At 63.1% G+C, this 53,234-nt stretch carries 46 protein-coding genes, 2 pseudogenes and 1 riboswitch; of the genes and pseudogenes, 14 read left to right on the forward strand and 34 right to left on the reverse strand.

What is annotated here, in order from left to right:
• Positions 1 to 92 precede the first annotated feature (92 nt).
• From ACF8RA_RS08225 to ubiE, 11 genes and pseudogenes are all read right to left on the reverse strand, one after another.
• A complete protein-coding gene (locus ACF8RA_RS08225; protein ID WP_370844176.1) occupies positions 93 to 965 on the reverse strand; it encodes a methyl-accepting chemotaxis protein in 873 nt (290 codons plus the stop codon).
• Positions 948 to 2,009: pseudogene (locus tag ACF8RA_RS08230) on the reverse strand (methyl-accepting chemotaxis protein); the annotation flags it as partial. The gene ACF8RA_RS08225 and the pseudogene ACF8RA_RS08230, both read right to left, overlap by 18 nt.
• Positions 2,010 to 2,110: 101 nt before the next feature.
• A complete protein-coding gene (locus ACF8RA_RS08235; RefSeq protein ID WP_176683054.1) occupies positions 2,111 to 2,818 on the reverse strand; it encodes a 16S rRNA (uracil(1498)-N(3))-methyltransferase in 708 nt (235 codons plus the stop codon).
• Positions 2,815 to 3,603, reverse strand: a complete 789-nt coding sequence (tatC, locus tag ACF8RA_RS08240) for a twin-arginine translocase subunit TatC (protein WP_176683055.1) — start codon at positions 3,601 to 3,603, stop codon at positions 2,815 to 2,817. The genes ACF8RA_RS08235 and tatC overlap by 4 nt, the downstream gene beginning before the upstream one ends.
• Positions 3,600 to 3,980 (reverse strand): Sec-independent protein translocase protein TatB, encoded by a 381-nt coding sequence (gene tatB, locus ACF8RA_RS08245; RefSeq protein ID WP_392519022.1) that lies wholly within the window; start codon positions 3,978 to 3,980, stop codon positions 3,600 to 3,602. Before tatB ends, tatC begins: the two co-directional genes overlap by 4 nt.
• 3 nt (positions 3,981 to 3,983) lie before the next feature.
• Positions 3,984 to 4,256, reverse strand: coding sequence for a twin-arginine translocase TatA/TatE family subunit (locus tag ACF8RA_RS08250; protein WP_209969551.1), 273 nt, complete (start codon positions 4,254 to 4,256; stop codon positions 3,984 to 3,986).
• Between the two features lie 62 nt (positions 4,257 to 4,318).
• Positions 4,319 to 4,654: a phosphoribosyl-ATP diphosphatase gene (locus ACF8RA_RS08255; RefSeq protein WP_003249283.1), complete on the reverse strand. Its 336-nt coding sequence runs from the start codon at positions 4,652 to 4,654 to the stop codon at positions 4,319 to 4,321.
• A 1-nt stretch (position 4,655) separates the two neighbouring features.
• On the reverse strand, positions 4,656 to 5,048 hold the full coding sequence (hisI, locus tag ACF8RA_RS08260; RefSeq protein ID WP_021783739.1) for a phosphoribosyl-AMP cyclohydrolase: 393 nt from the start codon (positions 5,046 to 5,048) through the stop codon (positions 4,656 to 4,658).
• A gap of 72 nt (positions 5,049 to 5,120) precedes the next feature.
• A complete protein-coding gene (gene ubiB / locus ACF8RA_RS08265) occupies positions 5,121 to 6,743 on the reverse strand; it encodes a ubiquinone biosynthesis regulatory protein kinase UbiB (protein ID WP_103443686.1) in 1,623 nt (540 codons plus the stop codon).
• Entirely contained in the window at positions 6,740 to 7,363 is a 624-nt protein-coding gene (locus ACF8RA_RS08270; protein ID WP_392519024.1) for an SCP2 domain-containing protein, read from the reverse strand. Before ACF8RA_RS08270 ends, ubiB begins: the two co-directional genes overlap by 4 nt.
• Positions 7,363 to 8,133 (reverse strand): bifunctional demethylmenaquinone methyltransferase/2-methoxy-6-polyprenyl-1,4-benzoquinol methylase UbiE, encoded by a 771-nt coding sequence (gene ubiE, locus ACF8RA_RS08275; RefSeq protein WP_004576729.1) that lies wholly within the window; start codon positions 8,131 to 8,133, stop codon positions 7,363 to 7,365. Before ubiE ends, ACF8RA_RS08270 begins: the two co-directional genes overlap by 1 nt.
• A 124-nt stretch (positions 8,134 to 8,257) precedes the next feature.
• Between ubiE and ACF8RA_RS08280 the strand changes: the two genes are divergently transcribed.
• On the forward strand, positions 8,258 to 8,533 hold the full coding sequence (locus tag ACF8RA_RS08280) for a polyhydroxyalkanoic acid system family protein (RefSeq protein WP_003249289.1): 276 nt from the start codon (positions 8,258 to 8,260) through the stop codon (positions 8,531 to 8,533).
• Between the two features lie 18 nt (positions 8,534 to 8,551).
• Here the strand turns inward: ACF8RA_RS08280 and ACF8RA_RS08285 are convergent, their stop codons facing one another.
• Complete coding sequence (locus ACF8RA_RS08285) at positions 8,552 to 13,312, reverse strand: hypothetical protein (protein WP_392519026.1); 4,761 nt, start codon at positions 13,310 to 13,312, stop codon at positions 8,552 to 8,554.
• A 179-nt stretch (positions 13,313 to 13,491) separates the two neighbouring features.
• Here ACF8RA_RS08285 and ACF8RA_RS08290 point away from each other — a divergent pair, with 179 nt between their 5' ends.
• Entirely contained in the window at positions 13,492 to 13,911 is a 420-nt protein-coding gene (locus tag ACF8RA_RS08290; RefSeq protein ID WP_020191651.1) for a phasin family protein, read from the forward strand.
• Positions 13,912 to 13,921: 10 nt separating this feature from the next.
• The gene (locus tag ACF8RA_RS08295) at positions 13,922 to 14,689 is read left to right on the forward strand and encodes a phasin family protein (protein ID WP_392519029.1); all 768 of its coding nucleotides are present in this window, start codon (positions 13,922 to 13,924) and stop codon (positions 14,687 to 14,689) included.
• Positions 14,690 to 14,800: 111 nt separating this feature from the next.
• On the opposite strand, the gene ACF8RA_RS08300 is transcribed toward ACF8RA_RS08295, so the two are convergent.
• The 14 genes from ACF8RA_RS08300 to gshB all read right to left on the reverse strand — a co-directional run bounded on the left by ACF8RA_RS08300 (position 14,801) and on the right by gshB (position 28,696).
• A complete protein-coding gene (locus ACF8RA_RS08300; protein ID WP_392519031.1) occupies positions 14,801 to 15,415 on the reverse strand; it encodes a TetR/AcrR family transcriptional regulator in 615 nt (204 codons plus the stop codon).
• Between the two features lie 12 nt (positions 15,416 to 15,427).
• Positions 15,428 to 17,110 (reverse strand): class II poly(R)-hydroxyalkanoic acid synthase, encoded by a 1,683-nt coding sequence (phaC, locus tag ACF8RA_RS08305; protein ID WP_176683062.1) that lies wholly within the window; start codon positions 17,108 to 17,110, stop codon positions 15,428 to 15,430.
• Positions 17,111 to 17,158: 48 nt separating this feature from the next.
• Positions 17,159 to 18,010, reverse strand: a complete 852-nt coding sequence (gene phaZ, locus ACF8RA_RS08310) for a poly(3-hydroxyalkanoate) depolymerase (RefSeq protein ID WP_339444123.1) — start codon at positions 18,008 to 18,010, stop codon at positions 17,159 to 17,161.
• Between the two features lie 62 nt (positions 18,011 to 18,072).
• Positions 18,073 to 19,752 carry a class II poly(R)-hydroxyalkanoic acid synthase gene (phaC, locus tag ACF8RA_RS08315; protein ID WP_176683064.1) on the reverse strand — a complete coding sequence of 560 codons (1,680 nt, stop codon included), beginning with the start codon at positions 19,750 to 19,752 and terminating at the stop codon, positions 18,073 to 18,075.
• Positions 19,753 to 20,022: 270 nt separating this feature from the next.
• Positions 20,023 to 20,400: a gamma-butyrobetaine hydroxylase-like domain-containing protein gene (locus ACF8RA_RS08320; protein WP_003249306.1), complete on the reverse strand. Its 378-nt coding sequence runs from the start codon at positions 20,398 to 20,400 to the stop codon at positions 20,023 to 20,025.
• Positions 20,401 to 20,566: 166 nt separating this feature from the next.
• Positions 20,567 to 21,910, reverse strand: a complete 1,344-nt coding sequence (gene hslU, locus ACF8RA_RS08325; protein ID WP_003249308.1) for an ATP-dependent protease ATPase subunit HslU — start codon at positions 21,908 to 21,910, stop codon at positions 20,567 to 20,569.
• Between the two features lie 76 nt (positions 21,911 to 21,986).
• Entirely contained in the window at positions 21,987 to 22,517 is a 531-nt protein-coding gene (gene hslV, locus ACF8RA_RS08330; protein WP_003249309.1) for an ATP-dependent protease subunit HslV, read from the reverse strand.
• Between the two features lie 211 nt (positions 22,518 to 22,728).
• Positions 22,729 to 24,000: a dihydroorotase gene (locus ACF8RA_RS08335; RefSeq protein ID WP_103469608.1), complete on the reverse strand. Its 1,272-nt coding sequence runs from the start codon at positions 23,998 to 24,000 to the stop codon at positions 22,729 to 22,731.
• Complete coding sequence (locus ACF8RA_RS08340) at positions 23,997 to 25,001, reverse strand: aspartate carbamoyltransferase catalytic subunit (protein ID WP_392460900.1); 1,005 nt, start codon at positions 24,999 to 25,001, stop codon at positions 23,997 to 23,999. Before ACF8RA_RS08340 ends, ACF8RA_RS08335 begins: the two co-directional genes overlap by 4 nt.
• A 12-nt stretch (positions 25,002 to 25,013) precedes the next feature.
• Positions 25,014 to 25,532 carry a bifunctional pyr operon transcriptional regulator/uracil phosphoribosyltransferase PyrR gene (pyrR, locus tag ACF8RA_RS08345; RefSeq protein WP_176683065.1) on the reverse strand — a complete coding sequence of 173 codons (519 nt, stop codon included), beginning with the start codon at positions 25,530 to 25,532 and terminating at the stop codon, positions 25,014 to 25,016.
• Positions 25,533 to 25,581: 49 nt separating this feature from the next.
• The gene (ruvX, locus tag ACF8RA_RS08350) at positions 25,582 to 26,007 is read right to left on the reverse strand and encodes a Holliday junction resolvase RuvX (RefSeq protein WP_003249316.1); all 426 of its coding nucleotides are present in this window, start codon (positions 26,005 to 26,007) and stop codon (positions 25,582 to 25,584) included.
• Positions 26,007 to 26,576 (reverse strand): YqgE/AlgH family protein, encoded by a 570-nt coding sequence (locus ACF8RA_RS08355; protein WP_021783751.1) that lies wholly within the window; start codon positions 26,574 to 26,576, stop codon positions 26,007 to 26,009. Before ACF8RA_RS08355 ends, ruvX begins: the two co-directional genes overlap by 1 nt.
• A 169-nt stretch (positions 26,577 to 26,745) precedes the next feature.
• A complete protein-coding gene (locus ACF8RA_RS08360) occupies positions 26,746 to 27,651 on the reverse strand; it encodes an energy transducer TonB (RefSeq protein ID WP_176683066.1) in 906 nt (301 codons plus the stop codon).
• 91 nt (positions 27,652 to 27,742) lie between these two features.
• Positions 27,743 to 28,696 (reverse strand): glutathione synthase, encoded by a 954-nt coding sequence (gshB, locus tag ACF8RA_RS08365; protein WP_010955561.1) that lies wholly within the window; start codon positions 28,694 to 28,696, stop codon positions 27,743 to 27,745.
• Between the two features lie 238 nt (positions 28,697 to 28,934).
• Between gshB and ACF8RA_RS08370 the strand changes: the two genes are divergently transcribed.
• The 7 genes from ACF8RA_RS08370 to ACF8RA_RS08400 all read left to right on the forward strand — a co-directional run bounded on the left by ACF8RA_RS08370 (position 28,935) and on the right by ACF8RA_RS08400 (position 38,616).
• On the forward strand, positions 28,935 to 29,336 hold the full coding sequence (locus ACF8RA_RS08370) for a PleD family two-component system response regulator (RefSeq protein WP_010955560.1): 402 nt from the start codon (positions 28,935 to 28,937) through the stop codon (positions 29,334 to 29,336).
• Between the two features lie 48 nt (positions 29,337 to 29,384).
• Positions 29,385 to 29,750, forward strand: coding sequence for a twitching motility response regulator PilH (pilH, locus tag ACF8RA_RS08375; RefSeq protein ID WP_003249327.1), 366 nt, complete (start codon positions 29,385 to 29,387; stop codon positions 29,748 to 29,750).
• Positions 29,747 to 30,301, forward strand: a complete 555-nt coding sequence (locus ACF8RA_RS08380) for a chemotaxis protein CheW (protein ID WP_176683067.1) — start codon at positions 29,747 to 29,749, stop codon at positions 30,299 to 30,301. The genes pilH and ACF8RA_RS08380 overlap by 4 nt, the downstream gene beginning before the upstream one ends.
• 47 nt (positions 30,302 to 30,348) lie before the next feature.
• Positions 30,349 to 32,373, forward strand: coding sequence for a methyl-accepting chemotaxis protein (locus ACF8RA_RS08385; RefSeq protein ID WP_339444141.1), 2,025 nt, complete (start codon positions 30,349 to 30,351; stop codon positions 32,371 to 32,373).
• A 12-nt stretch (positions 32,374 to 32,385) separates the two neighbouring features.
• On the forward strand, positions 32,386 to 37,326 hold the full coding sequence (locus tag ACF8RA_RS08390; RefSeq protein WP_392519036.1) for an Hpt domain-containing protein: 4,941 nt from the start codon (positions 32,386 to 32,388) through the stop codon (positions 37,324 to 37,326).
• Positions 37,319 to 37,792 carry a chemotaxis protein CheW gene (locus ACF8RA_RS08395; RefSeq protein WP_176683070.1) on the forward strand — a complete coding sequence of 158 codons (474 nt, stop codon included), beginning with the start codon at positions 37,319 to 37,321 and terminating at the stop codon, positions 37,790 to 37,792. Before ACF8RA_RS08390 ends, ACF8RA_RS08395 begins: the two co-directional genes overlap by 8 nt.
• Positions 37,793 to 37,998: 206 nt before the next feature.
• Positions 37,999 to 38,616, forward strand: coding sequence for a hemolysin III family protein (locus tag ACF8RA_RS08400; protein WP_019436736.1), 618 nt, complete (start codon positions 37,999 to 38,001; stop codon positions 38,614 to 38,616).
• Here the strand turns inward: ACF8RA_RS08400 and ACF8RA_RS08405 are convergent, their stop codons facing one another.
• Positions 38,617 to 39,336: a 16S rRNA (uracil(1498)-N(3))-methyltransferase gene (locus tag ACF8RA_RS08405; RefSeq protein ID WP_019436737.1), complete on the reverse strand. Its 720-nt coding sequence runs from the start codon at positions 39,334 to 39,336 to the stop codon at positions 38,617 to 38,619. It abuts the gene before it with no gap.
• Positions 39,337 to 39,484: 148 nt separating this feature from the next.
• Entirely contained in the window at positions 39,485 to 40,891 is a 1,407-nt protein-coding gene (locus ACF8RA_RS08410) for an adenosylmethionine--8-amino-7-oxononanoate transaminase (RefSeq protein WP_176683071.1), read from the reverse strand.
• A gap of 371 nt (positions 40,892 to 41,262) precedes the next feature.
• Between ACF8RA_RS08410 and ACF8RA_RS08415 the strand changes: the two are divergent.
• From ACF8RA_RS08415 to ACF8RA_RS08425, 3 genes and pseudogenes are all read left to right on the forward strand, one after another.
• Positions 41,263 to 42,894 (forward strand): annotated as a pseudogene (locus ACF8RA_RS08415) (flavin monoamine oxidase family protein); the annotation flags it as partial.
• A 208-nt stretch (positions 42,895 to 43,102) separates the two neighbouring features.
• The gene (locus ACF8RA_RS08420; protein ID WP_176683072.1) at positions 43,103 to 43,654 is read left to right on the forward strand and encodes a cytochrome b; all 552 of its coding nucleotides are present in this window, start codon (positions 43,103 to 43,105) and stop codon (positions 43,652 to 43,654) included.
• Between the two features lie 32 nt (positions 43,655 to 43,686).
• Complete coding sequence (locus ACF8RA_RS08425; RefSeq protein ID WP_339444129.1) at positions 43,687 to 44,265, forward strand: YceI family protein; 579 nt, start codon at positions 43,687 to 43,689, stop codon at positions 44,263 to 44,265.
• Between the two features lie 140 nt (positions 44,266 to 44,405).
• Here ACF8RA_RS08425 and ACF8RA_RS08430 read toward each other — a convergent pair whose 3' ends face one another.
• The 5 genes from ACF8RA_RS08430 to ahcY form a co-directional block, all read right to left on the reverse strand.
• On the reverse strand, positions 44,406 to 46,286 hold the full coding sequence (locus ACF8RA_RS08430; RefSeq protein WP_339444130.1) for a DEAD/DEAH box helicase: 1,881 nt from the start codon (positions 46,284 to 46,286) through the stop codon (positions 44,406 to 44,408).
• A gap of 218 nt (positions 46,287 to 46,504) precedes the next feature.
• Complete coding sequence (locus ACF8RA_RS08435) at positions 46,505 to 47,293, reverse strand: ABC transporter substrate-binding protein (protein WP_176683074.1); 789 nt, start codon at positions 47,291 to 47,293, stop codon at positions 46,505 to 46,507.
• A 167-nt stretch (positions 47,294 to 47,460) separates the two neighbouring features.
• Positions 47,461 to 48,537 carry a hypothetical protein gene (locus tag ACF8RA_RS08440; RefSeq protein WP_392519041.1) on the reverse strand — a complete coding sequence of 359 codons (1,077 nt, stop codon included), beginning with the start codon at positions 48,535 to 48,537 and terminating at the stop codon, positions 47,461 to 47,463.
• 93 nt (positions 48,538 to 48,630) lie between these two features.
• Positions 48,631 to 49,476, reverse strand: a complete 846-nt coding sequence (metF, locus tag ACF8RA_RS08445; protein WP_176683076.1) for a methylenetetrahydrofolate reductase [NAD(P)H] — start codon at positions 49,474 to 49,476, stop codon at positions 48,631 to 48,633.
• Positions 49,477 to 49,642: 166 nt separating this feature from the next.
• Positions 49,643 to 51,052 carry an adenosylhomocysteinase gene (ahcY, locus tag ACF8RA_RS08450; RefSeq protein ID WP_021783768.1) on the reverse strand — a complete coding sequence of 470 codons (1,410 nt, stop codon included), beginning with the start codon at positions 51,050 to 51,052 and terminating at the stop codon, positions 49,643 to 49,645.
• A 20-nt stretch (positions 51,053 to 51,072) separates the two neighbouring features.
• Positions 51,073 to 51,169: riboswitch (S-adenosyl-L-homocysteine riboswitch) on the reverse strand.
• 178 nt (positions 51,170 to 51,347) lie between these two features.
• On the opposite strand from ahcY, the gene ACF8RA_RS08455 reads away from it, so the two are divergent.
• Positions 51,348 to 51,749 carry an acyl-CoA thioesterase gene (locus tag ACF8RA_RS08455; protein ID WP_176683078.1) on the forward strand — a complete coding sequence of 134 codons (402 nt, stop codon included), beginning with the start codon at positions 51,348 to 51,350 and terminating at the stop codon, positions 51,747 to 51,749.
• Between the two features lie 112 nt (positions 51,750 to 51,861).
• Here the strand turns inward: ACF8RA_RS08455 and ACF8RA_RS08460 are convergent, their stop codons facing one another.
• Positions 51,862 to 53,097 carry a sodium:proton antiporter gene (locus ACF8RA_RS08460; RefSeq protein ID WP_176683079.1) on the reverse strand — a complete coding sequence of 412 codons (1,236 nt, stop codon included), beginning with the start codon at positions 53,095 to 53,097 and terminating at the stop codon, positions 51,862 to 51,864.
• Between the last annotated feature and the right edge of the window lie 137 nt (positions 53,098 to 53,234).

A 53,234-nucleotide genomic window follows, 5' to 3' on the forward strand; every position in this document is an offset into this window, starting at 1 on the left:
CGGGTAAACCCGCTCCTACGACGGCCTGTGCACATGTGTGCAGGAGCGGGTTTACCCGCGAAGAGGCCCGACCGGGTGACCGCTAGTTCAGATCACAGCCTGAACCGCCCAACCAACCCTTGCAAATGGGTCCCCAACCGCGCCAGTTCCACGCTGGAACTGGCGGTCTCCTCACTCGCCGCCGAGGTCTGGTCGGAAATATCACGCACATTCATAACGCTGCGGTTGATCTCCTCGGCCACCGCCGTCTGCTCCTCGGCCGCCGTGGCAATCTGCTGGTTCATCGCCTGAATCGACGACACCGTGCGGGTGATGGTTTCCAACGAGCTGCCGGCGCGGCGGGTCAGCTCGACGCTGCTGTCGGTCAGTTGTCGGCTGTTGTCCATCACGCTGGCCACCCGTTGGGTGCCGCTTTGCAGGCCGGCAATCAACTCCTCAATCTCTTCGGTCGATTGCTGTGTGCGTTGGGCCAAGCTACGCACTTCGTCGGCAACCACGGCAAAGCCACGCCCGGCCTCACCGGCGCGGGCCGCTTCGATGGCCGCGTTGAGGGCCAGCAGGTTGGTTTGCTGGGCCACCGATTTGATCACGTCGAGTACGCTGCCGATCTTGTCGCTTTCGGTCTTGAGCAGGTTCATCGCTTCGCTGGAGTTGACCACTTCGCTTGCCAGGCGCTCGATCTGTGCCACCGCCTCGCCCACCACGCGATCGCCCTCGCGGGCCTGCTGGTCGGCCATCAGGGCGGCTTCCGAAGCCTGTTCGGCATTGCGTGCCACATCGTGCACGGTGGCTGTCATCTGGTTCATGGCCGTCGCCACCTGGTCGGTTTCGACCTTCTGGTTGTTGACCCCGGCGCTGGTCTGTTCTGTCACCGCCGACAGCTCCTCGGCAGCGCTGGCGATCTGCGTGACGCCGTCGCCAATGCCGCCGATCAGCTCACGCAAGCCCTGGGTCATGCGATGCATGCTGGCCTGCAATTGGCCCAGTTCGTCGCGGCGTTGTACTTGCAGGCTCTGGGTCAGGTCTCCGCTGGCCACACGTTCTGCGGCGCGCAGGGTTTGGCGCAGAGGGATGATGATCTGCCGGGTAATGGCCCAGGCAGCCAGCAGGCCAAGGGCCAATGCCAGCACGGTGGCGACTGTGAGCAGTGTTTTGGCCTGCGCGGCCGCGGCATTACGCACCTCGGTTTGCGAGGTGGTCATCGTCTGGCTGGCCTGCAGCAGTACCGTGCCTTGTTCAGCCATGCTTTGCAGCGCTTGCTCACTGGCACGCTGGGCGTCGCCGAACTGGGTCACGGCATCGCGGTAGCCGCCCATGGCCGTGGCGGCATCATCCAGGCTGGCAGCATGTTCGGCTGGCACTTTGGCCGGCAGTGCGCGCAGCTCGGCCAAGGCCTGGTCGATGGCTTTCAGTGCCGTTTGCTGGAAGTCGGCATTGCCGCTGTAGGTGTAGCCACGCACCTGGAAACGCGCTTGTTGCAGCAGGGCGCTGACGTCCACCGCGTGCTGGTACTGATTGATGTCTGCACCCTGCAGCAGGCTGCGCTGTACGCGGCCAATCAACTCCACGACTTTATCGGCGCTGCTACCCAGTACATCACGGCTGGCTTCGCGGCGTTGGTCGGCCTGCTTCAGCTCGTTGAATGCCTGCTGGTAGACGCGCACTGCCTCGCGCTGCTGTTCGAGGCGCTGGCGGTCGGCGGGTTGCTCGATCTGGCCAAGCATCAGTTGCACCTGGCGGTCGAGGTTGCCCAGGGCTTTTTCCAACTCTGCCAGCGAAGCGTCGTCGCGGCGGCGATCATAGAGCTGGCGGGCGATGCGCAGTTCCTGGGTGTATTGCTGGACGACAGAGATATTTCCCAGTTTGTCGCCACGGTCGATGATGCTGTCCATGCCGTGCCAGCCGACCAGGGTAATGGCCAAGGTCAACAGCAGCACCAGGCCGAAGCCCAGCCCCAGTTTGCGATTGACGCTCACATTGCCCAGCGATTGGGCTAACCATTGATACATGTTCGACTCCCCGGCGGCTTGGCAGCACAAATAATTGTTTTGTTGCCAAGGCCATCGGCCCGGAAGAGGGAAACTTGATGGGCGAAAAAGGGGTGATTGTGTCAGAAAATACGCGAAAGCAGCGCGGTGACGGCGGTCTCCACCCGCAAGATGCGATCACCCAGCTGCACCGGCGCCAGGCCTGCCTTGCCCAGCAGGTCGATCTCGTAGGGGATCCAGCCACCCTCGGGGCCAATGGCCAGGGTAACGGCTTGTTCTACGGCGCGCGGACAGGCTGGGTAAGGGCCGGGGTGGCCGACCAGCCCCAAAGTGCCGGCGGCGATGGTGGGCAGGCGGTCTTCGACAAAAGGCTTGAAGCGCTTTTCGATGATCACCTCGGGCAGCACGGTGTCGCGCGCCTGTTCCAGGCCCAGGATCAGGTTCTCGCGAATGGTGTCGGGCTGCAGGAAGGGCGTTTGCCAGAAGCTTTTCTCGACCTTGTAGCTGTTCAGCAGGATCAGCCGCGGTACACCCAGTGTGGCCACGGTCTGGAACAGCCGTCGCAGCATTTTCGGCCGAGGTACCGCCAGCACCAGGGTCAGCGGCAGCTTGGCCGGTGGCTGCCGGTCGAAGGTCACTGCCAGCTCGGCTTCGTGTTTTTCCAGGCGCAGCACCGTGGCCTTGCCCATCAGGCCATTGATACGGCCCACGCGCAGGTTGTCGCCCACCACCACGCGGTGGATTTCCTGCATATGGGTGAAGCGCCGATCAGCAAGAACGACGCGGTTGGCCGAAACGAAGTCGGTCTCTTCAAGAAGCAACAGGTTCACGGTTGGGTCGCAGGTGGCTGGTCGTTATGGTCGTCGGCGGTTTCGTCGTGGGCGCTGCGCTTGCGGATCAGGCTGCCGCACAGCACACCGATCTCGAACAGCAGCCACATGGGCACGGCCAGCAGGGTCTGGGAGAAAATGTCCGGTGGGGTGAGGACCATGCCGACCACGAAGCAGCCGATGATCACATAGGGGCGGGCCTTTTTCAGGTACTTCACGTCGACGACGCCGATCCACACCAGCAGCACCACTGCCACCGGGATTTCGAAGGCCACGCCAAAGGCGAAGAACAGCGTCATCACGAAGTCGAGATAGCTTGCGATGTCGGTCATCATCGAAACGCCTTCTGGCGTGGCGCTGGCGAAGAAACCGAAGATCAGCGGGAATACCAGAAAATAGGCGAAGGCCATGCCGGCATAGAACAGGAAGATGCTCGACACCAACAGTGGAATGGCGATGCGCTTTTCATGGCGGTATAGCCCTGGCGCGATAAAGCCCCAGATCTGCTGGAGGATGAACGGGATGGCCAGGAACAGCGAGACGATCATGGTCAGCTTGAACGGCGTGAGGAACGGCGAGGCCACATCGGTGGCGATCATCGTTGCATCGGCCGGCAAGTGCTCGCGCAGTGGCGCGGAAACCAGTGTGTAGATCTGCTGGGCGAAGGAGAACAGCCCGGCAAAGATCAGGAAAATGACGGCAACGCAGCGCAGCAGGCGGGTGCGCAGTTCGGTCAGGTGCGAAACCAGCGGCATTGGCTGGTCGTGTTCCGGGTTCTCGCTCATGGGGCTCGCGGCGGTTGAGGCGGTTCAGAAGAAGCGGCCGGGGTGGCAGCTGGCTCGACAACCGGCCTGGTTTCGAGCCCGGCAGGTGGCTGCACACTGGCCGTGGTCACTGGCGGCTGTGCGGGTGGCGCTAGCGGGTTGAGGATGCGCTTGGCTTCCTCTTCCATCTGCAGGATGTGCTCATTGTGCAGCTGGCGGCGGATGTCGTCGGCGCCAATTTCGCGCTCCACTTCCATCTTGATGCTGTTGAAGCTGCGCTTGAGCCGCCCGATCCACAGGCCTGCCGTGCGCGCGGCATCCGGCAGGCGCTCGGGGCCGAGCACCAGCAGGGCGACCAGGCCGACGAGCAGCAGCTCGCTGAAACTCATGCCGAACATGGGTCAGTCTTTCCGCTGCGGCTCTTGGACCGGTTGTGCCTGGCCTTCGATTGTGTGGCCTTGTTGCGGCTGCGCGGTGTTTTGCACCGGCGGCACAGGCTGGGCAGGCGGCGGAGTCTGCTCGGCCGGCTTGGACTCTTCCTCGTTCATGGCCTTGCGGAAGCCCTTGATCGATTCGCCTAGGTCGCTGCCGAAGTTCTTCAGCTTCTTGGTGCCGAACACCAGGACCACGACGACCAGCAGGACGATCCAGTGTTTCCAGTCAAAGATACCCATTTCGTACTCCTGAAAATTGTGTGTTGGCCCTATCCGGGCTGCACGGTGCCCCCAATTGAACGTCAGGCAGATGGCTGGCGTGCGGCCTTCTCATCATGCCCGGACAAGCCGAAGCGGCGTTCCAGCTCATCCAGCACGGCTTGCGGATGCTGGCCCAGCGCACTGAGCATCACCAGGCTATGAAACCACAGGTCGGCGGTTTCGTAGATGACATCGCTGTAATCCTTGCTGATCTGGGCATCCTTGGCCGCGATGATCGTTTCGACCGACTCTTCGCCGAGCTTTTCAAGGATCTTGTTCAGGCCCTTGTGGTACAGGCTGGCCACGTAGGAGCTGTCAGGCGCCGCTTGCTTGCGTTCTTCAAGCACTTCGGCCAGGCGGTTGAGGGTGTCGCTCATGTCAGTGTCCTGCGTTGTAGATGGCATCCGGATCCTTCAGGACCGGGTCGACGATTTTCCACTGGCCGTCTTCATAGACGCGGTAGAAGCAGCTTTCACGACCGGTATGGCAGGCGATATGGCCCAGTTGCTCGACCATCAGGATGATCACGTCGGCGTCGCAGTCCAGGCGCAGCTCATGCAGTTTTTGCACATGCCCGGATTCCTCGCCTTTACGCCACAGCTTGCCACGCGAACGCGACCAGTAGATGGCACGCTGCTCGGCGGCGGTCAGGGCCAGCGATTCACGGTTCATCCAGGCCATCATCAGCACACGTCCGGTCTTGTGGTCCTGAGCGATTGCCGGTACCAGGCCATCGCTGTTCCACTTGATCTCGTCCAGCCAGTCTTTCATCGTCGACTCCAAAGCGGGCCCGTTCCTGTGCCAGGCCCTTTGCGCTAGTGTGCCAGCCACAGGCGCGGCTGGCTATTGGCGCACGATCAGGTAAAGGCCCGCAGCCAGCATCAACCAGGCGGGCCAGGCGGCCGGGGCGGCCAGGCTGGCGGTTTCAGCAGCGCCTGCGGCCAAAACTGCGCCACCGCCGAGCAGGCCGGCGCCGAGCAGGCGCAGCGCCCAGCGGTCGCCCTGGCGGCGCCGTTCCGGCAATTGTGGATCGTGCAGGTGAGGCTGCGACAGGCGTTCGAGCAGGTCGCGGGTCATGCCGGCCAGGTGTGGCAGTTGCTCGACCTGGCTGTGCAGGTTGCCGAACACGGCCTTGGGGCTATAGCGGTCGCGCATCCAGCGTTCGAGGTACGGTTTGGCGGTGCTCCACAGGTCCAGGTCGGGGTACAGCTGACGGCCCAGGCCTTCGATGTTGAGCAGGGTTTTCTGCAGCAATACCAACTGTGGCTGCACTTCCATGTTGAAGCGCCGTGCGGTCTGGAACAGGCGCATCAGCACTTGGCCGAAGGAAATATCTTTTAACGGTTTTTCGAAGATCGGCTCGCACACGGTGCGAATCGCTGCTTCGAACTCGTTGACCTTGGTGTTTGCCGGCACCCAGCCCGAGTCGATGTGCAACTGGGCCACGCGGCGGTAGTCACGTTTGAAGAAGGCAAACAGGTTGCGCGCCAGGTAGTCCTGGTCCTCGGCGGTGAGGCTGCCGACGATGCCGCAGTCGATGGCAATGTACTGCGGGCTCCACGGCTTGACCGTGCTGACGAAGATGTTGCCGGGGTGCATGTCGGCATGGAAGAAGCTGTCGCGGAACACCTGGGTGAAGAACACTTCCACGCCGCGCTCGGCCAGCAGCTTCATGTCGGTGCGCTGGTCGGCCAGGGTGGTCATGTCGGTCACCGGTACGCCGTAGATGCGCTCCATCACCAGCACCTTGGGGCGGCACAGGTCCCAGTACACCTGGGGCACGTACATCAGCTCGGAGCCTTCGAAGTTGCGCCGCAGCTGGCTGGCGTTGGCAGCCTCGCGCAGCAGGTCGAGCTCGTCGTAGATGGTTTTTTCGTAGTCGCCGACGATTTCCACCGGGTGCAGGCGACGGGCATCCGCCGAGGCACGTTCAGCGGCCTTTGCGATCAGGAACAGCCAGGCCAGGTCCTGGGCGATGACCGGTTTCAGGCCCGGACGCACCACCTTGACCACCACCTCTTCGCCGGTTTTCAGGCGTGCGGCGTGCACCTGGGCCACCGAGGCCGAGGCCAGTGGCTCGACGTCGAAGCGGCTGAACACCTCGCCGACCTTCGCACCGAGCTGTTCCTCGATCAAGGCCACGGCTTTTTTCGGGTCGAAGGGGGGGACACGGTCCTGCAACCGCATCAGCTCGTCGGCGATGTCGGGGGGGAGCAGGTCGCGGCGGGTGGAAAGCAGCTGGCCGAACTTGATGAAGATCGGCCCCAGGTCCTGCAGCGCCAGGCGCAGGCGCGCGCCACGGCTGAGCTCGGTGGGTTTGCGTGGCAGCCAGCGCCACGGCATCAACAGGCGCAGGCTGGCCAGCCACCAGGGCAGCAAGGGTTGGTCGAACAGCAGGTCATCGAGGCGGTAGCGGATCACCACACGCTGGATGCGAAAAAGACGTCGGACGGCGAGCAGCTTCATGCGTTATCGCTGGTATCAAGGGATCGGGACAGGCGCCTGAGGCGCGCTTCGAGGCGTTCTGTATCAAGTTTCAAGGCATCGAGTTCGCTGAAGGCGGCTTCGGCCTCGCGCTTGCCGACCAAGGTGCGGGATTCCTCGGCCAGGTATTCGGACAGGTTCTGGCTGAAACGTGCCAGGCCTTGGCGAGTCCAGCGAGCGCGCAGGCGGATATGGCCGGCCAGCATTGCTGTGGCGACCGGGCCAAGCCAGCGTTGCAGCTCGTGCTCCCAGTCCAGTTCCAGGTCCTGCAGCACGCCGAACAGGTCAAGCAGTACAGCGCTGTCGCCGTGCAGCTCGACTTGCGGGCTGTGCAGCACGGCGGTCTTGTCCTTGGCCAGGGCCAGTTGCGCCAGGCTACCGGCGGGGGCGCGCAGGCTGCAGTCGATCTCACCCTGCCAGTGGGCGGCGAGCATCAGGCCTTCTTCGTCGGGCAAGATGAACAGCTGCAGGGCCGGTTGGCGGCAGTCGATTTCGATGACCTTGCCTTCCAGCGCGGCCAGCCGCGGCAGGGCCGTGCTGTCCATGCGCAGGACGCGGTTCAGGCCATGTTCGACGCTGGCGAGCAGCCCGGCCAGCAACATCAGGGTTTGATTCCCCGGTGCACGGCAACGATGCCGCTGGTCATGTTGTGATAGGTGACGCGGTCGAAACCGGCCTCGACCATCATGCTCTTCAGGGTTTCCTGGTCAGGGTGCATGCGGATCGACTCGGCGAGATAACGGTAGCTCTCGGCGTCATTGGTGATCAGCTTGCCAGCCAGCGGCATGAAGGCGAACGAGTAGGCGTCGTAGGCCTTGGACATCAGCTTGTTGGTCGGCTTGGAGAACTCCAGGATCAACAGGCGGCCACCGGGCTTGAGCACGCGCAGCATCGAACGGATGGCGGCGTCCTTGTGGGTGACGTTGCGCAGGCCGAAAGCGATGGTCACGCAGTCGAAGTGGTTGTCCGGGAACGGCAGCTTTTCAGCATCGGCCTGGACGAACTCGATATTGCCGGCCACGCCGCGGTCAAGCAGTCGGTCACGGCCTACCTTGAGCATCGAATCGTTGATGTCGGCCAGCACCACCTGCCCGGTCGGCCCGACAAGACGCGAGAACTTGGCCGCCAGGTCACCGGTACCGCCGGCGATGTCCAGCACGCGGTTGCCGCTGCGCACGCCTGACAGCTCGATGGTAAAGCGCTTCCACAGGCGGTGCATGCCGCCGGAAAGCACGTCGTTCATCAGGTCGTACTTGGCTGCCACCGAGTGGAACACTTCGGCGACTTTCTTCGCCTTCTGGCTTTCAGGCACGTCCTGATAGCCGAAATGGGTGGTGGGTTCGGCGTGGTCGCCTTTGCGCTGGTCGTTCATATCGCTTCACCGGAAAAAATTACCGCCATTCTAGGGCGAACGGGCGGATTTGTCTTGGCGGGGTGTGCCAGTGGGCAGGGGCGGGCATAATGCGCATTATGTCTACATCTTCAGGAACGTCCGCATGACCCAGATCAGCGTCGAACGCAAACACTCCCTCGGCCGTGATGCCGCCCGCGCCAAGGCCGAAGCGCTGGTCGACAAGCTCAGCCGCGAGTACGACCTCAAGGCCACCTGGAACGGTGACCGCGTGGACGTTGCGCGCAGTGGCGCCAATGGCAGTGTGCACATTGGCGACGACAGCATCCGCGTCGAATTGAAGCTGGGCATGATGCTGTCGATGATGAGCGGCACCATCAAAGGTGAAATCGAGCGGGCGCTGGACAAGGCCCTGGCCTGAGCCGGCGCCGCCCTGTGGCTACTGCGGCGCGTCCGCCGGGAAAGGAATGATACCAATCACCTGCTCCAGGCGCAGATCGCCGCGGTAGATCGCGATGCGCTCGCGTGCGTCTGCGGCTTGCTCGAGCAGGGCCTTGCGGCCCCTTACGCCCGCATCCCAGAATTTGAGGTGGCCCTTGACGAAGTCATGCCCCCTCGCTTCGAGGCTGGGATAATGAAAATGCGCCTCCCACAGTAACCGCTGTGGCGCTTGCACATCGCGAACCTCGTAGACGTCGAGGTAATCATTGACGTGACGTAACTGTCGGCGAATCACGGTTTGCCTGATCCGAATCCGCTTCTGCTCAGCCAGGAAGCGAAGGGCCTTGCCGTCGGGATGGCGGGTGTTCAGATACGCGTCGGTGAGTAGCCGAAGTTTTTCGTGATGGACGCGGTCTACCGCTGCCCGAAGGAGGTCGACCAAGCCGTAATCCAGTGGATTGTTAAGCTCGGTCAGTTGCTGCTGCACTTCGCGCATGTCACCTGCCGGCCATTCCAGAAAGTCGCTCAGGCTGTTGGGCTCATCGGCATAGTGAGCGGCGAAGGCGATTTTTCCATCCACCTCTGCCAGCAGGCGGTTTGCTCGCTGGCGCAGCTGTGCGCGGTCATGCTGGGCCGGCCGCGCTTGCTCAGGCACGGCATGCCACACCCCGTCGCGTTGCGTGAAGCTACCCGCAGGCTCCTGGTTGAATGCACTGCGCTGGATAGCACGGTTGCCCATTTGGTCTATTTCCACCAGTAGCGGTCGACCTCGGTCAACACGGATGACCCGGCGTCTGATCGTCGCGGGCCGATGATAGGGCGTTGGCGAGGGGGGGCTGATGCCGCTGTCGAGGTTGGTCAAGGTCGCGCTCAGTTGCTGCTCTGTGATCTGGGCAATCGTGGACAGTTCGCGTATGTATTCGTCCAGTACGTCAGCGACCAGCGCAGGCGAGTCCAGCGTTTTCATGTATTGGGCGCGGTCCAGCACGGTACGGTATTTCTGAAGGATATCCTCAAGCAGTTCGGCTTTGACCTGGGCCGTCTCTTCGGTGGCTGCCAGCCCGTCGTGGCTCCATACCGTGCTGCTGAATTCGATGCCGCTGAGCGGCGCGCGCATCGCAAGCAAATCCTCGGCCGTGTCCGCAGAGAGGCGGGTCTTGTCCACGGCGAGGTAGGCCAGGTCACTGAGCAGCTGGGCCCGAATGACCAATGTCGAATACGTTCTGCGTCGGATGGTCTGAGCGAGTTTCGTGGCTTTATTGGCAAAATCGATCTTGGGGTCCTGCAGTGTTTCCGCCAGGATCCGGTCCAGCCGCTGGCTGACGACAAGCAGGCGGCGGCTGGCTTGGCAGGAATCGCGTACCCGCTCGCGATAGTCGAGGTATTGCTGTATCTGCTCGGCAGTCTCTGGAACGCGGGGCAGCCCGGTGGCCTGTGCGCTCAGTGCCTGGTGGTCGACCTGCTCCAGCAAGCGGCGGCACAGCAGCATGTCGTTTTCGATGGCTGCGCCGTACCAATTGCCGTATCGGCGTCGGCTCGGGGCTCGGGTGTCGAATTTGCTGAACCGTGGTTCGGCCATCTCCTTGAACACTTCGATGTTCCCATGCAACAGCGTGCTCTGCCGTTCCAGGTAGAGCGCGGATGCCCTGATCTCTGGCAAGTGGCGCAGGCGCTGGGCTTTGAGTGCCTGCCTCTGAAGTTGCAATGCTGGCGGCGGTGAAGCGCGCTCCTGTGCAGGCAGAGCATCGACAGCCAGGCTGTACTCCAGCGCGAGGTCGTCATAAGCCTGCAGTTGCACTTGGCTGCGTTCCATAAGTGGCGCCATCTGGTTCAGCGCTTGTTGGTTCGCCGTGGCGGTTGTACTCAAGGTGTCGAACCGCTGGCGGTTTTCAGCGTTGATGGATTGCCTGTTCCTTGGCATGCCGCCAGAGAGGTTCAGATTCACGGTCCATTGGCCATTCCAGCGCGTCAGCCAGGGGCCTTTTTGGCGTTCACGGCCAACGATATGGTAGCCGTCCGGGGCGCCATTCCATTGGGACACCCACTCGCTGCTGCTCGGCTCGGGACCGATGATCTGCATGCCGTTCCACGTCTCGATGACCTCATAGGCGCCATCGCCCAGCTTGGCGTAGTAACGGCCGGCAATATTGTACAACCCACGCAAACGGCCCGTTGGCAGTGGCGCGTGCCCCTCGAGTGGCTGCGAGGCTTGCAGTTGGGCCAGTGACTGGCGCTCCTGTACCGACAGGTTGCTCAGGCGCTGTTCGTCATGCCAGCCATCTACACGCACGAGCGTGGGCTGCGGCGCTTCGACGGGGGCCTGCCAGGGTTTCTCCTGTGGCTGCTCGAGCGCTGGGGGCGGGGTCTCTTCCTTCGGCGCAGGGCCTGAAAAACGTAGCCTGGCGGGCTCTTCGCTGTTGGCAGGTGGCGTTGCAGGGCGGTGGGCAAGGAGCAAGGCCAGGTTGGTGACCAGGTCTATGGCTGCGACGATCTTGTCGTCACCGCTGCGCTTGATCAGCGCCTCGACGTCTTCCTTGGCTGCCGACAGCGCCACCACCAGCCACACCAGGGTGGTCATCGGGCCATGCCAAAGTTGGGTGACGGTATTGAAGATCGCCCACGCAGCCTCCTTCACCAAAGCCCGCACTTCCTGGGCATTGGAGACGCTGTTGCTGGCTGAGGCCAATAACATGGTCTCGATGCGGGCGTTGAACAGGTGGGTGTCCAGATCATCCGTCCAGGCCTGGAACGAGGCCTGGACCGGGCGTCTGAGGCGTTGCAAAAGGCGGTCCAGCAGCTCGACCGGCACATTGAGCAGGTGCGTCAGCTTGGTCATGTTCGGGTGCAGGTGCGGGTGCTTGAACCCGTCGTTCTGGTAAGTCGGACGCGCGTCATCCTCAAGCCAGGCCAGTACGCTCTCTTGCAGTTCGCCCCTGCTGCGGATTGCGTCCATCAGCAATTCGAGGTTCGGAAATTCCTGCAACGCCCTGTCGGCATAGAATGGGCGGTACAAGACCCAGCTGCCGCTTGCCGGTATTTCGATGATGAACATCCCGTGCGCAACATCGCTTGCCGAAGCGCCAGGCGCGCAAAGGAACGCCAGGGGGGCGATGCGCAGAAGGTCCACGCCATTGTCCATGCCCTGGCAGAACCTGAGCATTGCCTGGCTTGCCGCTTCGCCAAGCTGTCGCTCGATCTTGGCCTTCAGCGTGCTGAACCGAAGGGCGTAACGCCATTCCCTGGCATGCTGGCGGATTCGCTCGGCTCTGCGCGGCTGGGTGTTGACTTGGTCCTTCAGGTAGGAGGGGTAGTGGCCGCCGATGTCGACCTGATGAATCAGGCCCCTGATCTGGTCGATGCTCAGCCAGTCGGTCACAGGCGAGCCGTCCTCGAAGTTCATCCCGCTCATCACCTCGCCAGCCTCCAGCCGCAGGCGTGAAATCGCCAGGTCGGTCAGGGAAACCGAGTACAAGAACAGTGACTGCCCTTGTGTAGCGGCGCCGATGATGGCCTGGGAAATGCGGATGCGCACCTTGTTCGGGTCGTGTACCGCCTTGTCTGGGTAGCTGGTCTGCAGGGTCTCACGCAAGCGGCGAGCGGCGTAATCACGGATGTCTTCAACATCGCCCAGGGATGTGCAGCCCTTCGACCGACCTTGGCTCGCCGCCAGATCGAGCAGTGCAGTGTGATAGGCATAGCGGTCCTCAGCGCTGGCATTGAGCAGCCATCGCGGCGGACTGACGGCGGGTGCAGTTCGTTCCTGCGAAGGCAGGTCGAAGAAGTAAGCTGACGGGTCGCTCACCTGGCGCAGTTGTCGCTCCAGTTCGTCGACGGTTGTCAGGCCGCCAATACGCAGGCGGCCGATGTCGTCCAGGATATCGTTCAGCAGTTGCCTGACCTGGAAGGCGAAAGGGCGTCCGATTACTGGCGTGTGTGCCCAGGACAACGTTTCGAAGCGATAACGTTGCGCTAGCTGCCGTTGCAGCGCGGTGGCAAAGCTGGGCAGGTCGACATGGCGATGAACCGAACCGCAGGGCTTGCATTGCAGAACCAGGCTGCGGGTGCCGCTTGTGGTGATGAGCAACAGATCCGGTAGGGTAACGGTGTGTGCCCCGCCATCCGTTCCGAGCGTGACTTGTATCGCCTCGACAGCCAGGCTGTCGAATACCCCGTCGAGCAGGGCGTACATTGCCGCTTTTTCATCATCTCCAAGGCCTTGGCGAGGGAGGTTCTCGAGCAATGCAGCCTTGATGGTGTGCTCCAGCCAGAGCATGCGCGAGACTTGGCTGTCTTCGTCGAGCCCGTTCCAGAAGCCGATCTGGGCTTGCTGGAAGGCCGGTATCAACGCACCAAGCACGGTATCGAAGTCATCGCTGAGCTTCGTCAGGTCCGGCATGATTTCGGGTTGGCGAATGTTGTCCTGGGCTTGCTCCTGAATATGAAACACATGGGGAGGGCTGATGCTCAGCTTGTCTGAGGCGCCCAGTTGCACACGTTCCTTGGTCAGGAAATGCCGGAGAAGCTCGTCCAGCAGCCCGCTCTGACGTGGCAGATCATCTGTGCTGGCCGGTGCATGCAGGATGACGAAAGGGTCGAGCGATGTGATATGAGGATGGTTGCGGTGCAACCATGGATACCGGTCGCTGAAAGTCTGGAATGCTTCCTTTGATAAAACGTCCCGCAGGCTGGGGCGTTTGGAGAAACAGGCTGCCACGCTTTGCTTGAACGTCAGCCTGGGTGGGTTTGCTACAACAGTCATGGCGTCGATGTCCGTGAGGTGAAGCTTGCGACGCTAGCGCTATGGGCGAAGGGGCTTGCGGTATATAGATGCGACAACGAAGACCTTAGGGTGAGGTTTCTAATTTTCTTCCCTACCTTATGTTCAAGCCCAACCTCCGTGGGCGGTTTTCCACCACTCATGAGCATGAGGTACACAGCATGGCCAAAGTGATTGTGAAGAAAAAAGACGAAGCCCTGGGCACGCTTGGCGAGGTGCGCGGCTATGCGCGCAAGATCTGGCTGGCCGGTATCGGCGCCTACGCCCGCGTTGGTCAGGAAGGCTCTGATTATTTCAAGGAGCTGGTCAGGGCGGGTGAAAGTGTCGAGACGCGCGGCAAGAAGCGCATCGACAAAGAGCTCGATGCCGCCAACCACCAGCTTGACGAAGTCGGTGAAGAAGTGAGCCGCGTACGCGGCAAGGTAGAAATTCAACTCGACAAGATCGAAAAAGCTTTCGACGCACGGGTCGGTCGCGCCTTGAATCGCCTGGGTATTCCGTCTAAACATGACGTTGAGGCGTTGTCGATCAAGCTTGAACAGTTGCATGAGCTGCTTGAGCGTGTCGCGCACAAACCATAAGGAGAGCAGGATGGCTGGCAAGAAGAACACCGAAAAAGAAGGCAGCTCCTGGGTCGGCGGGATCGAGAAATACTCCCGCAAGATCTGGCTGGCGGGGCTGGGTATCTATTCGAAGATCGACCAGGACGGCCCGAAGCTGTTCGACTCGTTGGTGAAGGATGGCGAGAAGGCCGAGAAACAGGCGAAAAAAACGGCTGAAGATGTTGCCGAGACTGCCAAGTCTTCGACCACTTCGCGGGTGTCGGGCGTGAAGGACCGTGCGCTGGGCAAGTGGAGCGAACTCGAAGAAGCCTTCGACAAGCGCCTTAACAGCGCCATCTCGCGTCTTGGCGTGCCGAGCCGCAACGAGATCAAGGCACTGCACCAGCAGGTGGATAGCCTGACCAAGCAGATCGAGAAGTTGACCGGTGCTTCGGTTACGCCGATTTCGTCGCGCACTGCAGCGACCAAGCCGGCTGCGGGCAAGGCTGCGGCCAAGCCATTGGCCAAGGCAGCGGCAGCCAAGCCTGCGGCGAAAACGGCGGCGGCCAAACCTGCTGCTAAAACCGCAGCGGCCAAACCTGCTGCCAAGTCCGCAGCAGCCAAGCCTGCGGCGAAGCCGGCAGCGGCCAAGAAACCTGCGGTGAAGAAGGCTCCGGCCAAACCGGCAGCCGCCAAGCCAGCCGCCCCAGCGGCCAGCGCTGCACCTGCCGCGACCGCTGCACCGGCACCAGCACCTGCCGCCACCCCGGCCAGCAGCACGCCATCGGCACCTACCGGCACCGGTACCCTGATCTGATACCGCGTCGCCTTCTTCGCGGATAAACCCGCTCCCACAAGATGCGCCAAACCTTGTAGGAGCGGGTTTACCCGCGAATGCGTCGGCTGCAACACTACATATCCAGCAGGCCTACCCCTCCAGGTACTTCACTGCCAGCTGCTCCGCCGCCGCCCGTGCCTGGGCCTGCAGATGCGGCGCCACCAGCATCATCACCTGGTACACCACGATCCCCACATCCCCCTCGCGCCCCAGCACACGCTGGTAATCCAGCGAGAACATCAGCGTCAGGGTGATCTGCTCCACCAGTTGCCCCAGCGCCTGGGTATCACTCTCTACCAGCCCCTGGCTCTTGAGGCTGGCCAACAGCGCCGCCAGCGTGCGTTTGATTGCATTGATCAGGCCGCGCATGCCTCGGGCGAGCTTGGGCAGGCGCCCGGTGAGGTTGGACAAGTCCTGGAAAAGGAAGCGGTACTGAGCCATGCGCTCGACGATCAAGTGCAGAAACAGCCAATAATCCTCTGCGTCCAGACGCACCTCCAGCGGCGGGTCCAGCAGCGGCATCAACGCTTCCTCAAAACGCTCGAACAAGCCCAGTACCAAGGGCTCCTTGCCATGGAAGTGGTAGTACAGGTTGCCTGGGCTGATGCCGAGTTCGTTGGCAATTTCCAGGGTGGATACGTTGGGTTCGCCCTGCTGGTTGAACAACTGCAGGGCGCACTCAAGGATACGGTCGCGGGTTTTCATCCAGTCAGCAGCTCATCGGGTCAGCACGTAGGTGCCTGGCGCGGGGCCTAGCGGTGGGTAAGTGGCGTTGCCCAGTTCAGTGCGCGGCGCCTTGAGCAGGCCGGAGCGTGCGGTGATCCACTCCAGCCACAACGGCCACCAGCTGCCTTCGCTGCGCTTGGCGTCGTGGAACCAGGCGCGCGGGTCGCTGCTTAGCTTGGGGTTGGCCAGGTAGTAGGCCTTGGGGTTGCCTGGCGGGTTGATGATGCTCTGGATATGCCCGCTGTTGGCCAGCACGAAGCGCCGCTCGCCACCCAGCAGCAAGGCCGAACGGTACACCGCGTCCCATGGCGTGATGTGGTCGTTGCTGCCGGCCACGGTAAAGCTGTCGATATTGACCTGCTGCAGGTCGATCGGCGTACCGCACACCTCCAGCCCGGACGCGTAGGTCAAGGGGTTGAGCTTGAAAAACTCCAGCAGGTCGCCATGCAGCGCGGCGGGTAGGCGCGTGCTGTCGGCATTCCAGTACAGGATGTCGAAAGCCGGCGGTGTCTTGCCGAGCAGGTAGTTGTTGACCCAGTAGTTCCAGATCAGGTCGTTGGGCCGCATCCAGGCAAAGATCCGCGCCACTTCGCCACCGTCCAGCACGCCACGTTGATAAGAGCGTCGCTTGGCCGCTTCGATGGTCTGCTCATCGGCGAACAGGCTGGCCGGGCTTTCGAACTTGCTGTCCAGCAAGCTGACCAGATACGTGGCACTGCGCACCCGACGCAATTGCTTCTTGGCTTGCAGGTGGCCTTGCAGTGCGGCCATGGTCAGGCCACCGGCACAGGCGCCCATCAGGTTGGGGTCGCGGTTGCCGCTGATACTGCGGCAGGCATTGAGCGCTTCCTCCAGGGCTTGCACGTAGCTGGAAAGGCCCCATTCGCGGTGGCGTGGGTCGGGGTTGCGCCAGCTGACCATGAACACCTGCAAGCCGCTTTTGAGCATGTACTGGACGAAGCTGTTGGTAGCGCTGAGGTCGAAGATGTAGAACTTGTTGATCTGAGGCGGCACGACCAGCAGTGGGCGTGCGTGCTGTTTCTCGCTCATCGGCGAGTACTGGATCAGCTCCAGCAGTTCGTTGCGAAATACCACTGCGCCAGGGGTTGCGGCCAGGTTAACGCCCACTTCAAAGGCGCGCTCGTCCACCTGACGCGGCAGCCCATCGTTGTGACGCAGGTCGTCGAGCAGGTGGGCCACGCCGCGCACCAGGCTCTGGCCGCCGGTATTGAACAGCTCCTTGACCGCCAGCGGATTGAGCAGTGAGTTGCTGGGCGCCAGCGCATCGTTGATCAGGTTGAACAGGAAGTGGGCGCGGGCTCGATCATCGTCGTTCAAGTGGCTTTCATCGATCCACTGGCGTGTCTGCTTCTGCCAGGCCAGATAGGCCTGCAGGCCGCGGCGGTAGAACGGGTTCTGGCTCCAGGTCGGGTCACTGAAGCGTGCGTCACGCGGGTTCGGCTGGTAGGGCGTGTCCCCCAGCATCACCCGCCCCAACTGCCCGCCAAGCGCCAGCAGATGATGCGCGGTATGCAGCGGATGGCGCAGGCCGTGGCGGCCGACGTTGCGTAGCGTGGAAAGCAGGTCACGGCCGCGAAGGCCGAGGATGGCGTTCTGTACGTTCATGCGGGTGGCGGGGAGCGTTTTCGATCCTTTGGCCGGTTTGTCTTTCATGGCAACACTCCCTCGTCTAATCCATTTTCCTGTCAGGCCGCAGCTGTTTCACCCCCCCGAGGCCGGACGGGGATGCATTACCGCACGCTGACGTTCTTCCTGCAGGAACTTCATGATGATCGGGGCGACGGCTTCGGCACGGGTGATCAGGAACAGATGGCCGTCGTCGATAATGTGTAGCTGGGCATTGGGAATCCGCCAGGACAGCAGGCGCATGTTGATCAGCGGGATCAGCGGGTCGTCGTCACCGGCCAGTACCAGGGTGGGCTGCTGGATCTTGTGCAGCCAGTGGATGCTGGTCCAGCCGAGCCCGGCGAACAGTTGCCAGTAGTAGCCCAGCTTGCCGCCGGAGCGCACCTTGGCGGCGTGGTGCATGGCCAGGTCGGGGTCACGTCGGAAGCCGCCGCCATAGATCATCGGCGCAATGCGGATGACATGCGACGGCTGCACGTAGCGCCGGGGGCTGGCCATCATCCACAGCACCTTGGGCTTGCCTGGCACCATTACCGCGCCGGCAGCGGTGGCGGCCAGCACCAGCTTCTTGCAGCGCTCGGGGTAATCGTGAGCAAACTGCTGGGCCAGGGCGCCGCCCCAGGACACGCCGATGACGTTGACCTGGCCGTAGTCGAGGTAGTCGAGCATCCGCGCGGTCAGCTTGGCCAGCCCAGGGAAGCGATACGGGTGGCGCGGTGTGGACGAGCCGCCGACCCCGGGCACATCGAAGGCGATGACTTCCAGGTCCGGGTCAAGTGCTTCGATGAACGGAAACACCAGCTCGAGGTTGGCGCCGATGCCGTTGAAGATCAGCAGCGGCGTCAGGTGCGGCTTGCCGGGGCGAACAGCTGTGCGGATGGACTGGTTGTCCAGCTCGACGGTCCTGAAAATATAGGGTTGCGGCATGCGCGTGACTCTTGGGTGAAGTAAACACCGTGGCGCCTTGCAGGCCGCCACGGCGCTGTAACTCAACGCTCGTGAACGTAGGTGCCCGGGGAGGCTTCGCCGGCGGCATACGCACGATTGCCCAGGCGGGTCGGTGCCTTTTTCAGCGCGCCGGCACGCTCGCCCAGCCAACTTTGCCAGTGCAACCACCAGGAGTCTGCATGCTTGATGGCGTTTTCCTGCCAGGCCACCGGGTCGCCCGGGCGGTCGGCACCGGTCATGAAACGTGCCTTCGGGTTGCCCGGCGGGTTGAGGATGCTCTGGATATGCCCGCTATTGGACAGTACGAATTCGATCTTGCCGCCGAACAGATGGGCCGAGCGGTAGCATGACGGCCATGGGGTGATGTGGTCGTTGGTGCCGGCAACGCTGTAGATGTCGCATTTGACCTGTTTCAGGTCGATCGCGGTGCCGCACACTTCCAGGGCTTCGGGGCGGGTCAGGGGGTTGCTCTTGAACATTTCGATCAGGTCGCCGTGAAAGGCGGCCGGCAGGCGCGTGGTGTCGTTGTTCCAGAACAGGATGTCGAACACGGGGGGCTCATTGCCGAGCAGGTAGTTGTTTACCCAGTAATTCCAGATCAGGTCGTTGGGGCGCATCCAGGCGAACACCTTGGCCATTTCGCTGCCTTCCAGCACGCCCGCCTGATAGGAGTGGCGCTTGGCGGCCTCCAAGGTCTGCTCGTCGACAAACAGTGCAACCTGGTTGTCCATGGTGGTGTCCAGCACGCTGACCAGCAGGGTCAGGGCGTTGACCTTGTTCTCGCCAATGGCGGCATAGTGGCCAACCAGTGCGGTACAGGTGATGCCGCCGGAGCAGGCACCGAGCATGTTCAAGTCCTTGCTGCCGGTAATCGCCAGCACCGCGTCGACGGCTTCTTTCAGCGCATCGATGTAGGTGGACAGGCCCCACTCGCGCTGGGCCTTGGTCGGGTTGCGCCAGCTGATGATGAAGGTCTGCTGCTGCGAGCGCAGGCAAAAGCGCGCCAGGCTCTTTTCCGGGCTGAGGTCGAACACGTAGAACTTGTTGATCTGCGGTGGCACCACCAGCAGCGGGCGGGCATGCACCTGCTCGGTGATGGGGCTGTACTGGATCAGCTCCAGCACATCGTTGCGGTACACCACCGCGCCTTCGCTGGTGCCCAGGTTCTTGCCCACCTCGAAGGCATCCATGTTCACCTGGCTGGGCATCCCGCCGTTATTGACCATGTCCTTGGCCAGGTTGGACAGGCCATCGAGCAGGCTCTTGCCGCCGGTTTCGAAGAAGCGTTTGACCGCAGCCGGGTTGGACAGGGTATTGGTCGGCGCCATGGCCTCGGTCATCAGGTTGATGACGAACTGGCCGCGGCTGATGTCCTGGGGGGACAGGTCGCTGCTGCTGACCCAGTCCTGCAGCTCCTTGCGCCAGGCCAGATAGGTTTGCAGGTAGCGGCGGTACAGCGGGTTGTTGCTCCAGGCCGGGTCATTGAAGCGACGGTCGTCGCTTTCCGGGGCCAGGCTGGATTTGCCCAGCAGCACGTTCTTCAGCTCCAGGCCAAAGTGAGCCACATGTTTGGCGCTATGCAGCGGTTGGCGCACGGCCTGGCGCAGCACGGTGCGTGCCGAGCTCAACAGGTCCTTGCGGCGGATGCCGATGACCGGGTTCAGCCCCAGGGTGTTTTCCGAGGCCTGCCGCTGCAGCTCATCGTTGTTCTTGTTACTCATCTACGACGCTCCGTTGTCCTGAGACGAGTACCGGTTGCTGTGGCGGGTGCACAGCCCTGAGCCCGGTACTGCTACTCGGGTGACCAGTGATAAGGAACAGCGGTGCTGCGAGGGTACTGACGACCTGCAAAGTGATGCAGGGAACTTGCCACACACCCATTGGTTACCCGACTTTCGTGTAATGCGCAAGACAGCCCTTCACTGGGCTGTCTTCAAGTCATTCAAACAGATGAATTTAGAAAATGCGCTCTAAACCCCGCAGGCCTTGCGCTAGAGCATGAGCTTGACCACAGATTCGGCCGGGTCGCGGGATTTGCCGGCCTTGTGCAACTCGTCGAGGTATTCCGCCCACAGTTGCTCCTGGCGCAGGCACAGTTGCTCAAGGTATTCCCAGGTGAACAAACCGCTGTCATGACCGTCGTCGAAGGTCAGTTTCAGTGCATATTGGCCGGCAGGTTCCAGGCCACTGAGGCCCACGTTGATCTTGCCGAACTGCAGGATGGGATTGCCGTGGCCCTGGACCTCGGCGGAGGGAGAGTGCACGCGCAGGAATTCGGCGGGCAGGTGGTAGACCTCGCCAGGGGCGTAGGTGAGGCTGAGGGTTTTGGAGGCTTTGTGCAGGTTGATGGCGGTAGGCAGGCGGGCCATGGGCAGAATCTCTCGGGAGCTGATGAAGCACAGCTTCCAGCTTATGGGGGAGGGATTCAAGGGCCTCTTCGCGGGCAAGCCCGCCCCTGCACGGATCACCACAGGCCCATGGGATGGGGTGGCGCGTGTAGGAGCGGGCTTGCCCGCGAAACAGTCGAAACCGGTCTTACAGAATGTAACGCGACAGGTCTTCGTTCTGTGCCAGCTCACCGAGGTGGCTGTTCACATACGCCGCGTCGATCTGGATCGGCGCTTCGTCATGGGTGCTGGCCAGGTCGCCCGCACTGAACGACACCTCTTCGAGCAAGCGCTCGAGCAGGGTGTGCAGGCGGCGTGCACCGATGTTTTCGGTTTTCTCGTTGACCTGGTAGGCAATCTCGGCCAGGCGCTTGATGCCGTCGGCGAGGAACTCGATGTTCAGGCCTTCGGTCTTCAGCAATGCCTGGTACTGCTCGGTCAGCGACGCGTGTGGCTCTTGCAGGATGCGCTCGAAGTCTTCCGGGGTCAGTGCCTTCAGCTCGACACGGATCGGCAGGCGGCCTTGCAGCTCGGGCACCAGGTCGCTCGGCTTGCTCAGGTGGAAGGCACCCGAGGCAATGAACAGAATGTGGTCGGTCTTGACCATGCCCAGCTTGGTGTTGACGGTGCAGCCTTCGATCAGCGGCAGCAGGTCGCGCTGTACGCCTTCGCGGGATACGTCGGCACCGCCAACGTTGCCACGCTTGGCAACCTTGTCGATCTCGTCGATGAACACGATGCCGTGCTGTTCGACCGCTTCCAGGGCCTTGGCCTTGAGCTCTTCCTCGTTGACCAGGCGGCTCGCTTCTTCATCACGAACCATCTTCAGCGCTTCTTTCACCTTCAGCTTGCGCGCTTTGCGCTTGCCCTTGCCCATGTTGGCAAACAGGCTCTGCAGCTGGTTGGTCATTTCTTCCATGCCGGGCGGCGCAGCAATTTCGACACCGACGGCATCGGCCACTTCGATCTCGATTTCCTTGTCGTCCAGCTGGCCTTCACGCAGGCGCTTGCGGAACAGCTGGCGGGTGTTGGAGTCGCTGCTGGTCTGTGCGGCTTCTTCGCTGAAGCTGGTGACGCGCGCCTGGGGCAGCAGGGCGTCGAGTATGCGGTCTTCGGCGGCGTCTTCGGCGCGGTGGCGCACGCGGATGATTTCCTGCTCGCGCAACATCTTCAGCGCGGCATCGGCCAGGTCACGGATGATCGACTCGACGTCGCGGCCCACGTAGCCCACTTCGGTGAACTTGGTGGCCTCGACCTTGAGGAACGGCGCGTTGGCCAGTTTGGCCAGCCGGCGGGCGATTTCGGTCTTGCCGACGCCGGTAGGGCCGATCATCAGGATATTCTTGGGGGTGACTTCGGCACGCAGCTCGGCAGGGAGCTGCATACGCCGCCAGCGGTTGCGCAGGGCAATGGCCACGGCGCGCTTGGCGTCGTCCTGGCCGATGATGTGGCGGTTGAGTTCGTGGACGATCTCGCGGGGGGTCATGGACATGATCAATACGGTCCTTGGGCAGGTGAGTCAGCGTGGAAAAGCCCCTTCATCGGGAAGGGGCGCCAGAACAGCTGAATCAGTCGGCCAGGTCCTGCTCCTCGATGGTCAGGTTGTGGTTGGTGAACACGCAGATGTCGCCGGCGATGTTCAGGGCGGTCTCGGCGATTTCGCGGGCCGAGAGGTCGGTCTTGTTCAGCAGGGCACGGGCTGCGGCCTGGGCATAGGCACCGCCGGAACCCATGGCGATCAGGCCATCTTCGGGTTCGACCACGTCACCGTTGCCGGTGATGATCAGGGATGCATCCTTGTTGGCCACGGCCAGCATGGCTTCCAGGCGGCTCAGGGAGCGGTCGGTACGCCATTCCTTGGCCAGCTCGACGGCGGCGCGTACCAGGTGGCCCTGGTGTTTTTCCAGCTGACCTTCAAAGCGCTCGAACAGGGTGAAAGCGTCGGCGGTAGCGCCGGCGAAGCCCGCGATGACCTGGCCGTGGTACAGGCGGCGCACCTTCTTGGCGTTGCCTTTCATCACGGTGTTGCCAAGGGATACCTGGCCGTCGCCGCCCATGACGACTTTGCCGTTACGGCGGACAGAAACGATTGTGGTCAAGGGGAGAGTCTCCACGCAGCGGGGCGAAAGTGCCTGATGCAGACTCATATGGGGGTGGGGGGAAGGATTTCAACCGGGGGGGATGAATGGTCGCGCTTGGCGGGGGGACTATGTGAAGGCATTCGCGGGCATGCCCGCTCCCACAGGGTTACCACATGCCTTGGAATTGTGGTGATCCTGTGGGAGCGGGCGTGCCCGCGAAGCATGTTACTCAGGCCTCGTGGCAAACGTGGCCATCGACCAAGGTATAACGCACCGCGCCCGGCAGGCAGTGGCCGATGAACGGGCAGTTCTCGCCACGGGAGAACCATTGTTCGCCAGCAACGGTGGACGCTTGCGGGTCGAACAGCACCAGGTCGGCCGCGCCACCCACTTTCAGCTCACCGGCCGGCAGGCGCAGGGCGGCAGCCGGGCCGCTGCTCAGACGGGCCAGCAAGGTCGGCAGGTCGAGCAGGCCGTCCTGCACCAGGGTCATGGCCAGTGGCAGCAGCAACTCGACGCTGCTGATACCTGGCTCGGTGGCGCCGAATGGGGCCAGCTTGGCGTCGCGCTCGTGCGGCTGGTGGTGGCTGGAGATCGCCTGGATCACCCCCGACTTCACCGCCTCGCGCAATCCGTCACGGTCGGCAGCGGTGCGCAGTGGCGGCTGCACGTGGTACAGGCTGGAAAACTCGCGCAGCGACTCGTCCGTGAGGATCAGCTGGTATAGCGCTACATCGGCGGTCACCGGCAGGCCCAAGGCCTGGGCCTGGGCGATCAGCCGCGCGCCACGGGCACTGGTGATCTGGCTGAAGTGCGCACGCACGCCGCTTTGTTCCACCAGCAGCAGGTTGCGCGCCAGGGCCACGGTTTCGGCGCTTTCCGGGATGCCTGGCAGGCCGAGGAAGCTGGCCATGGCTCCTTCGTGGGCCAGGCCGCCTTGGGCCAGATCGCGGTCCTGGGAGTGGAACACCACCGTCAGGTCGAAGGTGGCGGCATACTCCAGAGCACGGGCCAGGGTACGGTTGTTGGGGATTTCCTTCAGGCCGTTGCCAAACGCTACGCAACCGGTGTCACGCAGGGCCACCAGCTCAGCCAGTTGCTCGCCCTCCAGGCCCTTGGTCAGGGCGCCAACCGGGTAGACCTTGCTGTTGGCCGCCTCGCGGGCGCGGTCGAGGATAAGCTCGGCCACTGCCGATGTGTCCAGCACCGGCTTGGTCTGCGGCGGGCAGCACAGGCTGGTGACACCACCGGCAACAGCCGCGCGGGTTTCACTGGCGATGTTGCCTTTGCGGCTGTAACCCGGCTCGCGCAGGGACACGCCCAGGTCGACCAGGCCGGGCGCAGCGACAAGGCCATCAGCCTGGATCGTGCGGCTGGCGCTGAAACCGGCCGGTGCGGCGCCGATGGCGGCAATGCGGCCGCCGTCCAGGTGCAGGTCGGTGACCTGGTCCAGGCCGCTGTTGGGGTCGATGACCCGGGCGCCGAGAATACTGATGGTCACAGGGCGTTCTCCTGGTCGAATTGACGTTGCGCGTTCTGCCCGCTCATGGCCATGGACAGCACGGCCATGCGCACGGCGATGCCGTAGGTGACCTGGTTGAGGATCACCGAGTGCTTGCCGTCGGCAACCGCCGACTCGATTTCCACGCCACGGTTGATCGGGCCCGGGTGCATGACGATTGCATCGGGCTTGGCCGCGGCCAGGCGTGCAGTCGTCAGGCCGAACAGGCGGTAGAACTCGCCCTCGCTGGGCAGCAGGCCACCGGCCATGCGCTCACGCTGCAGGCGCAGCATGATCACCACGTCGACGTCTTTCAGGCCTTCGGCGAGGTCGGTGTAGACCTTCACACCGTACTGCTCGATACCGATCGGGATCAGGGTTTTCGGGCCGATCACGCGAATGTCCGGGCAGCCCAGTGCCTTGAGGGCGAGCATGTCGGAACGGGCCACACGCGAGTGCAGGATGTCGCCGACGATGGCCACGGACAGGTTCTCGAAGCTGCCTTTGTGGCGGCGGATGGTGAGCATGTCGAGCATGCCCTGGGTCGGGTGCGCGTGGCGGCCGTCACCGCCGTTGATCACGGCCACTTCCGGGCACACGTGCTCGGCGATGAAGTGCGCGGCGCCGGAGTCGGAGTGGCGTACGACGAACATGTCGGCCGCCATGGCTTCGAGGTTGCGCAGGGTATCGAACAGGGTCTCGCCCTTGCTGGTCGAGGAGGTCGACACGTTCAGGCTGATTACGTCGGCCGACAGGCGCTGGGCTGCCAGTTCGAAGGTGGTACGGGTACGGGTCGAGTTCTCGAAGAACACGTTGCACACAGTCTTGCCGCGCAGCAACGGGACTTTTTTCACAGCCCGGGCGCCGACTTCCAGGAAGGAGTCGGCGGTGTCGAGGATCTCGGTGAGCAGTTCGCGGGGCAAACCGTCAAGCGAGAGAAAGTGGCGCAGCTGGCCCTGATCATTGAGCTGCAGCGGGCGCTTGGCGTCGATTGGCGTCATCGCGGGGGACTCTTAAAGGGCGGAAGCGGAGGCGAGGTCCTGGCGCTCGAGGGCGAGCGGTGCGGGTCCGGTCAATTTTACCCGTTCATGGGCGGCCAGCGACAGGGTGGCGCCGAGCACGTTCGGGCGAATCGGCAGTTCGCCGGCATCCAGGTCCAGCAGGCAGACCAGGGTAACGCTGGCCGGGCGGCCGTAATCGAACAGTTCGTTGAGCGCCGCGCGGATGGTACGACCGCTCATCAGCACGTCGTCCACCAGCACCAGGTGCTGGCCTTCGACTTCGAACGGCAACTCGGACGGACGCACTTGCGGGTGCAGGCCGTTCTGGCTGAAGTCGTCGCGGTAGAACGATACGTCCAGAGTACCCATGGGGCTGGTGTCGCCCATGGCTTCCTGCAGGGCCTGGGCAACCCAGACGCCGCCGGTGCGGATACCGATGTAACGGGGCTCGGTGATTGCCCGGCGCGCCAGGTGGGCACGAAGGTCGACAGCCATCTGCCGGATCAGCTCGGCGGGATTGGGTAGGCTCATTGCGGGCTCCTCGGAAGGGTGCGCCGGGTGGGCCCGGCGGCAAAGATGATCAGGTATTGGCCTCCAGCCAGCCTTGCAGCAACAGGGCAGCGGCAATGGCATCGACCGGGTTGTCGCGGTAGCTGCCACGCTGGCCGCCACGGGCCATGCGCTCGCCTTTGGCCTCGAAGGTGGTCAGGCGCTCGTCGTGCGTGTGCACGGGCAGGTTGAAGCGGCCGTTCAGGCGGCGGGCGAATTTTTCGGCGCGGGCGCTCATTTCGCTGGGCGTGCCGTCCATGTTCAGCGGCAGGCCGACGACAATGGCATCTGGCTTCCATTCGGCAATCAGCTTTTCCACCTGGGCCCAGTCCGGTACGCCGTTCTGCGCCTTCAGGGTGCACAGTTCGCGGGCCTGGCCGGTAATCACCTGGCCGACGGCCACGCCAATCTGTTTGCTGCCATAGTCGAAGCCCAGCAGCAGGCGTAGTTCAGCCATCAGGCGTGGCCCGCCTGGCTGGTCAGCAGGTGCAGGTTGATCCCCAGGCTAGCGGCCGCAGCCTCCAGGCGCAGGTCGCTGGCCATGCCGAAGACAATGTCCGGGTCGAACGGGCAGTTCAGCCAGGCGTTATCGGCCAGCTCCGCCTCCAGTTGGCCCGCTTCCCAACCGGCATAGCCCAAGGTGATCAGGCTCTGTTTAGGGCCTACCCCGGCAGCGATAGCCAGCAATATGTCCTGTGACGTGGTCAGCGACAGCCCCTCCAGCGCCACGCTGGCCTGGAAACTGCACTCGCTGCTGTGCAACACGAAACCGCGGTCGGTTTGTACCGGGCCCCCCTGGTAGATCGGCACCTGCAAGGTGCTGGCCGGCGGCGTTTCGTCCGGGCGCAGTTGCTCGAGGATGTCGGCCAGGCTCAGTTCCTGTGGTCGGTTGACCACCAGGCCCATGGCGCCATGCTCATTGTGCTCGACGATGTACGTGAGGGTCTGGGCGAAGTTCGGATCGGCCATGTGCGGCATGGCGATCAGGAACTGGTGCTTGAGGTAGCTCGGTGCGAGGGTTTTCATGGGGGATAGTGTGGCGCCAGGTGGCGAGGCTGACAAGGTGGGCTTTGTGTCGCTTGTGCCGGCTCCTTCATGGGCATGCCCGCTCCCACCGGTACTCCACAGGCTTCAGCGCCGGTTAGCAACCTGTGGGAGGGGGCGTGCCCGCGAAGGGGCCGGAACAGGCAGAAAATCAGTTACTGGACAAACGGTCCCCACGGGCAAAGCGCCAGGTGCGGATGATCTCCAGCCGGTCGAACTCGGCCAGGTCCCCGGTAAACGGTGCAAACGGCGCCGCCAGCCGCACGATGCGCTGCGCCGCCTGGTCCAGCACGGGCTGGCCGGATGATTCCAGCACCAGCACCTCGTACAGCGAGCCATCGCGGTTGATCGACACCATCATGCGCAAGTTGCCGTAGATCTGCTGCCGGCGCGCTTCGTCGGGATAGTTCAGGTTACCCACGCGCTCGACCTTCTTGCGCCACTCTTCCTTGTACCAGGCGCCCTTGTCGCGCATGGTCGACGCGGCGTTCAGGCGATGGATGCGCGGGCGCTTGGCGTACATCTGCTGCTCGTTGGACAGCTCTGCCTCCAGGCTGGCGATCTGGCTGGACAGCTGCGAGCTGTCGAAGTCCGGCACCGGTGCGGCTGGCTTGGGCTGTGCTTTGCTTTCCTTGGGTTTGGGTTCGACCTTGTGCGGCTTGGGCGCAGTAGTCACCACCGCCGACTTTTTGGGAGGAGGGGGTGGGACCACCTCGGGCCTGGCCGCAGGCGGTGGGGTGATCTTGTTGATCTTGCTGTCCTGGAACGGTGCCAGCTCGGTGGTCTTGGGCACCGCCTTCTTGTCCAGGGTGCCGCTGCCTTGCTGGTTGTCCTGGGCCTGAAAGTCAGCCTTCTCGGGCGGTTTCTCGCTTTTGAAGGTGGCCAGGGTGATGTCCATGGTGTGGCGGATTTCGGCAGGCTTGACCACGGTGAAGCCGACGCCGAGGATCAGCGCCAGGTGCACCAGCGCAGCCAGGAACAGGGTGAAGCCGAGCCGGTCCGCAGGGCGAACACGGGGAGGCAGCAGGTCGGCAGGGACGTCAGCGGGCAGCGTCATCAGGTATCCAGCAACCGCAGGGCGGGGCAGCAGCTCAGTCGAATAGGACCGGCATCATACCCCACTCTACGGCTTTACTTCGCGTTGGCTGTCAGCGTGCCTTGAGCTTGCGATCAATGGCATCCATCAGCTTGCCGCCGATATCGGTGTTGTAGGCGGCATCGATTTCGCGGATGCAGGTGGGGCTGGTGACGTTGATTTCGGTGAGGTAGTCGCCGATCACGTCCAGGCCAACGAACAGCAGGCCCTTCTCGCGCAGCGTCGGGCCGACCTGGGCGGCGATCCAGCGGTCGCGCTCGGTCAGTGGGCGGGCTTCGCCACGCCCGCCAGCGGCCAGGTTGCCACGGGTTTCGCCGCTGGCCGGAATACGTGCCAGGCAATAGTCCACTGGCTCGCCGTCGATCATCAGGATGCGCTTGTCGCCGTCCTTGATTGCCGGCAGGTAGGCCTGGGCCATGATCTGCTGGGTGCCCAGTGCGGTCAGGGTTTCCAGGATCACCGACAGGTTGGGGTCGCCCGCCCGGTGACGGAAGATCGACGTACCGCCCATGCCATCCAGTGGCTTGAGGATCACGTCGGCATGCTTGGCGGTGAATTCGCGAATGATGTCCGGGCGGCGGCTGACCAGGGTCGGGGTGGTGCATTGCGGGAACAGCGTGGCGAACATCTTCTCATTGCAGTCGCGCAGGCTTTGCGGGCGGTTTACCACCAGTACGCCGTCGTTCTCGGCTTGTTCCAGCAGGTAAGTGCTATAGACGAACTCCATGTCGAAGGGCGGGTCCTTGCGCATCAGGATCACGTCCAGTTCGGCCAGCGGGCTGTCCTGCTCCTCGCCCAGTTCGAACCAGCGCGCCGGGTCGGCAAACACCTTCAGCGGGCGCATGCGGGCGCGGGCCTTGCCTTCGCCCTGATACAGGTCTTGCTGTTCCATGTAGAACAGGCTCCAGCCGCGTGCCTGGGCGGCCAGCAGCATGGCCAGCGAGCTGTCCTTCTTGTAGGAGATGGACGCGATGGGGTCCATCACAATGCCGAGGCGAACGCTCATGGGGGGTCCTCTTGGCGGCAGGTGGCCGCGGTGGATCGAAAGAAAAGTGGCTCAGGGTGGCGCCGCGAACGCCGACGGTCAAGGGGCGCGGCAGATGGAATGGCCACCCGGAGTATGCTAAAAATGCAGCTGCAAGCCTTGAGCTACAAGCCTCAAGAAAAGAGCATCCATGCGCCGAGCTGCTTTCTTGCAGCTTGCCGCTTGCAACTTGCGGCTTCAATCCTATTGGTAGGCGTCTATGGAACAACCCCTGAAGGTGATGGTGATCGACGATTCCCGCACGATCCGCCGCACCGCGCAGATGTTGCTCGGTGAAGCGGGCTGCGAGGTGATCACCGCCAGCGATGGCTTCGATGCCCTGGCCAAGATCGTCGACCATCAGCCCAGCATCATTTTCGTCGATGTGCTGATGCCACGCCTGGACGGCTACCAGACCTGCGCGGTAATCAAGCACAACAGTGCCTTCAAGGACACCCCGGTTATCCTGCTGTCGTCCCGCGATGGCCTGTTCGACAAGGCCCGCGGCCGAGTGGTCGGTTCCGATCAGTTTCTGACCAAACCGTTCAGCAAGGAAGAACTGCTCGACGCGATCCGCGCCCATGTGCCCGGGTTTGCCGCACCTCAACAACACGCACCCTGACCGAGCCCCCGCCATGGCGCGGTCCTACTTTCCTGATGGGGAAACAGCATGGCCCGAGTTCTGATTGTCGACGACTCGCCGACAGAGATGTACAGATTGACCGAATGGCTGGAAAAGCACGGCTACCAGGTGCTCAAGGCCAGCAACGGTGCCGACGGCGTGGCCCTGGCCCGGCAGGACAAGCCCGACGCGGTGCTGATGGACATCGTCATGCCTGGCATGAATGGCTTCCAGGCCACCCGCCAGCTCAGCAAGGACCCGGACACCAGCGCTATTCCAGTGATCGTGGTAACCACCAAGGACCAGGAAACCGACCGTATCTGGGCCACGCGCCAGGGTGCCCGTGACTTCCTGACCAAACCGGTGGAAGAGGAGGCGCTGATCGCCAAACTCAAAGAAGTGCTGGGGGCTTGACCACCCGCCCGCAAGGCGCGTCGCTGACCGCCTTTGAGTTGTTGCTGGACATCGACCGGCGCTGCCGCCTGCTGGTCGCCGACCAGCCGCCGCAGGACAACCGCGTGCAGCAGTGGAGCGGCATTGGCTTTCGCATTGCCGGGCAGTGGTTCGTCGCGCCCATGGGCGAAGTGGCCGAGGTATTGCGCGAACCGCGCAGTAGCCGCGTCCCCGGCGTGCAGCCATGGGTATGCGGGGTGGCCAACCTGCGTGGCCGGCTGTTGCCGGTGATGGACCTGAGCTGCTTCTTCGGCCTGGGCCACGCCGCACCGGGCAAGCAGCGGCGAGTGCTGGTGCTGGATCACGACGACCTGTTCGTCGGCTTGCTGGTCGACGAGGTGCTGGGCCTTCAGCACTTTGCCCTCGACAGCCTGCAGTTGTCGCCGCCGCAGCCTCTGATCGCTGCCGCTGCACGCTTTGTGCAGGGGTATTTTCCGCGTGAACGTAACTGGGCGATCTTCAGCCCCTTTGCCCTGGCCCAGGCGCCGGGCTTTCTCGATGTGGCGTTATAGGACCTGCGAACGTGAACAAGCCTGCCACCCCCGTCACTGCCACCACCGTGAGCCCACGTACCCGCAGCATCGCGCAGATCACCGTGCTGTTCCTGATACTGATCCTTTCGATCATCTTGCTGTTCGCCAACTTTGCTTACCTGAATACCCAATCCAACTACGACAAGCAGTACATCGGCCATGCCGGCGAGCTGCGCGTGCTGTCGCAGCGTATCGCCAAGAACGCCACCGAGGCGGCCACTGGCAAGGCCCTGGCCTTCAAGCTGCTGTCGGATGCGCGCAATGATTTCGAACAGCGCTGGGGCTACCTGCGCCAGGGTGACAAGTCCACTGGCCTGCCGCCTGCGCCGCCTTCGGTGCGTGACGAGATGGAATCGGTACGCCGCGACTGGGAAAACCTGCGCAAGAACACCGACATCATCCTGGCCAGCGAGCAGACCGTGCTGTCGCTGCACCAGGTGGCAGCGACCCTGGCCGAGACCGTGCCGCAGCTGCAGGTGGAATACGAAAAAGTGGTCGAGATCCTGCTGCAGAGCGGTGCCCCGGCCAGCCAGGTTGCAGTGGCCCAACGCCAACTGTTGCTGGCCGAACGTATTCTTGGCTCGGTCAACACCGTCCTGGCGGGTGACGACAGCGCCGCGCAGGCGGCCGATGCCTTCGGCCGTGACGCCGGGCGCTTTGGCCAGGTGCTGGAGGGCATGCTCAATGGCAATACGACGATCCAGGTAACCCGTGTCGAAGACGCCGACGCCCGCGCACGGCTGGCCGAAATCGCCGAGTTGTTCCAGTTCGTTGCCGGTTCGGTGGATGAAATCCTCGAAACCTCGCCCGAACTGTTCCGTGTGCGGGAGGCTGCGGGCAACATCTTCAGCCTGTCGCAAACCCTGCTCGACGAAGCTTCACACCTGGCGAACGGTTTCGAGAACCTGGCCGGCGGTCGTACCCTCGACACCGTTGGCGGCTATGCCTTGGGCCTGCTGGCGCTGGCCTCGATCATCCTTATCGGCCTGGTCATGGTGCGTACCACCAACCGCCAACTACGCGAGACCGCAGAAAAGAACGAACGCAACCAGCAGGCCATCATGCGCCTGCTCGACGAAATCGAAGAGCTGGCAGATGGCGACCTGACGGTGACCGTATCGGTGACTGAAGACTTCACCGGCGCCATTGCCGACTCGATCAACTATTCCGTGGACCAGTTGCGCGATCTGGTCGCCACCATCAACCACAGTGCAGTGCAGGTCGCGGCCGCCGTGCAGGACACGCAGAACACCGCGCGGCAACTGGCCAAGGCCTCCGAGCACCAGGCCGCACAGATCAGCGAGGCGTCCGAGGCGGTGGGTGACATGGTCGAGTCGATCGACCGGGTTTCGGCGCATGCTTACGAATCGGCCAAGGTGGCCGAGCGTTCGGTGGCCATCGCCAACAAGGGCAACGAGGTGGTGCACAACACCATCGACGGCATGGACAACATTCGCGAGCAGATCCAGGACACCGCCAAGCGGATCAAGCGTCTGGGCGAGTCTTCTCAGGAAATCGGTGACATCGTAAGCCTGATCGACGACATTGCCGACCAGACCAACATTCTTGCCCTGAATGCCGCCATCCAGGCGTCGTTGGCCGGTGAAGCCGGCCGCGGGTTTGCCGTGGTTGCCGACGAGGTGCAGCGCCTGGCCGAGCGCTCATCGTCTGCCACCCGCCAGATCGAGGCGCTGGTGCGTACCATTCAGGCCGATACCAACGAAGCGGTGATCTCCATGGAGCAGACCACCGCCGAAGTGGTGCGTGGCGCACGCCTGGCCCAGGATGCCGGGGTGGCGCTGGCCGAGATCGAAGGGGTATCGCAGAACCTCGCCGACCTTATCCACAGCATCTCCGACGCTGCCCAGTTGCAGACCTCGTCGGCCGGGCAGATCTCCCACACCATGGCGGTGATCCAGCAGATTACCGCGCAGACCTCCGCCGGCTCCGGTGCCACCGCCGACAGCATCCGCCACCTGGCCCGCATGGCCAGCGAGATGCGCCGTTCGGTGTCCGGATTCACCCTGCCGCCACCTACCGAGCCGCGTTGAGGAATAGTGACCATGGCGTCTGCAGTAAGCCCCGAGCGTCACGAAACAGTGGCACTGGCCTGGACCAAGGCCGCCATTCTCGATTGCCTGGGCCAGGCAAGGCAGGCGCTGGAGCGCTTTGCCGGCGAGACGGGCGACCTTTCGATGATGGCTTTCGTGGTCGACAACCTGCATCAGGTGCACGGCTGCCTGCGCATGCTCGAACTGCGCGGCGCCACGCGCCTGGCCGAGGAGCTGGAGCTGTTTGCCAAGGCTTTGGCCGATGGCCAGGTCAGCCCCCGGGGTGATTGCCTGGGTGCATTGTTCCGCGGCCTGGAGCAGTTGCCCTCGTACCTGGAGCGGTTGCGCGGTGCCCGCCACGACCTGCCGCTGGTGATGCTGCCGTTGCTCAACCAGCTGCGTGCCTGCCGTGGGGAGGAACCGCTGGCCCAGGCCAGCCTGATGACCGGTGCCGCCCAACGCTTCGCGGGTGACGATGACCTTGCCAACCTCGACTTGTCGCTGGGCAACTGGCGTGACCAACTGCAGGCCGGGTCGGGGCGCGATGCGCTGCGTTCGGTGGTGACTGCACTGTGCGATGACTTGATGCGCATCAAGGAGCGCCTGGACCAGTTCGGGCGCGGCGACCGTCAGCACCGCGAGCAGCTCGATGCGCTGCTGGCCCCGTTGCGCCACGTGGCTGACACCCTGGCGGTTCTGGGCTTTCAGCAACCGCGGCGGGTGATCATCGACCAGGTGCTGGCGTTGCAGGCATTGGCTCAGGGCGAGCGGGCGGTGGACGACGCGGTGTTGATGGATGTGGCGGGGGCTCTGTTGTACGTGGAAGCCTCCCTGAACGGCATGGTCGGCCCTTTGGAGGAAAACGGCCAAGGCAATTTGCCGGGCTCGGACCTGGCTGAGATACGCCAGTTGGTGCTGAATGAGTCGCTGAACGTGTTGCAGCAGGCCAAGGATCTGATCGGCGATTACCTGGAGTCCGACTGGCCCCGGCAACGCCTGCAGCCCTTGCCGGGGCTGTTGCAGCAGATCCGCGGGGCGCTGGCCATGTTGATGCTGCCCGCCGTGGCCGAGCTGTTTGTCGGCTGCGCAAGCTATGTGCAGCGTGGGTTGCAGCACCTGGAGGAAGAGCCGCCGATTGATGAGCTGACGCACTTGGCCGAGGCACTGAGTGCTGCCGAATGCTACCTGCAATGGCGGGCGGCCGACCCGCTGGCCGATGGCCAACCCTTTATCGAGATGGCACGGGCCAGCTTGGCGGCACTGGGTGTGCCGTGCGCGGTGGTCGGGGCCAACCCAGACCAGGACGGCAGTGGCGATGGCATCGATGACGAGCTTCGTGAAGTGTTCCTGGACGAGGCGGGCGAACTGCTGCCGGAAATCGAGCGCCACTGGTTGCGCTGGCGTGCCGACAACCAGCAACGCGAGGCACTGGGCGAAGTGCGTCGCGCGCTGCATACACTCAAAGGCAGCGGCCGCATGGTACATGCAGAGGCGGTGGCTGAACTGGCCTGGGGCGCCGAGCACCTGCTGAACCGGGTACTCGAGGGCCGCAGCGTGCTCAGCCCGGAAGGGGTTGTAGCGCTGCAGCAGGTGTTCGTCCACCTGCCTGACCTGCTGGCCGACTTTGCTGCCGGCCAACTGCCGCAACTGACTGAAATCGAGCAATTGGCCGGGCACCTGCACAGCCTGGCCGAAAACGATGCCCCGGCGGCTACCGGTGTCGATGGCCTCGATCCGCAGTTGCTGGGCATTTTTCGCACCGAGGCGCAGGGGCATCTGGCCAGTCTTGAGGTTTATCTGCAAAGCGCCGGTGGCCACGACACGCCGGTCAGCGATGACTTGCAGCGTGCCTTGCACACGCTCAAAGGCAGTGCCGCCATGGCCGGGGTGATGCCGGTCGCTGAACTGGCCACTGCCTTCGACCGCCTGGCCCGTGAGTACAAGGGGCATCAACTGCCACTGCAAATGGCCGAGATGGAGTGGCTGGAAGCTGCGCGCTCGTTGTTCCATCTGGGCTTGGCGCAACTCGATAGCACGCCACTGGCCGCCATCCCCGGCGCCGCGGAACTGATCGAACAGGTCGGCCAGGCAGTGGACGGCCGCCTGGCCAGCCTGCATGAAGACCCGCACCATGCCGGCCGCCGCAAGCATGATCCGCAGTTGGTCGCCAGCTTCCTGGCGCAGGCCATGGACATTCTGCTCGATGCAGAGACGTTGTTGTCGCGTTGGCAGCAACAGCCCGCCCAGCGTGACGCACTGGATAACCTGCTCGACCAGATGACCACCCTGGGGCATGCCGCGCATCTGGCCGACCTGTGGCAGATGGATGAGGTGTGCGAGGCGTTGCTGGACTTGTATGGCGCTGTGGAGGAGGGCAGCCTGCCTGCCGATGCCCGCTTCTTCAGCCAGGCGCAGCGGGCCCATGAGACCCTGCTGGACATGCTCGACGAAGTGGCGGCCGGGCAGGATATTCCGCCGCGCCCGGAGCTGGTCGACAGCCTGCGCAACCTGCTGGACCAGGCCCTGGCGCCAGATGCCACCGGCCTGGTGGGCATCGATACGGTCACACCACTGCACCCGGACATGGACCTGTCCGATACCCTGGGGTTGCCACACCCGCCGTTGCAACCGGAGGTGGCCGGGCCGCTTGCCGAGGCGCCGGAAAGCCCCGGCGAAGAGCTGCTGGAAGTGTTCCTGGAAGAAAGCTCGGACATCGTCGAAAGCGCCGCGGCGGCCTTGGCACGATGGCAGGCCGACCCGCGCAGCAGCGTCGAGGTGGACAACCTGATGCGCGACCTGCACACCCTCAAGGGCGTGGCGCGCATGGTCGAAATTACCCCGATCGGTGACCTGGCCCACGAACTGGAGTTTCTCTACGAGCTGTTGGCTGCCGGCAGATTGCCGCCAAGCGCGCCACTGTTCGCCCTGCTGCAGAACTGCCACGACCGATTGGCGCATATGCTTGACGCCGTCCGCCTGGGGCAGCCGTTGCATGCCGCTACGGCGCTGATCGACTACATTCGCAACTTCAGCAGTGCGGCACTGACAGACAGTGCCGCGGGCCAGGGACCGCCAGAAGCTGCAACCGCCGAAGCACCGGCAGCAGCGCCAGAGCGGGCACCGGGTGACATGGTCAAGGTCGACGCCGAGCTGCTCGACGACCTGGGTAACCTGGCCGGCGAGCACTCGATCATCCGTGGGCGCATCGAGCAGCAGGTCAACGACGCGCAGTTCGCCCTCAACGAGATGGAAACCACACTCGAGCGCATGCGCGATCAGTTGCTGCGTCTGGATGTCGAGACCCAGGGACGAATCTCCAGCCGGCAGCAGTTCGAAGGCGATGCCTATGACGACTTCGACCCTCTGGAAATGGACCGCCACTCCCAGCTGCAGCAGCTGTCACGGGCCCTCTTCGAGTCTGCCTCGGACCTGCTGGATCTGAAGGAAACCCTGGCTCAGCGTGCTCAGGAGGCGTACAGCCTGCTGCAACAGCAGGCGCGGGTGAACAGCCAGTTGCAGGAGGGCCTGACCGCCACCCTGATGGTGCCGTTCGAACGGCTGGTGCCGCGCTTGCAGCGCGTGGTGCGTCAGGTGGCCAGCGAGTTGGGCAAGCAGGTGGAATTGGTAGTTGGCAATGCCGAGGGTGAACTGGACCGCAGCGTGCTGGAGCGTATGGTGGCGCCGCTGGAGCATATGCTGCGCAATGCCGTTGACCACGGCCTGGAAAGCCGCGCAATGCGCCTGGCCGCCGGCAAACCGGAGCAGGGCACCATTCACCTGAATTTGCTGCATGAAGGCGCCGATATCGTCATCGAAATGACGGATGATGGTGCCGGCGTGCCACTGGAAGCGGTGCGGCACAAGGCTATCAAGCGCGGCCTGCTGGACCCGCAGGCGCAGTTGAGTGACCACGAGATCCTGCAGTTCATCCTGCGGCCAGGCTTTTCCACCGCCGAAAAGATCACCCAGATTTCCGGGCGCGGGCTGGGCATGGATGTGGTGCACGAGGAGGTCAAGCAACTGGGGGGCTCGATGAGTATCGAGTCGGCACAGGGCAAAGGGGCGCGCTTTCTGATCCGCCTGCCGTTCACCGTGTCGATCAACCGTGCGCTGATGGTGCACCTGGGCGAAGAGCAATACGCCATTCCGCTCAATACCATCGAGGGCATCGTCCGCGTGCCACCTGCCGAACTTGCGGCGTGCTACCAGCTGGACTCGCCCCGCTATGTGTATGCCGGCCACGAATACGAGCTGCGCTACCTGGGTGAATTGCTGCAAGGCCTGCCGCGCCCGGCGCTGCTGGGGCAGAGCGTACCGTTGCCGGTGCTGTTGGTGCATTCCAAGGAGCAGTCGTTCGCCATCCAGGCCGATAGCCTGTCGCCCAGCCGCGAGATCGTGGTGAAAAGCCTGGGGCCGCAGTTTGCTGCGGTTGCCGGGCTATCGGGGGCGACACTGCTAGGCGATGGCCGGGTGGTACTGATTCTTGACCTGCTGGGCCAGCTGCGCGGCCAGCAGCGACGGCTGGCCCGCCTGCCCGGTGGCGGCAGCCAACGCCAGTTGCTTGGCCCGGCACCGCGCCGTGCCTTGCTGGTGATGGTGGTGGACGATTCGGTGACCGTACGCAAGGTGACCAGCCGCCTGCTGGAGCGCCACGGCATGAGCGTGCTCACGGCCAAGGATGGCGTCGATGCCATGGCCCTGCTGGAAGAGCACCGGCCCGACGTGTTATTGCTGGACATCGAGATGCCGCGGATGGACGGCTTCGAGGTGGCCACACGCATCCGCCGTGACGCACGGCTCAAAGACTTGCCGATTATCATGATCACCTCACGCACCGGGCAGAAGCACCGGGACCGCGCCATGGCCATCGGCGTCAACGAATACCTGGGAAAGCCGTACCAGGAATCGCTGCTGTTGCAGAGCATTGCCCATTGGAGCCAAACCCATGCTTGAATTGATTTCCGGCCAGCGCAGTAGCCTGACCGGGCTGTTGCTGCCGATGGGGGACCGCACGCTGGTGTTGCCCAACGTGGCGGTGGCCGAGTTGAGTGGGCAGCGTAACCTGGTGTGCCAGCACGGCGACCCCGCCTGGCACCTGGGGTGGATCGACTGGCGCCAGCAACGCCTGCCGTTGATCGGCTTCGAGGCGGCGTGTGGTGGTGAGACGCCGTGCGGGGAGCGGGCGCGCGTGGTGGTGCTCAATGCCTTGGGCGATACCGGTTTGCGGTACCTGGCGCTGTTGCTGCAGGGCATTCCGCGATCGTGCAAGCTCGACAGTCAGCTTAACTACGTGGATGTGGCGCTGGGCAGGTTGGAGCTGGCGGCGGTGCAGGTGGGTGAGCAGGTGGCGCGGGTGCCGGACCTGGTCGCGCTTGAACGCTTGGTGCGTGACGCGGAGCTGCAACCTGACCTTGGTTAGGATGTGAGGCGCAGGGTCTGGTGGTCTGGAGTGGGAGCGGCCTTGTGTCGCGATGGGCTGCGCAGCAGCCCCGGCGGTTCATGCCGTGGCAATGAAAGCCTGGGGCCGCTTCGCGCCCCTTTCGCGACACAAGGCCGCTCCCACAAAGAACGAAGCCATCAACATCACATCAGGAACCCAGCCCACCTCAGGAGGTCTGTGTTTGCATGTATTACGGTGAACGCTTCAACGCCTGGACCCACCTGGTCGGTGCCGTCCTCGCTGCTATTGGTGCCATCTGGCTGATCGTGGTTGCGGGCCTGCAAGGCGACCCGTGGAAGATCGTCAGCTTCTCCATCTACGGCGGCACGCTGCTGTTGCTGTACAGCATCTCCACCCTGTACCACAGCACCCGTGGGCGGGCGAAAGTGATCATGCGCAAGCTCGACCACCTGTCGATCTATCTGCTGATTGCCGGCAGCTACACGCCGTTTTGCCTGGTCAGCCTGCGCGGCCCATGGGGATGGAGCCTGTTCGGCGTGGTCTGGGGGCTGGCGATCATCGGCATGTTGCAAGAGATCAAGCCGCGCTCCGAGGCGCGGATCCTCTCGATCATCATCTACGCGGTAATGGGCTGGATCGTGCTGGTGGCCGTCAAGCCACTGCTGAACTCGCTGGGCACTGCCGGCTTCGCCTGGCTGGCTGCCGGCGGCGTGTTCTACACCGTCGGCATCATCTTCTTCGCCTTCGACAGCCGCTTCCGTCACTGGCATGGCATCTGGCACCTGTTCGTGATCGCTGGCAGTCTGATGCACTTCGTGGCGGTGTCGCTCTACGTACGCTAATTAAAAATCGCCCCACAACTGCTGTGCCACCGACAGCGCCACCACTGGCGCGGTCTCGGTGCGCAGCACGCGTGGGCCAAGGCGGGCTGCGTGGAAGCCGGCGGCTTTGGCCTGCTCCACTTCGGCCTCGCTAAGGCCGCCTTCAGGGCCGATCACGAAGGCCAGGGTGGCGGGCTTTTCATGGCTGGTGAGCGGCTCGGCCACCGGGTGCAGGACCAGTTTCAGGTCAGCCTTGGTGCTGCTCAACCATTCGGCCAGGGTCACGGGCGGGTGGATGACGGGCAAGGTAGAACGCCCGCATTGTTCACAGGCGCTGATCGCCACTTGGCGCCAGTGGGCCAGGCGCTTGTCGGCGCGCTCGTCTTTCAGGCGCACTTCGCAGCGCTCGCTGACGATCGGGGTGATTTCGTTGGCACCAAGCTCGGTGGCCTTCTGGATCGCCCAGTCCATGCGCTCGCCACGGGAAAGGCCCTGGCCCAGGTGCACATGCAGCGGTGAATCGGCCTGGCCGGCAAAGGCCTGGTCAAGGCTGACGCGGACAGTTTTCTTGCCCACCTCGAGCAACTGACCACGGTATTCCTGGCCGCTGCCATCGAACAGCTGCACGGCGTCGCCGGGTGCCATGCGCAGCACGCGGCCAATGTAATGGGCCTGGGCCTCGGGCAGGTCGTGCTCGCCAAGGCTCAGGGGGGCGTCGATGAAGAAGCGGGACAGTCTCATGGGTTTGCTCGGTAAATAGAGAGACGCAGATCCCCTGTGGGAGCGGGCGTGCCCGCGAATCAGGCGCCGCGGTGCCTGGCAAGGGCTTCGCCCTTGTTCGCGGGCTCGCCCGCTCCCACAGGAAAAGTGGTGTGGCGAATTGCCGGGCCTAGCCCGGGTCGCGGAAATCGGGGTGGAAGTTGGCCGGCACTGCGACACTGACGCTGTCGCGGGTGGCGATATCGATGCCTTCGCTGGCCACTTCGCCAAGGAAGTCGATCTGCTCGGGGGTGATCACGTACGGCGGCAGGAAGTACACCACGCTGCCCAGCGGTCGCAGCAGAGCGCCGCGGGTCAGGGCGTGCTCGAACACCTTCAGGCCACGGCGCTCCTGCCAGGGATAGGCAACCTTGCCTGCCTTGTCCTGAACCATTTCGATGGCCAGGGCCATGCCGGTCTGGCGAATTTCTGCAACGTGAGCATGATCGGCCAGGTGTGCAGTGGCTGTGGCCATGCGCTTGGCCAACGCTTTGTTGGCCTCGATCACATTGTCCTGCTCGAAGATATCCAGGGTTGCCAGCGCCGCAGCGCACGCCAGCGGGTTGCCGGTGTAGCTGTGCGAGTGCAGGAATGCGCGCAGTGTCGGGTAATCGTCGTAGAACGCCTGGTACACCTTGTCGGTGGTCAGGCAGGCGGCCAGCGGCAGGTAGCCGCCAGTCAGGGCCTTGGACAGGCACAGGAAGTCCGGGCGGATGCCGGCTTGCTCGCAGGCGAACATCGTGCCGGTGCGGCCGAAGCCTACGGCGATTTCGTCGTGGATCAGGTGCACGTCGTAGCGGTCGCAGGCTTCGCGCAACAGCTTGAGGTACACCGGGTGGTACATGCGCATGCCACCGGCACCCTGTATCAGTGGCTCGACGATCACGGCGCTGATCGAGGCATGGTGTTCGGCCAGGGTCTGCTCCATGGCCTGGAACATGTTGCGCGAGTGCTCTTCCCAGCTCATGCCCTCGGGGCGCAGGTAACAGTCAGGGCTTGGCACCTTGAGGGTGTCGAGCAGCAGTGCCTTGTAGGTTTCGGTGAACAGCGGCACATCACCCACCGACATGGCGGCAATGGTTTCGCCGTGGTAGCTGTTGGTCAGGGTGACGAAGCGCTTCTTGTCCGGTTTGCCGATGTTCTGCCAGTAGTGGAAGCTCATCTTCAGCGCCACTTCGATGCACGACGAGCCATTGTCGGCATAGAACACCCGGTCGAGGCCGGCCGGGGTCATGGCGACCAGGCGCTCGGACAGCTCGATCACGGGCTGATGACTGAAGCCGGCCAGGATCACGTGTTCGAGCTGGTCGACCTGGTCCTTGATGCGCTGGTTGATGCGCGGGTTGGCATGGCCGAACACGTTGACCCACCAGCTGCTCACCGCATCCAGGTAGCGTTTGCCCTCGAAGTCTTCCAGCCACACGCCTTCGCCGCGCTTGATCGGGATCAGCGGCAGCTGCTCGTGGTCTTTCATCTGGGTGCAGGGGTGCCACAGGACCTTGAGGTCGCGTTGCATCCACTGATCATTGAGGCCCATGGGCACTTCTCCTGGCTTTGCGGCGTGGTTCGACCGCGTAAGCCTAAGCAATGCCGCAGGGCAGGACAACCGCTGCCGTTCAATGGGGTGGGTGCCGGTCCATTCGAGCTTGCTGCCTTGCATGGAGCAAAGCCCTCCAGGATGTGTTGCCGGAGCGGAGGCTCAGGCCTGAGGCTGTGCAAAGTCACCAAGATCATGCAGAGCTCCCCTGCCACTGTGTGGCCTAGCGACTGACAAAAATGTGAGCTGCCAAAAGGACTTGATGTCACTGCGCTGGCAGGGTGGTCGGACCTGACGTATTCTTAACGCATCTACCCGGGGCATTCCTGCCTCTCCCCGTTTCTGTAACCTCTGACTCGGAGTTCGCCGACATGGCTGCTGCTTGGGTGCGTCTGTGCGCGTTGATATTGATTGGTGTGTCCAGCGGCGCTGCGCTGGCGAAAGACAAGACGCCCACGGCGATTGTCGTGGGGGGAGGCCTGGCAGGCCTGACGGCAGCCTACGAGCTGCAGAACAAAGGCTGGCAGGTGACCCTGCTGGAGGCCAAGGCGGGCATGGGCGGGCGTTCGGGCCTGGCCACCAGCGAGTGGATCGGCAACGCCAAGGCACAGCCGGTGCTTAACCAGTACCTCAACCGTTTCAAGCTTGAAACACTGCCGGCGCCGGAGTTTGTGCGTACCCCGGGTTACCTGATCGACGGCGAGTACTTCAGCGCCAGCGACCTGGCCACCAAGCAACCGGCCACTGCCGAGGCGCTCAAGCGTTACGAGAAAACCCTCGATGACCTGGCCCGCTCGATCGATGACCCGCTGAACCCGCAGGCAACCAGCACGCTGTTCGCCCTGGACCAGATCAACGTCTCCACCTGGCTGAACAAGCTGCAACTGCCGGCCACCGCCCGTCAGTTGATCAACCAGCAAATCCGTACCCGCTACGATGAACCGTCGCGCCTGTCGCTGCTGTACTTCGCCCAGCAGAACCGCGTGTACCGCGGCGTCAGCGACCGCGACCTGCGCGCCGCGCGGCTGCCCGGTGGCAGCCCGGTGCTGGCTCAGGCTTTCGTCAAGCAGCTGAAAACCATCAAGACCAGATCGCCGGTTACCGCGATTGTCCAGGACAAGGATGGTGTTACGGTAAAAGTCGGCAGCGTCGGCTACAAGGCAGATTATCTGGTCATGGCCGTGCCTTTGCGCGCGCTGGCCAGGATCCAGATGACCCCTGGCCTGGACAGCCAGCACCTGGCGGCGCTCAAGGGCACCAACTATGGTTGGCGCGACCAGATCATGCTCAAGTTCAAGAAACCCGTATGGGAAAGCCGTGCACGCATGTCGGGCGAAATCTTCAGTAACGCCGGCCTCGGCATGCTGTGGGTCGAGCCGGCGCTCAAGGGGGGGGCCAACGTGGTGATCAACCTGTCCGGCGACAACGCTCGTCTGCTGCAGGCCTTTGGTGACAAGCAGATGGTCGACCAGGTGCTGATCCGTCTGCATGCGTTCTACCCCCAGGCCCGTGGTGCTTTCACCGGTTACGAGGTCAAACGATACAGTGCTGACGTGGGCACAGGTGGTGCCTACCTGGCCTACGGCCCGGGGCAGATCAGCAAGTACTGGCGCCTTTGGGAGCGCCCGGTGCAGCGCATTGCCTTTGCCGGTGAGCACACCGATGCCCTGTACCCCGGCACTTTGGAAGGCGCCCTGCGCAGTGGCCAGCGTGCGGCCAGCCAGGTACAGGACCTGTTGGCCGGCAAGTCGTTCGACCCGGCCAAGGCGGCGCCGGTTGCGGCGACGGCAGGTGCGGCGGCCGCCAAGGAGAGCAAAGGAGGGTTCTTCTCCAATATGTTCGGCGGTTCGTCCGACAAGGGCGACAAGGCTGACAAGGCGCCGGTCAAAGCTGAGCCGAAGCCGTCCGAGGAGGCGAAGCAGGACAAGCCAGGCTTCTTCAAGCGCGTGTTTGGTGGGGCGGACACGCCCGAGGTGAAGGCTGCAGCCAATACCCAGGCCAAGGCTGGCTGATTGTTCGACAGTGTCGGCCTGTTTGCAGCCTGAAGGCCGGCACTGCAACCCCAGCGCTCCGACTATCGTTAATGTTTTCTTAATGGTGAGCCAACAGAATAAATATCGGATTCCTCGATAATCCGAAGCAATTTTTTCCGCTTTTCTTCGATACGTTTCGCGTTAGTCTGTGCACAGCTTTCACGGGGAAACACGCAACATGCAACTGCGCAATTCACCTTCTCGCTATGGCGTGGTCAGCATCATCCTGCACTGGGGTGTGGCGCTGGCAGTCTTCGGCCTGTTTGGCCTGGGCCTGTGGATGGTCGGCCTCGACTACTACAGCCCCTGGCGCAAGGCCGGCCCGGACCTGCACAAGAGTATCGGCCTGGTGCTGCTGGCGGTGATGCTGCTGCGAATGCTCTGGCGTTTCATCAGCCCGCCACCACCGGCTCCGGTCAATCATGGTGCACTCACTCGCCTGGCGGCCAAGTTGGGTCACCTGGTCCTGTACTTTGGGCTGTTTGCGGTGATGGTTGCCGGTTACCTGATTTCCACTGCCGACGGGGTCGGCATTCCGGTGTTTGGCCTGTTCGAAGTGCCGGCACTGATCAGCGACCTGCCCGACCAGGCAGATGTGGCGGGTGTGGTTCATTTGTGGCTGGCCTGGGGCTTGGTGATTTTCGCCGTGCTGCATGCCCTTGCCGCGCTCAAGCACCATTTCATCGACCGTGACGCGACCCTGATTCGCATGCTGGGCCGCAAAGCTTGACTCTCAACCTCAATTACACAGGAAGGAACAGGATGTTGAAAAAGACTTTTGCCGCTCTGGCGCTCGGTACCGCTCTGCTCTCTGCTGGCCAGGTCATGGCTGCCGAGTACAAGATTGACAAGGAAGGCCAGCACGCGTTCGTTGACTGGAAAATCAGCCACCTGGGCTACAGCTTCATCCACGGTACCTTCAAGGATTTCGACGGCAATTTCAGCTGGGACAGCGCCAAGCCTGAAGCCAGCAAGATTAGCGTCGACTTGAAAACCGCCAGCCTGTGGTCGAACCACGCCGAGCGTGACAAGCACATCGCCAGCGCCGACTTCCTCGACGTGAAGAAGTACCCAGACGCCAAATTCGTCTCCACCAGCGTCAAGTCGACTGGCGACAAGACGGCTGACGTGACTGGCGACCTGACCATGCACGGTGTCACCAAGCCGGTGACGTTCAAGGCTACCTTCAACGGTGAAGGCAAGGACCCATGGGGTGGTGAACGCGCTGGCTTCAACGCCACCACCACGCTGAACCTGAACGACTTCGGCATCAAAGGCCCAGGTGCCACTTCGCAGACCCTGGACCTGGATATCAGTGTTGAAGGTGTGAAGCAGAAGTAATTTCTGCCAGCTGAAGACCGAGGGGGCCGCTTTGCGGCCCTATCGCGACACAAGGCCGCTCCTGTAGAGAATTTCTTGATCTCTGCAGGAGCGGCCTTGTGTCGCGATAGGGCTGCGAAGCAGCCCCCTCGGCATTTCCATCAGCCCTTGCGGGTCAGCAGCGCCGGGCGCTCACCACGTGGGCGGCTTGGCAGGTCATCCAGTTGCTCAGGCGTCGGGAAGCGGTCCAGCTTGGACTCCTTGCGAATGATCACTGGCTGTTTTTCCGGCTGACGCGGGTTGCGCAAGGCCGGCTCTTGCCGGGCAGCATCGTCACGCGCAGGGCGACCACGGCCACCGCCGCCATCACGACGGGTACCGCCACCGTTGTTGGCGCGGGGCGGGCGTTTTTCTCCGCCACCACTGCGTGGCTGGCCGCCATTGCGGGCTTGGCCCTGGCCGCCAGCGTTGCTGCGTTGGCCATTGCCTTGCCCCTGACCTTGGCCAGCACCCCCCGGGCGGCGGTTGCGGCCCTGGTTCTTGCCCTGGTAAGGGCTGACATAGTCGGCGCGGTTACCGAAGTTATCGAGTTCGTCGTCCAGGAACTCTTCCGGGTCGCGGTCTGCCGGCGGCTTCGGCACGCTGTTATTGCTGGCCTGCTGCGGGCGTGGTTTCTTGTCACGCGGCTTGCGCGGTTGCTGCTTGTCGCCGCTCTTTTCCTTGTCGTCCGGCTTGGCCGCAGCTTGCTGCCTGGCTTTGCCTTTGTCCTTGCCTTTGTCCTTGCGGCCGCCGTTGGTGTCTTTACCACCTTCGCCACGGGCTTGCTGGTTGCGGCCACCGCGGCCGTTATTCTGCGGGCGCTCGCGTGCTTCGGGCTTCTCGGCTTCTACCTGGCTGGCGTCGAAGCCCATCAGGTCGCCATCCGCGATGCGCTGCTTGGTCACCCGCTCGATGCTCTTGAGCAGCTTCTCTTCATCTGGCGCGACCAGGGAAATAGCTTCGCCCGAACGACCGGCACGGCCGGTACGGCCGATGCGGTGGACGTAGTCTTCCTCGACATTCGGCAGCTCGAAGTTGACAACATGGGGCAACTGGTCGATGTCCAGGCCGCGGGCAGCGATGTCGGTGGCGACCAGTACGCGCACGCTGTTGGCCTTGAAGTCGGCCAGCGCCTTGGTGCGGGCGTTCTGGCTCTTGTTGCCGTGGATCGCGGCGGCGGTCAGGCCTTGCTTTTCCAGGTACTCGGCCAGGCGGTTGGCGCCATGCTTGGTTCGGGTGAACACCAACACCTGTTCCCAGGCGCCCAGGGTGATCAGGTGCGCCAGCAAGGCACGCTTGTGGCTGGCAGGCAGGCGATATACCCGCTGCTCGATACGCTCGACGGTGGTGTTCGGCGGGGTGACCTCGATACGCTCCGGGTTGTGCAGGAGCTTGTCGGCGAGGTCGGTGATGTCCTTGGAGAAGGTGGCCGAGAAGAGCAGGTTCTGGCGCTTGGCCGGCAGGCGGGCGAGGACCTTCTTGACGTCGTGGATGAAGCCCATGTCGAGCATGCGATCGGCTTCATCCAGTACCAGGATTTCCACGTGGGCCAGGTCGACCTTGCCTTGGCCGGCGAGGTCAAGCAGGCGGCCTGGGCAGGCGACCAGCACATCAACGCCTTTGGCAATGGCCTGGATCTGCGGGTTCATGCCAACGCCGCCGAAGATGCAGGCGCTGACCAGTGGCAGGTCACGGGCATAGACCTTGAAACTGTCATGCACCTGGGCTGCCAGTTCGCGGGTCGGTGTCAGGACCAGAACGCGAGGCTGGCGCGGGCCGTGGCGCTGTGATTTGTCGGGATGGCCGGCCGGGAACAGGCGCTCGAGAATCGGCAGGGCGAAGCCGCCGGTTTTACCCGTACCTGTCTGTGCGGCAACCATCAGGTCGCGGCCTTGCAACACGGCGGGAATTGCCCGCTGTTGCACGGGGGTCGGCTGGGTGTAGCCCGCAGCCTCGATAGCGCGGACAAGAGCCTCGGAGAGACCGAGGGAAGCAAAGGACATGGGCGATCCTGTTCTCGTGTGGGCTGGGCCCGTTGGGATGTTCTGCCTGGCGCGACGGGCATCGGTGGAATGCGATCGCGTCCGGTCCAGCTGGGCTTTCACTGCACATCCGGGAAACGGAGGCTGGACGCAAAGGAGCGTCGGTGCCGATCGGGATGCCTGTTGCGAGGCCGAGCGTCCGGGCGTGAGCCGGGCGGGAAGGCCCGAGTATAACAGAGCTATCGCGCTGTGCTGCTTTCCTGCTGCTCAACGGCGTTGAGAATGTTTCCGGTGTCGCTTGTGTAGCGGTTGCTGATCGCTGCATAGGCCGGTTCCTGCTTGAACCGCTGCAGCTCTTCGGCAAAGGCCAGAGCCAGTGCCTCCCGGCCGGGTTTGCGCACTAAACCCAGGTACTGTGACTGATGGCTTACTACCAGCGGCAACTCTTCGACTTGCCGCTGCAAGCCAAGTTGGTGAAGCAGGTAATGGCCAACCCTGCGATCGGTGATCGCCAGATCGATGCGGCCCAGCATCAGCTTGCCGAAGTTGGCTTCGAGGGTAGGCGCGGCTTCGCGCTTGAAGTAAGAGGCCTCGCTGAACGCGGTGCCATAGGTATAGCCGGGCGATGTGCCGACGGTAAGGCCAGAAAGGTCTTTCAGCTGGGTGACCGCATGGCGACGTGCATGAGCCTGAAACAAGACGAATTCGACCTCCGACATGGGCTCGGGGGCATATACCAGGTAGGGCTGGCGCGACTCGATCATGAAGATGTCGAGGATACCGTCGGCCAAACCTTGCTCGACCATCGCCAGGCAGCGCTTCCACGGCAGGAACTGCCATTCCACCTCGACCCCCAGGCGCTTGAAGACCTGAGTGGTAACCTCGTAGTCGATACCGCGTGGCTGGCCTTCATGCTGATACACGTAGGGCGCCCAGTCATCGGTCACCAGACGCAGTCGCTCGCCCAGAGCCAACGGGCTCAGGCTGGCGAGCAGCAGGATCCAGAACAGACGGGCGATATGTGGCATGGCCGGAGATTACGCGTTCGGCCGGTGTACGGTAAAGGCATGCACGATCGATGCGGGAGCGGGCGTGCCCACGAACACCGGCGAAGCCGGTGCCAACTATCGGGTTGCGCTCTTCGCGGGCACGCCCGCTCCCACAACCGCGCAAGACAATGAATTTTGCGGGCACATCAGGATTGAGTGGTTCGCAGCAGATGCGCCTCGATATCCTTGCGCCGCTCGCCCAGCGATAGCCGCAACCCTGGATGGCGCAGGCACTGACGCAGCCGCTCGGGCTCCATGTAGCCATGGCGGTCGTAGAGGTTTTCCAGAGCCTTGTCCCACCAGGCGGACGCGCAGGCGCGGTCGAACTCATTGGGGTAGGGGTAGCAGCCATAGAGCAATTCGCGGGCAAACTGGCGCTCGTGGCTGGGCAGGGTCAGGCTCAGCGCCTTGTAACCCAGACGGTGCAGGGTTGGTGGCCGCGGCAGTTGGTCGTTGACCCGCGCAACGTCCGCCAGGGCCGAGGGGCTGAGTGGGTCGTGGTCGTGCTTGCGCAGCCAGGCCTGGATCTTGGCGCGGAACTGCGCCTTGCGGCTCCAGTAGTGATGGATGACATCGGTGCACTCGGCCAGCTCCAGGTTGCGGTTGGCCGCCACTGCCAGGCAGAACTCCTCAAGGGTATAGGCCTCACGCGCCAAGGGGTAGAATTCGTCCATCATGGCGATGGAGCGGTCGAGGGTGCCGCAGTCCTCGGCAGTGAGGCCGATAACGCCGGAGTTGACGAGCGGCATCTGGCAGTCGGCCAGTCCCCGGGACTCGAGAATGGCCAGCAGGTTCTTGTACAACAGGCACTTCTGGTCAGCGCCGTAGCGCGCGCCGATGGCGTTGCACAGCAGGCGGTTGGGCGCCACACGGGCGAACAGATGCAGCGGCGAAGTGCGGAAAAAGGTGTCTGTGTCGATCAGCACTGCCAGTGGGTGTTCCTGCAGTACCCGGCGCAACAGCACATGCTTGCTGCGAAAGTGATAACCGTGCGGGGCGTTCCATGCCTGGCGCGTGGCCTCGTCCAGCAAGTGGACGGTGACGGGCAGCTTGGCGTAGGGCTGCGCAGTGTCGGTGTAAACCTGGATGTCCATGGCCTCGCCGGCTGCACTGCCCAACTGGGCGAGGGCGCTGACGATGCTGAAGCAGGCTTCCTGATGGTAGGTTGCCGGGCCGAAAGCCAGATATACAAGCTGTGGGCGCGAAGGTTGGGGACGCTGCATGGCAGGCAAGACCTGTTTAACCCGAAAATGAATAAGGCTTTAGTCTATGACCAAAGCCTTAAGCATTTCTTAAGCAGACTTTGCCAAAAGATTTCAGCGCGGCAGCTTCAGGTTGTTCCAGATCGCCAGGCTCGGTTCGGCCTGGTTCAAGGTATAGAAGTGCAGGCCCGGTGCGCCGCCTTGCAACAGCTGTTCGCACATGCGGGTAATCACTTCTTCGCCGAAGGCCTGGATGCTGGCGGTGTCGTCGGCATAGGCCTCCAGCTGCTTGCGGATCCAGCGCGGGATCTCGGCGCCACAGGCATCGGAGAAGCGGGCCAGCTTGCTGTAGTTGGTGATCGGCATGATGCCCGGTACCACCGGAATGTCCACGCCCAGCTTCTGTGCGCGCTCGACGAAGTAGAAGTAGCTGTCGGCGTTGAAGAAGTACTGGGTGATGGCGCTGTCGGCACCGGCCTTGACCTTGTGCACAAAGTTGGCCAGGTCGGCCTCGAAGTTGCGCGCCTGCGGGTGCATTTCCGGGTAGGCAGCGACTTCCAGGTAGAAGTGGTCAGCGGTTTCCTGGCGGATGAATTCGACCAGCTCACTGGCGTAGCGCAGTTCACCACTGGCCATGCCCATGCCCGACGGCAGGTCGCCACGCAGAGCGACGATGCGTTTGATGCCGGCGGCCTTGTACTCGGCCAGCAGGGCGCGCAATTCGGCCTTGGTATCGCCCACGCACGACAGGTGCGGCGCGGCAGGGATCTTCACTTCGCTTTCCAGCTGCAGCACGGTATTGAGCGTGCGGTCGCGGGTCGAGCCACCGGCACCGTAGGTGCAGGAGAAGAAGTCCGGGTTATAGGTGGCCAGCTGGCGGGCAACGCCCATCAGCTTTTCGTGACCGGCGTCGGTCTTGGTCGGGAAGAACTCGAAACTGTAGCGGCGTTCTTGTGACATCAGGCGTTCCTCTGGCAACAAGCGTCTTGCGGCAAGCTGCAAGTAAAAGCCAGATCGGTGATGGCCGGTCTGGCTTGGGCGTCGTTCAAGATCTGTGTTTCCGGAGCTGCAAGTGGCAATGGCGCGGACCGCCTTTGCTTGCCGCTTGCAGCTCCAAGCTTGCCGCTTAGTAGCGGTAGGCGTGCGGCTTGAACGGGCCTTCGACGGTCACGCCGATGTAGTCGGCTTGCTGCTTGGTCAGCTGGGTGACCACGCCGCCGAAGCCGCGGACCATTTCCAGGGCCACTTCTTCGTCGAGTTTCTTCGGCAGCACTTCAACGGTCAGGCGCTCGGCTTTCTTTTCGGCCGGCAGGTCAGCGAACTTCTGCTCGAACAGGAAGATCTGTGCCAGAACCTGGTTGGCGAACGAACCGTCCATGATGCGGCTTGGGTGGCCAGTGGCGTTGCCCAGGTTGACCAGGCGGCCTTCGGCCAGCAGGATCAGGTAGTCGTCGTTTTGCGGGTCGAAGCTGCCAGCGCCGGTACGGTGGATCTTGTGAACCTGCGGCTTGACCTCTTCCCAGGCCCAGTTCTTGCGCATGAAGGCGGTGTCGATTTCGTTGTCGAAGTGGCCGATGTTGCAGACTACGGCACGCTTTTTCAGGGCCTTGAGCATGTTGGCGTCGCAGACGTTGACGTTACCGGTGGTGGTCACGATCAGGTCGATCTTGCCCAGCAGGGCCTTGTCGATGCTGGCTTCGGTGCCGTCGTTGATACCGTCGATGAACGGCGAGACCAGCTCGAAGCCGTCCATGCAGGCTTGCATGGCGCAGATCGGGTCAATTTCGGAGACCTTGACGATCATGCCTTCCTGGCGCAGGGACTGGGCCGAGCCCTTGCCCACGTCACCGTAGCCGATCACCAGGGCCTGCTTGCCCGACAGCAGGTGGTCGGTACCACGCTTGATGGCGTCGTTCAGGCTGTGACGGCAGCCGTACTTGTTGTCGTTCTTGCTCTTGGTGACCGAGTCGTTGACGTTGATCGCCGGGACTTTCAGCTCGCCCTTGGCCAGCATGTCCAGCAGGCGGTGCACGCCGGTGGTGGTCTCTTCGGTCACGCCGTGCACGCGGTCCAGTACCTGCGGGTACTTCTTGTGCAGCAGTTCGGTCAGGTCACCACCGTCGTCGAGGATCATGTTGGCGTCCCATGGCTGGCCATCTTTCAGGATGGTCTGCTCCAGGCACCACTCGTACTCTTCTTCGGTTTCACCTTTCCAGGCGAACACCGGGATACCGGCGGCGGCGATCGAGGCGGCGGCCTGGTCTTGAGTCGAGAAGATGTTGCAGGACGACCAGCGCACTTCGGCACCCAGGGCAACCAGGGTTTCGATCAGCACGGCGGTCTGGATGGTCATGTGGATGCAGCCCAGGATCTTTGCACCCTTGAGCGGTTGCTCGGCCAGGTACTTGCGACGCAGGCCCATCAGCGCAGGCATTTCCGATTCGGCAATGATGGTTTCGCGACGGCCCCAGGCGGCCAGGGAGATGTCGGCGACTTTGTAATCGGTAAAACCAGCAGGCATGTTTGCAGCGCTCATGAGAGCCTCCATTCGTAATGTGCGAATGGGCGCCGTTGTGCGTTAAGCGCTCGCGGGAGCGAGCAACGCCCCATCCGAGCCTGACAGGCCTAGCCTGCTGCAGCGCCCCTCGGACAGGTGGCGGGCATGGCACCGCTGTGGGCAACCATGTAAAACGGCGCAGATTATAGCTGCCCCCGTCGGCTTGCCCAAGGTTTTCCGTCGATTAATCGCGACGATAGTCGATGTTCAATGGAGCGAAGGCAGCCGCTCTGCCATCATTGCTACACGTTAGCCAAGCAGGTCAGGAGTACAGATGAACTTTCACACCCGCAAGTGGGTTAAACCCGAAGACCTCAACCCCAATGGCACCCTGTTCGGTGGCAGCCTGTTGCGTTGGATCGATGAAGAGGCGGCGATCTACGCCATCGTCCAGCTGGGCAACCAGCGTGTGGTGACCAAGTACATGTCGGAAATCAACTTCGTCAGTGCTTCGCGCCAGGGCGACATCATCGAGCTGGGCATTACAGCCATCGAGTTCGGCCGCACCTCGATCACCCTCAAGTGCGAAGTGCGTAACAAGATCACCCGCAAGAGCATTCTGACTGTCGACAAGATGGTGTTCGTCAACCTGGGTGAGGATGGCTTGCCGGCAGCCCATGGGCGCACCGAGATCAAGTACGTGCAGGACCAGTTCCCGGATTCGGCAGTCGAATAGTTCCTGGTTGTCTGTGCCGGCCTCTTCGCGGGTGAACCCGCTCCTACAGGGGGACGCGATCCCGTAGGAGCGGGTTCACCCGCGAATGGGCCGCAAAGCGGCCCCGGCATTCTCAAGGCTGGGCGCTGACCTTGCGTACCACCCGCCCAATGCTCAACCCCTGCACCAGAATCGACGACAACACCACGATGTAGGTGATCGACAGCAGCAGGTCCCGTTCCTCGCCCAGCGGTAGCGACAGCGCAAGTGCCACCGACACGCCACCGCGCAGGCCCCCCCAGGTCAGCACCCGCACCGTGCCTTTGGGCACCGGACGCCAGCGCCGCAGCAGCACGATCGCCGGAGCCACGGTCAGCAGGCGCGACAGCAGCACTGCCAGTGCCAGTACGCCGCCAGCCGCCAGGTGCATCCAGTTGAACGGCAGCAGCAACAGCTCCAGACCGATCAATGCGAACAGCAGGGCATTGAGCATGTCGTCGATCAGTTCCCAGAAACCGTCCATGTAACGGCGGGTCATGTCATTCATCGCCAGGTTGCGCCCCAGGTTGCCGATGATCAGGCCGGCCACCACCATGGCGATCGGCGCCGACACATGCAGCTCGTAGCACATTGCCGAACCACCGATCACCAGCGCCAGGGTCAGCATGACTTCCACCTGATACTGCTCGACGCTCTTGATCATGCGGTAGGTGGCATAGCCGATCAGGCCACCGAACACCGCACCGCCAATGGCCTCGCGGGCGAACAGGATCGCCGTGTCGGTCATGCTCGGTGTTTCACCCAGCCGGATGATGCCCAGCAGCACGGTGAATACCACGACTGCCGTACCGTCGTTGAACAGTGACTCGCCGACGATGGTGGTTTTAAGCGGTTTGGGCGCATTGGCAGTACGCAGCGCGCCAAGTACGGCAATCGGGTCGGTCGGTGAGATCAGTGCACCGAACAGCAGGCAGTAGATCAGTGGCACCTGCCAGCCGAACAGGGCAAACACCCAATGCGCCAGGTAGCCGATGACCACGGTGGCGATCAGCACGCCCAAGGTGGCCAGCAGGCCAATCGGCCAGCGGTAGCTGCGCAGGTCGCTGAGGTTGACGTGCAGGGCGCCGGCAAACAGCAGGAACGCCAGCATCCAGTGCATGAGCAGGTCGTTGAAGTCGATCTGGTTCATCAGCCCTTCGACGCGTTCTTCCAGGCCAGGGAAGCCGATAACGCTCAGGCCTTGCAATATCAGGGAAAACAGCAGCGCCGTAACCATCACGCCGATAGCGGGGGGCAGGCCGATGAAGCGGTAATTGACATAGGTAAGAAGGGTGGTGAGGCAAATAAACGCGGCAACGAGTTCAAGCATCCTGAATCCTGTGACAGTGGCTTCCAAGTCTCAACCCGAATGGCTCGGGCAGTTCTTTGATGACCTGGCGCGGGGTTCGGGGCACAGGGTTTGACCGAATTAGTCCAAATCGTTCCCGTGACAGTCTGCACTGGTTA

The organism is Pseudomonas sp. FYR_5 (genome assembly GCF_043106315.1).
In the GTDB taxonomy this organism is placed as follows: Bacteria; Pseudomonadota; Gammaproteobacteria; order Pseudomonadales; family Pseudomonadaceae; genus Aquipseudomonas; species Aquipseudomonas putida_Y.

Bases quoted from the DNA above. Each gene is read 5' to 3' on its own strand.
- ACF8RA_RS08225 (WP_370844176.1), bottom strand. From the start codon at position 965: ATGCATCGCATGACCCAGGGCTTGCGTGAGCTGATCGGCGGCATTGGC.
- tatC (WP_176683055.1), bottom strand. From the start codon at position 3,603: ATGAGCGAGAACCCGGAACACGACCAGCCAATGCCGCTGGTTTCGCAC.
- tatB (WP_392519022.1), bottom strand. From the start codon at position 3,980: ATGTTCGGCATGAGTTTCAGCGAGCTGCTGCTCGTCGGCCTGGTCGCC.
- ACF8RA_RS08250 (WP_209969551.1), bottom strand. From the start codon at position 4,256: ATGGGTATCTTTGACTGGAAACACTGGATCGTCCTGCTGGTCGTCGTG.
- ACF8RA_RS08255 (WP_003249283.1), bottom strand. From the start codon at position 4,654: ATGAGCGACACCCTCAACCGCCTGGCCGAAGTGCTTGAAGAACGCAAG.
- hisI (WP_021783739.1), bottom strand. From the start codon at position 5,048: ATGAAAGACTGGCTGGACGAGATCAAGTGGAACAGCGATGGCCTGGTA.
- ubiB (WP_103443686.1), bottom strand. From the start codon at position 6,743: ATGAAGCTGCTCGCCGTCCGACGTCTTTTTCGCATCCAGCGTGTGGTG.
- ACF8RA_RS08270 (WP_392519024.1), bottom strand. From the start codon at position 7,363: ATGTTGCTGGCCGGGCTGCTCGCCAGCGTCGAACATGGCCTGAACCGC.
- ubiE (WP_004576729.1), bottom strand. From the start codon at position 8,133: ATGAACGACCAGCGCAAAGGCGACCACGCCGAACCCACCACCCATTTC.
- ACF8RA_RS08280 (WP_003249289.1), top strand. From the start codon at position 8,258: ATGACCCAGATCAGCGTCGAACGCAAACACTCCCTCGGCCGTGATGCC.
- ACF8RA_RS08285 (WP_392519026.1), bottom strand. From the start codon at position 13,312: ATGACTGTTGTAGCAAACCCACCCAGGCTGACGTTCAAGCAAAGCGTG.
- ACF8RA_RS08290 (WP_020191651.1), top strand. From the start codon at position 13,492: ATGGCCAAAGTGATTGTGAAGAAAAAAGACGAAGCCCTGGGCACGCTT.
- ACF8RA_RS08295 (WP_392519029.1), top strand. From the start codon at position 13,922: ATGGCTGGCAAGAAGAACACCGAAAAAGAAGGCAGCTCCTGGGTCGGC.
- ACF8RA_RS08300 (WP_392519031.1), bottom strand. From the start codon at position 15,415: ATGAAAACCCGCGACCGTATCCTTGAGTGCGCCCTGCAGTTGTTCAAC.
- phaC (WP_176683062.1), bottom strand. From the start codon at position 17,110: ATGAAAGACAAACCGGCCAAAGGATCGAAAACGCTCCCCGCCACCCGC.
- phaZ (WP_339444123.1), bottom strand. From the start codon at position 18,010: ATGCCGCAACCCTATATTTTCAGGACCGTCGAGCTGGACAACCAGTCC.
- phaC (WP_176683064.1), bottom strand. From the start codon at position 19,752: ATGAGTAACAAGAACAACGATGAGCTGCAGCGGCAGGCCTCGGAAAAC.
- ACF8RA_RS08320 (WP_003249306.1), bottom strand. From the start codon at position 20,400: ATGGCCCGCCTGCCTACCGCCATCAACCTGCACAAAGCCTCCAAAACC.
- hslU (WP_003249308.1), bottom strand. From the start codon at position 21,910: ATGTCCATGACCCCCCGCGAGATCGTCCACGAACTCAACCGCCACATC.
- ACF8RA_RS08340 (WP_392460900.1), bottom strand. From the start codon at position 25,001: ATGACGCCAATCGACGCCAAGCGCCCGCTGCAGCTCAATGATCAGGGC.
- pyrR (WP_176683065.1), bottom strand. From the start codon at position 25,532: ATGAGCCTACCCAATCCCGCCGAGCTGATCCGGCAGATGGCTGTCGAC.
- ruvX (WP_003249316.1), bottom strand. From the start codon at position 26,007: ATGGCTGAACTACGCCTGCTGCTGGGCTTCGACTATGGCAGCAAACAG.
- ACF8RA_RS08355 (WP_021783751.1), bottom strand. From the start codon at position 26,576: ATGAAAACCCTCGCACCGAGCTACCTCAAGCACCAGTTCCTGATCGCC.
- ACF8RA_RS08360 (WP_176683066.1), bottom strand. From the start codon at position 27,651: ATGACGCTGCCCGCTGACGTCCCTGCCGACCTGCTGCCTCCCCGTGTT.
- gshB (WP_010955561.1), bottom strand. From the start codon at position 28,696: ATGAGCGTTCGCCTCGGCATTGTGATGGACCCCATCGCGTCCATCTCC.
- ACF8RA_RS08370 (WP_010955560.1), top strand. From the start codon at position 28,935: ATGGAACAACCCCTGAAGGTGATGGTGATCGACGATTCCCGCACGATC.
- pilH (WP_003249327.1), top strand. From the start codon at position 29,385: ATGGCCCGAGTTCTGATTGTCGACGACTCGCCGACAGAGATGTACAGA.
- ACF8RA_RS08390 (WP_392519036.1), top strand. From the start codon at position 32,386: ATGGCGTCTGCAGTAAGCCCCGAGCGTCACGAAACAGTGGCACTGGCC.
- ACF8RA_RS08395 (WP_176683070.1), top strand. From the start codon at position 37,319: ATGCTTGAATTGATTTCCGGCCAGCGCAGTAGCCTGACCGGGCTGTTG.
- ACF8RA_RS08400 (WP_019436736.1), top strand. From the start codon at position 37,999: ATGTATTACGGTGAACGCTTCAACGCCTGGACCCACCTGGTCGGTGCC.
- ACF8RA_RS08405 (WP_019436737.1), bottom strand. From the start codon at position 39,336: ATGAGACTGTCCCGCTTCTTCATCGACGCCCCCCTGAGCCTTGGCGAG.
- ACF8RA_RS08410 (WP_176683071.1), bottom strand. From the start codon at position 40,891: ATGGGCCTCAATGATCAGTGGATGCAACGCGACCTCAAGGTCCTGTGG.
- ACF8RA_RS08420 (WP_176683072.1), top strand. From the start codon at position 43,103: ATGCAACTGCGCAATTCACCTTCTCGCTATGGCGTGGTCAGCATCATC.
- ACF8RA_RS08425 (WP_339444129.1), top strand. From the start codon at position 43,687: ATGTTGAAAAAGACTTTTGCCGCTCTGGCGCTCGGTACCGCTCTGCTC.
- ACF8RA_RS08430 (WP_339444130.1), bottom strand. From the start codon at position 46,286: ATGTCCTTTGCTTCCCTCGGTCTCTCCGAGGCTCTTGTCCGCGCTATC.
- ACF8RA_RS08435 (WP_176683074.1), bottom strand. From the start codon at position 47,293: ATGCCACATATCGCCCGTCTGTTCTGGATCCTGCTGCTCGCCAGCCTG.
- ACF8RA_RS08440 (WP_392519041.1), bottom strand. From the start codon at position 48,537: ATGCAGCGTCCCCAACCTTCGCGCCCACAGCTTGTATATCTGGCTTTC.
- metF (WP_176683076.1), bottom strand. From the start codon at position 49,476: ATGTCACAAGAACGCCGCTACAGTTTCGAGTTCTTCCCGACCAAGACC.
- ahcY (WP_021783768.1), bottom strand. From the start codon at position 51,052: ATGAGCGCTGCAAACATGCCTGCTGGTTTTACCGATTACAAAGTCGCC.
- ACF8RA_RS08455 (WP_176683078.1), top strand. From the start codon at position 51,348: ATGAACTTTCACACCCGCAAGTGGGTTAAACCCGAAGACCTCAACCCC.
- ACF8RA_RS08460 (WP_176683079.1), bottom strand. From the start codon at position 53,097: ATGCTTGAACTCGTTGCCGCGTTTATTTGCCTCACCACCCTTCTTACC.